This window comes from Saccharothrix sp. NPDC042600 (assembly GCF_040647305.1).
GTDB classification, from domain to species: Bacteria; Actinomycetota; Actinomycetes; order Mycobacteriales; family Pseudonocardiaceae; genus Actinosynnema; species Actinosynnema mutabilis.
Genome location: NZ_JBEZBW010000040.1, coordinates 1 through 56,300, shown reverse-complemented (window position 1 = coordinate 56,300; position 56,300 = coordinate 1). Strand labels below are relative to the sequence as shown.

56 protein-coding genes (1 of these 56 running past the window's edge) are annotated in these 56,300 nt (G+C 72.2%); 39 read left to right on the top strand and 17 right to left on the bottom strand.

Annotated features, from left to right (window positions below):
- From leuC to AB0A74_RS23340, 3 genes are all read left to right on the top strand, one after another.
- Positions 1 to 1,231, top strand: partial view of a 3-isopropylmalate dehydratase large subunit gene (gene leuC, locus AB0A74_RS23350; protein WP_358252450.1) — the 3' portion only. The gene continues 173 nt to the left of window position 1, outside the view; 1,231 of the gene's 1,404 nt are visible here — the last part of the coding sequence; the start codon falls outside the window, past its left edge; its stop codon occupies positions 1,229 to 1,231.
- A gap of 14 nt (positions 1,232 to 1,245) precedes the next feature.
- Positions 1,246 to 1,848: a 3-isopropylmalate dehydratase small subunit gene (gene leuD, locus AB0A74_RS23345; RefSeq protein ID WP_358252448.1), complete on the top strand. Its 603-nt coding sequence runs from the start codon at positions 1,246 to 1,248 to the stop codon at positions 1,846 to 1,848.
- A gap of 209 nt (positions 1,849 to 2,057) precedes the next feature.
- A complete protein-coding gene (locus AB0A74_RS23340) occupies positions 2,058 to 2,732 on the top strand; it encodes an HU family DNA-binding protein (RefSeq protein WP_358252446.1) in 675 nt (224 codons plus the stop codon).
- Positions 2,733 to 3,046: 314 nt separating this feature from the next.
- On the opposite strand, the gene AB0A74_RS23335 is transcribed toward AB0A74_RS23340, so the two are convergent.
- Genes AB0A74_RS23335 through AB0A74_RS23325 form a run of 3 tightly spaced genes read right to left on the bottom strand, consistent with a single transcriptional unit; the run spans position 3,047 to position 6,482 of the window.
- Positions 3,047 to 3,973, bottom strand: coding sequence for an NUDIX hydrolase (locus AB0A74_RS23335; RefSeq protein ID WP_358252444.1), 927 nt, complete (start codon positions 3,971 to 3,973; stop codon positions 3,047 to 3,049).
- A complete protein-coding gene (locus tag AB0A74_RS23330) occupies positions 3,970 to 6,228 on the bottom strand; it encodes an RNA degradosome polyphosphate kinase (protein WP_358252443.1) in 2,259 nt (752 codons plus the stop codon). The genes AB0A74_RS23335 and AB0A74_RS23330 overlap by 4 nt, the downstream gene beginning before the upstream one ends.
- Positions 6,229 to 6,287: 59 nt before the next feature.
- Positions 6,288 to 6,482 (bottom strand): hypothetical protein, encoded by a 195-nt coding sequence (locus tag AB0A74_RS23325; RefSeq protein WP_358252441.1) that lies wholly within the window; start codon positions 6,480 to 6,482, stop codon positions 6,288 to 6,290.
- Between the two features lie 90 nt (positions 6,483 to 6,572).
- Here AB0A74_RS23325 and AB0A74_RS23320 point away from each other — a divergent pair, with 90 nt between their 5' ends.
- A complete protein-coding gene (locus AB0A74_RS23320; RefSeq protein WP_358252439.1) occupies positions 6,573 to 8,123 on the top strand; it encodes a hypothetical protein in 1,551 nt (516 codons plus the stop codon).
- Positions 8,124 to 8,159: 36 nt separating this feature from the next.
- Here the strand turns inward: AB0A74_RS23320 and cofC are convergent, their stop codons facing one another.
- On the bottom strand, positions 8,160 to 8,774 hold the full coding sequence (gene cofC, locus AB0A74_RS23315) for a 2-phospho-L-lactate guanylyltransferase (protein WP_358252437.1): 615 nt from the start codon (positions 8,772 to 8,774) through the stop codon (positions 8,160 to 8,162).
- A 103-nt stretch (positions 8,775 to 8,877) separates the two neighbouring features.
- On the opposite strand from cofC, the gene AB0A74_RS23310 reads away from it, so the two are divergent.
- From AB0A74_RS23310 to AB0A74_RS23295, 4 genes are all read left to right on the top strand, one after another.
- Positions 8,878 to 9,582, top strand: a complete 705-nt coding sequence (locus tag AB0A74_RS23310; RefSeq protein WP_358252436.1) for a lysophospholipid acyltransferase family protein — start codon at positions 8,878 to 8,880, stop codon at positions 9,580 to 9,582.
- Positions 9,579 to 10,589 carry an NAD(P)H-dependent glycerol-3-phosphate dehydrogenase gene (locus AB0A74_RS23305; protein WP_358252463.1) on the top strand — a complete coding sequence of 337 codons (1,011 nt, stop codon included), beginning with the start codon at positions 9,579 to 9,581 and terminating at the stop codon, positions 10,587 to 10,589. The genes AB0A74_RS23310 and AB0A74_RS23305 overlap by 4 nt, the downstream gene beginning before the upstream one ends.
- Positions 10,586 to 11,656 (top strand): cystathionine gamma-lyase, encoded by a 1,071-nt coding sequence (locus AB0A74_RS23300; protein WP_358252434.1) that lies wholly within the window; start codon positions 10,586 to 10,588, stop codon positions 11,654 to 11,656. Before AB0A74_RS23305 ends, AB0A74_RS23300 begins: the two co-directional genes overlap by 4 nt.
- 227 nt (positions 11,657 to 11,883) lie before the next feature.
- The gene (locus tag AB0A74_RS23295; RefSeq protein ID WP_358252432.1) at positions 11,884 to 12,348 is read left to right on the top strand and encodes a cysteine dioxygenase family protein; all 465 of its coding nucleotides are present in this window, start codon (positions 11,884 to 11,886) and stop codon (positions 12,346 to 12,348) included.
- A 48-nt stretch (positions 12,349 to 12,396) separates the two neighbouring features.
- Here AB0A74_RS23295 and AB0A74_RS23290 read toward each other — a convergent pair whose 3' ends face one another.
- Positions 12,397 to 13,071 carry a pyridoxamine 5'-phosphate oxidase family protein gene (locus AB0A74_RS23290; protein ID WP_358252430.1) on the bottom strand — a complete coding sequence of 225 codons (675 nt, stop codon included), beginning with the start codon at positions 13,069 to 13,071 and terminating at the stop codon, positions 12,397 to 12,399.
- A 67-nt stretch (positions 13,072 to 13,138) separates the two neighbouring features.
- On the opposite strand from AB0A74_RS23290, the gene AB0A74_RS23285 reads away from it, so the two are divergent.
- Both AB0A74_RS23285 and AB0A74_RS23280 read left to right on the top strand, forming a co-directional pair.
- On the top strand, positions 13,139 to 14,536 hold the full coding sequence (locus tag AB0A74_RS23285) for a PLP-dependent aminotransferase family protein (protein WP_358252428.1): 1,398 nt from the start codon (positions 13,139 to 13,141) through the stop codon (positions 14,534 to 14,536).
- Between the two features lie 11 nt (positions 14,537 to 14,547).
- The gene (locus tag AB0A74_RS23280) at positions 14,548 to 15,615 is read left to right on the top strand and encodes a D-alanine--D-alanine ligase family protein (RefSeq protein ID WP_358252426.1); all 1,068 of its coding nucleotides are present in this window, start codon (positions 14,548 to 14,550) and stop codon (positions 15,613 to 15,615) included.
- 412 nt (positions 15,616 to 16,027) lie between these two features.
- On the opposite strand, the gene AB0A74_RS23275 is transcribed toward AB0A74_RS23280, so the two are convergent.
- Together AB0A74_RS23275 and AB0A74_RS23270 are read right to left on the bottom strand one after the other, a co-directional pair.
- Positions 16,028 to 16,606: a DUF3515 domain-containing protein gene (locus AB0A74_RS23275; RefSeq protein WP_358252424.1), complete on the bottom strand. Its 579-nt coding sequence runs from the start codon at positions 16,604 to 16,606 to the stop codon at positions 16,028 to 16,030.
- A 20-nt stretch (positions 16,607 to 16,626) separates the two neighbouring features.
- Positions 16,627 to 16,860: an Lrp/AsnC ligand binding domain-containing protein gene (locus AB0A74_RS23270; protein ID WP_015104517.1), complete on the bottom strand. Its 234-nt coding sequence runs from the start codon at positions 16,858 to 16,860 to the stop codon at positions 16,627 to 16,629.
- 97 nt (positions 16,861 to 16,957) lie between these two features.
- On the opposite strand from AB0A74_RS23270, the gene AB0A74_RS23265 reads away from it, so the two are divergent.
- From AB0A74_RS23265 to AB0A74_RS23250, 4 genes are read left to right on the top strand one after another with little or no spacing between them, the layout of a single operon-like run.
- On the top strand, positions 16,958 to 17,923 hold the full coding sequence (locus AB0A74_RS23265; protein ID WP_358252422.1) for a thiamine-phosphate kinase: 966 nt from the start codon (positions 16,958 to 16,960) through the stop codon (positions 17,921 to 17,923).
- 30 nt (positions 17,924 to 17,953) lie between these two features.
- Positions 17,954 to 18,424: a GNAT family N-acetyltransferase gene (locus tag AB0A74_RS23260; RefSeq protein ID WP_358252420.1), complete on the top strand. Its 471-nt coding sequence runs from the start codon at positions 17,954 to 17,956 to the stop codon at positions 18,422 to 18,424.
- Positions 18,425 to 18,434: 10 nt separating this feature from the next.
- On the top strand, positions 18,435 to 18,956 hold the full coding sequence (locus AB0A74_RS23255; protein ID WP_358252418.1) for a gamma carbonic anhydrase family protein: 522 nt from the start codon (positions 18,435 to 18,437) through the stop codon (positions 18,954 to 18,956).
- Between the two features lie 16 nt (positions 18,957 to 18,972).
- Positions 18,973 to 19,647, top strand: a complete 675-nt coding sequence (locus AB0A74_RS23250) for a uracil-DNA glycosylase (protein WP_358252416.1) — start codon at positions 18,973 to 18,975, stop codon at positions 19,645 to 19,647.
- Between the two features lie 139 nt (positions 19,648 to 19,786).
- Here AB0A74_RS23250 and rpmB read toward each other — a convergent pair whose 3' ends face one another.
- Positions 19,787 to 19,978, bottom strand: coding sequence for a 50S ribosomal protein L28 (gene rpmB, locus AB0A74_RS23245; protein WP_015804671.1), 192 nt, complete (start codon positions 19,976 to 19,978; stop codon positions 19,787 to 19,789).
- Between the two features lie 157 nt (positions 19,979 to 20,135).
- Here rpmB and AB0A74_RS23240 point away from each other — a divergent pair, with 157 nt between their 5' ends.
- The 6 genes from AB0A74_RS23240 (at position 20,136) to AB0A74_RS23215 (ending at position 29,045) form a co-directional block, all read left to right on the top strand.
- The gene (locus AB0A74_RS23240; RefSeq protein WP_358252414.1) at positions 20,136 to 21,725 is read left to right on the top strand and encodes a DAK2 domain-containing protein; all 1,590 of its coding nucleotides are present in this window, start codon (positions 20,136 to 20,138) and stop codon (positions 21,723 to 21,725) included.
- 14 nt (positions 21,726 to 21,739) lie between these two features.
- On the top strand, positions 21,740 to 24,595 hold the full coding sequence (locus AB0A74_RS23235) for a helicase-related protein (RefSeq protein ID WP_358252412.1): 2,856 nt from the start codon (positions 21,740 to 21,742) through the stop codon (positions 24,593 to 24,595).
- A 5-nt stretch (positions 24,596 to 24,600) separates the two neighbouring features.
- Entirely contained in the window at positions 24,601 to 25,221 is a 621-nt protein-coding gene (locus tag AB0A74_RS23230; RefSeq protein ID WP_358252410.1) for a hypothetical protein, read from the top strand.
- 135 nt (positions 25,222 to 25,356) lie between these two features.
- Positions 25,357 to 26,706, top strand: coding sequence for a GUN4 domain-containing protein (locus tag AB0A74_RS23225; protein ID WP_358252408.1), 1,350 nt, complete (start codon positions 25,357 to 25,359; stop codon positions 26,704 to 26,706).
- Positions 26,700 to 28,223, top strand: a complete 1,524-nt coding sequence (locus tag AB0A74_RS23220) for an SPFH domain-containing protein (protein ID WP_358252406.1) — start codon at positions 26,700 to 26,702, stop codon at positions 28,221 to 28,223. The genes AB0A74_RS23225 and AB0A74_RS23220 overlap by 7 nt, the downstream gene beginning before the upstream one ends.
- Positions 28,224 to 28,247: 24 nt before the next feature.
- A complete protein-coding gene (locus AB0A74_RS23215) occupies positions 28,248 to 29,045 on the top strand; it encodes a hypothetical protein (RefSeq protein WP_358252405.1) in 798 nt (265 codons plus the stop codon).
- Between the two features lie 28 nt (positions 29,046 to 29,073).
- Here the strand turns inward: AB0A74_RS23215 and AB0A74_RS23210 are convergent, their stop codons facing one another.
- Positions 29,074 to 30,312, bottom strand: coding sequence for a hypothetical protein (locus tag AB0A74_RS23210; protein ID WP_358252403.1), 1,239 nt, complete (start codon positions 30,310 to 30,312; stop codon positions 29,074 to 29,076).
- 303 nt (positions 30,313 to 30,615) lie between these two features.
- Here AB0A74_RS23210 and AB0A74_RS23205 point away from each other — a divergent pair, with 303 nt between their 5' ends.
- From AB0A74_RS23205 to mutM, 11 genes are all read left to right on the top strand, one after another.
- Complete coding sequence (locus tag AB0A74_RS23205) at positions 30,616 to 33,993, top strand: pyruvate carboxylase (protein WP_358252401.1); 3,378 nt, start codon at positions 30,616 to 30,618, stop codon at positions 33,991 to 33,993.
- 198 nt (positions 33,994 to 34,191) lie between these two features.
- On the top strand, positions 34,192 to 35,277 hold the full coding sequence (locus tag AB0A74_RS23200) for an MBL fold metallo-hydrolase (RefSeq protein WP_358252400.1): 1,086 nt from the start codon (positions 34,192 to 34,194) through the stop codon (positions 35,275 to 35,277).
- Positions 35,274 to 36,002, top strand: coding sequence for an SDR family oxidoreductase (locus tag AB0A74_RS23195; RefSeq protein ID WP_358252398.1), 729 nt, complete (start codon positions 35,274 to 35,276; stop codon positions 36,000 to 36,002). The genes AB0A74_RS23200 and AB0A74_RS23195 overlap by 4 nt, the downstream gene beginning before the upstream one ends.
- A gap of 4 nt (positions 36,003 to 36,006) precedes the next feature.
- A complete protein-coding gene (gene rsmD, locus AB0A74_RS23190; protein ID WP_358252396.1) occupies positions 36,007 to 36,573 on the top strand; it encodes a 16S rRNA (guanine(966)-N(2))-methyltransferase RsmD in 567 nt (188 codons plus the stop codon).
- Between the two features lie 53 nt (positions 36,574 to 36,626).
- Positions 36,627 to 37,109, top strand: a complete 483-nt coding sequence (coaD, locus tag AB0A74_RS23185) for a pantetheine-phosphate adenylyltransferase (protein WP_309114040.1) — start codon at positions 36,627 to 36,629, stop codon at positions 37,107 to 37,109.
- Positions 37,110 to 37,315: 206 nt separating this feature from the next.
- The gene (locus AB0A74_RS23180) at positions 37,316 to 38,044 is read left to right on the top strand and encodes a DivIVA domain-containing protein (RefSeq protein ID WP_343932280.1); all 729 of its coding nucleotides are present in this window, start codon (positions 37,316 to 37,318) and stop codon (positions 38,042 to 38,044) included.
- Positions 38,045 to 38,170: 126 nt separating this feature from the next.
- Positions 38,171 to 38,758, top strand: coding sequence for a YceD family protein (locus AB0A74_RS23175; protein ID WP_358252394.1), 588 nt, complete (start codon positions 38,171 to 38,173; stop codon positions 38,756 to 38,758).
- 2 nt (positions 38,759 to 38,760) lie between these two features.
- Complete coding sequence (rpmF, locus tag AB0A74_RS23170) at positions 38,761 to 38,943, top strand: 50S ribosomal protein L32 (protein WP_015104500.1); 183 nt, start codon at positions 38,761 to 38,763, stop codon at positions 38,941 to 38,943.
- Positions 38,944 to 38,972: 29 nt separating this feature from the next.
- Entirely contained in the window at positions 38,973 to 39,776 is an 804-nt protein-coding gene (gene rnc / locus AB0A74_RS23165) for a ribonuclease III (protein ID WP_358252392.1), read from the top strand.
- Between the two features lie 5 nt (positions 39,777 to 39,781).
- Complete coding sequence (locus tag AB0A74_RS23160; RefSeq protein ID WP_343932285.1) at positions 39,782 to 40,009, top strand: hypothetical protein; 228 nt, start codon at positions 39,782 to 39,784, stop codon at positions 40,007 to 40,009.
- Positions 40,010 to 40,019: 10 nt separating this feature from the next.
- The gene (mutM, locus tag AB0A74_RS23155) at positions 40,020 to 40,886 is read left to right on the top strand and encodes a bifunctional DNA-formamidopyrimidine glycosylase/DNA-(apurinic or apyrimidinic site) lyase (RefSeq protein ID WP_358252390.1); all 867 of its coding nucleotides are present in this window, start codon (positions 40,020 to 40,022) and stop codon (positions 40,884 to 40,886) included.
- Here the strand turns inward: mutM and AB0A74_RS23150 are convergent.
- Entirely contained in the window at positions 40,883 to 41,320 is a 438-nt protein-coding gene (locus AB0A74_RS23150; protein WP_358252389.1) for a MarR family transcriptional regulator, read from the bottom strand. The genes mutM and AB0A74_RS23150 overlap by 4 nt on opposite strands.
- A 244-nt stretch (positions 41,321 to 41,564) precedes the next feature.
- Here AB0A74_RS23150 and AB0A74_RS23145 point away from each other — a divergent pair, with 244 nt between their 5' ends.
- On the top strand, positions 41,565 to 42,242 hold the full coding sequence (locus AB0A74_RS23145; protein WP_343932288.1) for a response regulator: 678 nt from the start codon (positions 41,565 to 41,567) through the stop codon (positions 42,240 to 42,242).
- A 355-nt stretch (positions 42,243 to 42,597) separates the two neighbouring features.
- Here AB0A74_RS23145 and AB0A74_RS23140 read toward each other — a convergent pair whose 3' ends face one another.
- Together AB0A74_RS23140 and AB0A74_RS23135 are read right to left on the bottom strand one after the other, a co-directional pair.
- Positions 42,598 to 43,695 (bottom strand): FAD-dependent oxidoreductase, encoded by a 1,098-nt coding sequence (locus AB0A74_RS23140; protein WP_358252388.1) that lies wholly within the window; start codon positions 43,693 to 43,695, stop codon positions 42,598 to 42,600.
- Positions 43,692 to 44,123, bottom strand: coding sequence for a DUF6463 family protein (locus tag AB0A74_RS23135; protein WP_358252386.1), 432 nt, complete (start codon positions 44,121 to 44,123; stop codon positions 43,692 to 43,694). The genes AB0A74_RS23140 and AB0A74_RS23135 overlap by 4 nt, the downstream gene beginning before the upstream one ends.
- A 16-nt stretch (positions 44,124 to 44,139) precedes the next feature.
- On the opposite strand from AB0A74_RS23135, the gene AB0A74_RS23130 reads away from it, so the two are divergent.
- Together AB0A74_RS23130 and AB0A74_RS23125 are read left to right on the top strand one after the other, a co-directional pair.
- Positions 44,140 to 44,733: a TetR-like C-terminal domain-containing protein gene (locus AB0A74_RS23130; RefSeq protein WP_358252384.1), complete on the top strand. Its 594-nt coding sequence runs from the start codon at positions 44,140 to 44,142 to the stop codon at positions 44,731 to 44,733.
- On the top strand, positions 44,730 to 45,257 hold the full coding sequence (locus tag AB0A74_RS23125; protein ID WP_358252383.1) for a GNAT family N-acetyltransferase: 528 nt from the start codon (positions 44,730 to 44,732) through the stop codon (positions 45,255 to 45,257). Before AB0A74_RS23130 ends, AB0A74_RS23125 begins: the two co-directional genes overlap by 4 nt.
- A gap of 1 nt (position 45,258) precedes the next feature.
- On the opposite strand, the gene AB0A74_RS23120 is transcribed toward AB0A74_RS23125, so the two are convergent.
- Positions 45,259 to 46,104 (bottom strand): class I SAM-dependent methyltransferase, encoded by an 846-nt coding sequence (locus AB0A74_RS23120; protein WP_358252381.1) that lies wholly within the window; start codon positions 46,102 to 46,104, stop codon positions 45,259 to 45,261.
- 174 nt (positions 46,105 to 46,278) lie between these two features.
- Between AB0A74_RS23120 and AB0A74_RS23115 the strand changes: the two genes are divergently transcribed.
- On the top strand, positions 46,279 to 47,496 hold the full coding sequence (locus AB0A74_RS23115; RefSeq protein WP_358252379.1) for an MFS transporter: 1,218 nt from the start codon (positions 46,279 to 46,281) through the stop codon (positions 47,494 to 47,496).
- Positions 47,497 to 47,500: 4 nt separating this feature from the next.
- On the opposite strand, the gene AB0A74_RS23110 is transcribed toward AB0A74_RS23115, so the two are convergent.
- From AB0A74_RS23110 to AB0A74_RS23095, 4 genes are all read right to left on the bottom strand, one after another.
- Positions 47,501 to 48,556, bottom strand: coding sequence for an amidohydrolase family protein (locus tag AB0A74_RS23110; RefSeq protein WP_358252377.1), 1,056 nt, complete (start codon positions 48,554 to 48,556; stop codon positions 47,501 to 47,503).
- Positions 48,557 to 48,603: 47 nt separating this feature from the next.
- Positions 48,604 to 49,077 (bottom strand): hypothetical protein, encoded by a 474-nt coding sequence (locus tag AB0A74_RS23105; protein ID WP_358252375.1) that lies wholly within the window; start codon positions 49,075 to 49,077, stop codon positions 48,604 to 48,606.
- 303 nt (positions 49,078 to 49,380) lie between these two features.
- The gene (locus AB0A74_RS23100; RefSeq protein WP_358252373.1) at positions 49,381 to 49,869 is read right to left on the bottom strand and encodes a hypothetical protein; all 489 of its coding nucleotides are present in this window, start codon (positions 49,867 to 49,869) and stop codon (positions 49,381 to 49,383) included.
- A 13-nt stretch (positions 49,870 to 49,882) separates the two neighbouring features.
- On the bottom strand, positions 49,883 to 50,575 hold the full coding sequence (locus AB0A74_RS23095; RefSeq protein WP_358252371.1) for a CAP domain-containing protein: 693 nt from the start codon (positions 50,573 to 50,575) through the stop codon (positions 49,883 to 49,885).
- Positions 50,576 to 50,642: 67 nt separating this feature from the next.
- Between AB0A74_RS23095 and AB0A74_RS23090 the strand changes: the two genes are divergently transcribed.
- From AB0A74_RS23090 to smc, 4 genes are all read left to right on the top strand, one after another.
- Entirely contained in the window at positions 50,643 to 50,939 is a 297-nt protein-coding gene (locus AB0A74_RS23090; RefSeq protein WP_358252369.1) for an acylphosphatase, read from the top strand.
- A 33-nt stretch (positions 50,940 to 50,972) separates the two neighbouring features.
- Positions 50,973 to 51,479: a sigma-70 family RNA polymerase sigma factor gene (locus AB0A74_RS23085; RefSeq protein ID WP_358252368.1), complete on the top strand. Its 507-nt coding sequence runs from the start codon at positions 50,973 to 50,975 to the stop codon at positions 51,477 to 51,479.
- Positions 51,476 to 52,120: a zf-HC2 domain-containing protein gene (locus tag AB0A74_RS23080; protein ID WP_358252366.1), complete on the top strand. Its 645-nt coding sequence runs from the start codon at positions 51,476 to 51,478 to the stop codon at positions 52,118 to 52,120. The genes AB0A74_RS23085 and AB0A74_RS23080 overlap by 4 nt, the downstream gene beginning before the upstream one ends.
- Positions 52,121 to 52,183: 63 nt before the next feature.
- The gene (gene smc, locus AB0A74_RS23075) at positions 52,184 to 55,792 is read left to right on the top strand and encodes a chromosome segregation protein SMC (protein WP_358252364.1); all 3,609 of its coding nucleotides are present in this window, start codon (positions 52,184 to 52,186) and stop codon (positions 55,790 to 55,792) included.
- The last annotated feature ends 508 nt before the right edge of the window (positions 55,793 to 56,300 follow it).

The window sequence follows — 56,300 nt, the reverse complement described above, 5'->3', positions numbered from 1 at the left end:
GATCGCCACCGAGGACCACAACGTCCCCACGGTCGACATCGAGCTGCCGATCGCCGACCCGGTGTCGCGCACCCAGGTCGAGACGCTGCGCAAGAACTGCGCCGAGTTCGGCGTGCGGCTGCACCCGATGGGCGACGCGGAGCAGGGCATCGTCCACGTGGTCGGTCCGCAGCTCGGCCTCACGCAGCCCGGCATGACCGTCGTGTGCGGTGACAGCCACACCTCCACGCACGGCGCGTTCGGCGCGCTGGCGTTCGGCATCGGCACGTCCGAGGTCGAGCACGTCATGGCCACCCAGACGCTGCCGCTCAAACCGTTCAAAACCATGGCGATCACCGTCGAGGGCGCCCTCAAGCCCGGCGTGACCGCCAAGGACGTCATCCTCGCGGTCATCGCGAAGATCGGCACCGGCGGCGGCCAGGGCTACGTCCTGGAGTACCGGGGCAGCGCGATCGAGGCGCTGTCCATGGAAGCCCGCATGACCGTCTGCAACATGTCGATCGAAGCCGGCGCCCGCGCCGGGATGATCGCCCCCGACCAGACGACGTTCGACTACCTCAAGGGCCGCCCGCACGCCCCGTCCGGCGCGGACTGGGACGCCGCGGTGGAGTACTGGAAGTCGCTGCGCACCGACGACGACGCGACCTTCGACGCCGAGGTCCACCTGAACGCCGACGAGCTGACGCCGTTCGTCACGTGGGGCACCAACCCGGGCCAGGGCCTGCCGCTGGGCGACAAGGTGCCCGACCCGGAGACCATCGTCGACGAGAACGAGCGCGTGGCCGCCGAGAAGGCGCTGACGTACATGGGCCTGGAGCCGGGCACGCCGCTGCGCGACATCCACGTCGACACCGTCTTCCTCGGCTCGTGCACGAACGGCCGCATCGAGGACCTCCGCGCCGCCGCGGACGTGCTGAAGGGCCACAAGGTGGCCGACGGCGTCCGGATGCTCGTGGTCCCCGGGTCCATGCGGGTGCGCGCACAGGCCGAAGCCGAGGGACTGCACGAAGTGTTCCTCGCGGCGGGCGCCGAGTGGCGGCAGGCCGGGTGCTCGATGTGCCTGGGCATGAACCCCGATCAGCTCAAGCCGGGCGAGCGCAGCGCGTCCACCTCCAACCGCAACTTCGAGGGCCGGCAGGGCAAGGGTGGCCGCACCCACCTGGTTTCGCCACTCGTGGCCGCCGCCACGGCCGTGCGCGGCACCCTGTCCTCGCCCGCCGACCTGGTCTGAGGAGCCCAAGCGACATGGAAGCGTTCACCACCCACACCGGCGTCGGCGTCCCCCTGCGCAGGTCCAACGTGGACACCGACCAGATCATCCCGGCCGTCTACCTCAAGCGCGTGACCCGCACCGGGTTCGAGGACGGCCTGTTCGCCGCCTGGCGCGGGGACGAGCAGTTCGTGCTCAACCAGGAGCCGTACCGGGCCGGCAGCGTGCTCGTCGCGGGCCCCGACTTCGGCACCGGCTCGTCCCGGGAGCACGCCGTCTGGGCGTTGATGGACTACGGCTTCCGGGTGGTCGTCTCCTCCCGGTTCGCCGACATCTTCCGGGGCAACGCCGGCAAGCAGGGCCTCGTGGCCGCCCAGTGCGAGCAGTCCGATGTCGAATTGCTGTGGAAGCTGCTGGAGAACGACCCGGGCACCGAGGTGACCGTGGACCTGGCCGCGAAGACGGTTGTGGCGAAGGACTTCACCGCCCCCTTCACCATCGACGAGTACACCCGCTGGCGGCTGCTGGAGGGTTTGGACGACATCGCCCTGACCCTGCGGCACGCCGATGACATCACCACGTTCGAGCGGAACCGGGCGGGTTGGTTGCCCACCACCGTTCCGGCGCCCGCCAGGTGACTTTCCCGGACCGGATTCCCCCTTCTATCAGCGGGAATCCGGTCCGGGCCACCCGCCGGACAGCCCCTGGGGCCATCCCTCGACCGGTCGTAATTGCCCACGCCACAACGAAAAATCTGGCGTGGCGATTGGTATTTCCTTGCATTTGGGCTTACCGTGGCCTTCAGTCGGCCCGACTAGGGCCGTGAGCGTCCTGGGAGGGACTGAAGGTGAACAAGGCCCAGCTCATCGAGGCGCTCGCCGAGCGCCTTGGCGACAAGAAGAACGCCGCCGCTGCCGTCGACGGTCTGGTCGACGTCATCGTCCGCAGCGTCCACAAGGGCGAGAAGGTCAACATCACCGGCTTCGGTGTCTTCGAGAAGCGTGCCCGTGCGGCCCGCACCGCTCGCAACCCGCGCACCGGTGAGACCGTGAAGGTCAAGAAGACCAACGTTCCCGCGTTCCGCGCGGGTTCGACGTTCAAGGACGTCATCAGCGGCACGAAGAAGCTGCCGAAGGTCACCGCGGCGAAGCCCGCCGCGTCGGCCGCGGCCAAGCCCGCCGCCTCGACCAAGGCTCCGGCCACCCGCAGCACCACCGCGCGCACGACCACCACGCGCGCCACGCGCAGCACCACCGCGCGTACCGCTGCGGCGGCCACGAAGGCCCCGGCCACGCGGAAGACCACCGCGGCGACCACCAAGGCCACCGCCGCCAAGGCCCCGGCTGCCAAGAGCACCGCGACCAAGGCGTCCACGGCCAAGGCCTCGACGGCCAAGGCGACCACGGCGAAGTCCACGACCGCGGCGAAGAAGCCGGCCGCCACCAAGGCGGCGGCGGCGAAGTCCACCACGACGGCGGCCGCCAAGAAGCCGGCCGCCCGGAAGACCGCGGCCAAGAAGTGAGAACCGGCCGGGCGCGCGCCCGGCCGGCGAAGTGAGCAGGGCCCGATGCGGACGCGTATCGGGCCCTGAGCTCTGTCTGATGGCGCGACAATCCGACGCGGCCCTCGCGGGGAACGAACTGCCACCACTCTTTTGGCGCAGTGCCGGGGACGGGCGTGGAAAGGGCTGTGCGGGCCGCCGAAGCGCCGGAGCGGCCGGTCGGGTGGCAGTGGGCCGGCCGGTTCCGACCGGGCCGCAGAAAGGCCCTCAGGCACGAAACAGGCCGCCCCCGGGACCGGGAACGGCCTGTTTTCCGCGAAAGGGCGGCTCCGGCGCTAAGGCACGGGGGCCGCCAACGAGGTCGGCAGGTAGTGCGCCGAGACCAGCTTGGGCCAGGTGCCGGTCGTGTCCGATGTGGACCAGCCCGGCTCCGGCCGCCGGAACGACAGGACCCACGCGCTGCCCTTCTTGCAGGGCACCTCCGCCCCCTGCGGCAGCCCGGACAGGGACGCCAGGGTGGCCACCACGTCCGGGATGACCCCGCCCTGGCTGCACACCACCGGCACGCCCGGCCCGTCGGCGATCTCCAGCAGCCGCACGAGCGCGGCCTCCCGGTCGGGCCAGTAGCCCTCCTCGGACAGCCTCGGCTCCAGCAGCACGTCCAGCCCGAGGTCGTCCGCGACGCCCTGCACGGTCTCCACGCACCGCACGCGCGGCGCGGAGTGCACCCGCGACGGCCCCCACAGCGGCAGCAGCGCGCGCAGCCCGGCGGCCTGCCGCCACCCGGCGGAGCTGAGCGGGCGCAGGTCGTCGTCGCCCACCCAGTTGTCCCGCTTGCCCGCCTTGGCGTGGCGCACCAGCAGCAGCGTCGCCAGGTCCGGCGGGCACGCGGCGAACACGTCGAGCACCTCGCGGTCGCCGTCGCGGGTCACCAGCGCCGCCGCCTCCTCGACGGGCAGCCAGCGCAGCTCGTCCACCTCCTCGTTGGGCGTGAACGCGCCCGAGACGGCCCGCGCGCTGAAGAAGTCGACCTCCTTCGGCCTGCCGAACGCCGTGTAGGACAGGGTGTGCAGGTACCGCCCGAGGACCGCGGTGAACCCGGTCTCCTCCAGCACCTCGCGCACCGCCGCCGCGGGCACGGTCTCGCCCGGGTCCACCTTCCCCTTGGGCAGCGACCAGTCGTCGTAGCGGGGCCGGTGCACGACGGCGACGAAGCCGTCGCGCCACAGGACGGCGCCGGCAGCTCGGATCACGCGCCTCACCCCACCGCGCGGTGCGCGCGCAGCAACTCGGTCTGGTGGTCCCGCACGCGCCCGCCGTCGGTCGGGGACGCCTCCCACTCGCCGTCGGGTTGCAGCACCCAGCAGCGGGTGCTGGGCTCCAGCGCCGAGTCCAGCATGTCGTCGAGCTGGGCGGTCAGCTTCGGGTCGGTCACCCGCACCTGCACCTCCACCCGCCGGTCGAGGTTGCGGTGCATCATGTCCGCGCTGCCGATCCAGTGCTCGCCGCAGCCGACGAAGTGGAACACCCGCGAGTGCTCCAGGAACCGGCCCAGGATCGAGCGCACGTGGATGTTCTCCGACAGGCCCTTGATGCCCGGCTTGAGCGCGCACACGCCCCGCACGACCACCTGCACGGGCACGCCCGCCTGGGACGCCCGGTACAGCGCGTCGATGACCTGCTCGTCCACCAGCGAGTTCACCTTGATGCGCACCCCGGCCCGCTCGCCCGCGCGGGCCAGCTCGACCTCGCGCTCGATGCGCTCCACGATGCCGCGCCGCACGCCCTTGGGCGAGACCAGCAGGCTGCGGTAGTGCTCCTGCCGGGCGTAGCCGGTGAGGACGTTGAACAGGTCGGTGAGGTCAGCGCCGATGGTCGGCTCGGCGGTCAGCAGGCCGATGTCCTCGTAGAGGCGGGCGGTCTTGGGGTTGTAGTTGCCGGTGCCGATGTGGCAGTACCGCTGGATCCGCGAACCCTCCTGCCGGACCACCAGCGAGGTCTTGCAGTGCGTCTTGAGGCCCATGAGGCCGTAGACGACGTGCACGCCCGCCTTCTCCAGCGCCCGCGCCCACTTGATGTTCGCCTGCTCGTCGAACCGCGCCTTGATCTCCACCAGCGCCACGACCTGCTTGCCCGCCTCGGCCGCGTCGATCAGCGCGTCCACTATCGGGGAGTCGCCCGACGTGCGGTACAGCGTCTGCTTGATGGCCAGCACGCGCGGGTCGGCGGCGGCCTGCTCGATGAACCGCTGCACGGACGTGGAGAACGAGTCGTACGGGTGGTGCACGAGCACGTCGCCCTCGCGCAGGGTGGCGAAGATGCTCTTGGGCGTCTCCCGCTCACCGAACGCCGGGTGCGTGGCGGGCACGAACGGCGCGTCCTTGAGCTGCTTGCGGTCCACGCTGTAGAGCTGCCACAGGCACGACAGGTCCAGCAGGCCGGGCACCTGGACGACGTCGTGCGGGTCCACCTCCAGCTCGCGCAGCAGCCGCTCCAGCATGTGCTCGGTCATGTCCCCGGCGATCTCCAGCCGCACCGGCGGCCCGAACCGGCGGCGCACCAGCTCCCGCTCCAGGGACTTCAGCAGGTCCTCGTCCTGGTCCTCCTCGACCTCCAGGTCGGCGTTGCGGGTGACCCGGAAGGCGTGGCACTCGATGACCTCCATGCCCGCGAACAGCTCGCCCAGGTGGGCGGAGATGAGCTCTTCCAGCGGCAGGAACGTGGCCGTCTCGCTGGTGCGGTCGGCCTCCACCCGGACCAGGCGCGGCACGTTGTCCGGCACCTTGATGCGCGCGAACCGCTCCGCGCCGCCTTCGGGGTCGCGCACGGTCACGGCCAGGTTCAGCGACAGGCCGGAGATGTAGGGGAACGGGTGCGCGGCGTCCACGGCGAGCGGCGTGAGCACCGGGAACACCTGGTCGGTGAAGTAGTTCGACAGCCGCAGCTTCTCGAAGTCGGTCAGCTGCGCCCAGTTGACGATGCTGATGCCGTGCTTCTCCAGCTCGGGCTGGACGTGGTCGAGGAACGCGCGGGCGTGCTGCTCCACCAGTTCCTGGGTGCGCTTGGACACCGCGGCCAGCTGCTCGCGCGGCGTGAGCCCGTCCGCGCTGCGCACCGACAGGCCCGTCTCGTCGCGGCGCTTGAGACCCGCGACCCGCACCATCCAGAACTCGTCGAGGTTGGACGCGAAGATGGCGAGGAACTTCGCCCGCTCCAGCAGCGGCTGGGAGGAGTCCTCGGCCAGGGCGAGCACGCGGGCGTTGAAGTCCAGCCAGGACAGCTCCCGGTTGAAGTACCGGTCGTCGGGCAGGTCCGGCGCCTCGGCGTTGGCGGTGACGGCCGGGAGCGAGCCGGGGAAGGGGCGCTGCGGCGTCTCGGCCTGGGGCGCGCCCCGCGTGGTGCGACGGACTGCCGGTCGGGGGCGGCGGCGGGGCGCGCTCGCGGCCGGCTGGGTCCGCGGTGTCCTCGTGCGTCGCTTGGGCTGCTCGGGTGTGTTGTCCGTGCTCACAGTAGGCATTGTTCCCCACGTCGAGCCGCTCCGCGCTGATCGGAGCCGACGCCCGGGTGAACTCCGCGTCACACCGGACGGCGCAGGGCGCGGACCGCGCCGGCCTCGCCGCGCTCGACGGTCACCCGCTGACCGGGCCGCAGCGCCCGCCACCCGCCCTCGGCGACGGCCGCCGCCGGGACGTCCACGAGCACGCCGTCGTCGCGCAGCACGGTCGCCGACCCGTCCGCGTGGTGCGCGCTCACCGTCGCCTGCTCGACCACGGCGGCAACGCTAGCCGATCGGAGGTGGTGGCGCGCTCCGCCCACCTGCCACGCTCCGCGATGACCCCATTACCGAAAGGAGTGGCGGGCATGAGGGTTTTGGCAGGGGCCGTCGTCGCCCTGATGATCGGCTTCGCCGCGCAGGGCACCGCCTCGGCGGCGCCCATCGTGTTCACCGACGAGGGCGGGGAGCCGCTCCCGGCGGCGGCCAAGAACGTCGAGCTGCGCGCGACGATCCCGGAGACCGAGGGCGCGATCTCCATCAACTTCGTGCAGTACCGGCACCGGGACGTGATGTTCGTCAGCGGCACGTGGGGGCTCAAGACCTACGACGTCACCGACACCGACCACCCGAAGTTCCTCGACCACCTCACCAAGCAGGAGTTGGCCCTGCCCGGTGACGACCCGGCCCAGCGCTTCTGGGAGAACGAGGACGTCACCGTCGACGCCAAGCGCAAGCTGGTCTTCCTGGCCCGCGAGCGCAGCGCGTTCGGCCGCAAGCCGGGCAACGAGCGGCCCACGGGCGTCTACCTCATCTCGGCGGCCGACCCGGCGAACCTCGAACTGCTGAACTTCGCCCCGATGGGCACCGGCCACATCACCACGTGCGTCAACGACTGCCAGTACCTGTGGACGACCGGGTACGACGGCACCCCGTCCACCGACCCCGACACCTACCGCAGGTCCGGCAAGGTCTTCGTGACCGACATCCGCGACCCGCGCAACCCGAGGACCCTGCCGACGTTCGTGGACCTCAACCGCAACCAGGGCGAGACCCACATGACCCACGACGTCCAGGTGGACGCCGCGGGCGTGGCGTGGGTGGCGGGCACCGGCGGCACGCGGGGCTACTGGACGCGGGGATGGCACCGCGACCCGTTGACCGGCAAGTGGCGCGAGGCGACGGCCGTGGACCCGATCCCGTACGCGGGCGGCGCGGCCCCGAAGCTGGACATGCCGACGTCGTTCTCGCACAACTCGTTCCGCCCGATCGGCCGGACGCTGGCGGACGGCCCCAAGCCGACCCGCGAGCACCCGGCGGGCAGCCTGTTGCTGCACACGGAAGAAGCCTTCGAGTCGGCCACGTGCAAGGACCAGGGCCGGTTCGTCATCTCGTCGCTGGCGGGTTCGACCGGCGGCGAGTCGTGGCGGGCGAGCCCGGACAAGCCGTTCACGCTCAAGACGGTCGGCGTGTGGAGCCCGGACGACCAGGAGGGCACGTTGCCCGGCCCGGACGTCTTCTGCTCGGCGCACTACTTCGACGTGCAGAAGCGGGTCGTCGCCTACTCCTGGTACGAGCAGGGGACGCGGTTCCTGGACATCACCGACCCGACGAAGCCCATCCAGATCGCCTACTGGCGGCCGGAAGGCGCGGTCTCCTGGGCCCCGTACTTCCACCGCGACCGGGTGTTCCTGGCCGACTTCGCGCGCGGCGTGGAGGTCTTGAAGCTCGCCAAGGCGGCCTACGACGCCCAGGAGACCCACACCAACGTCCAGCTGAAGACCACACCCAACCCGGAGTCCGTCCGACCGGCCGAACCACCGCGCAAACGCCTGCCGCTGGCCCCGGACCCGGACTACGGCTACGGCTGCCCGATGCTCTTCGGCCGTGGCTGCGGCGACGGGTCGGCCTGCTGCTGACCGCACGCGGGACCGCGGCGACGGCTCTGCCCGCCGTCAGCCGCACACGGGGCTGAGGGTCGCGCACGTGCGCGGCCCCAGCCCCAACTCCGTCGCCAGGTCCAGGTCTTCCGCGGTGTCCACGTCGTTGCGCAACGACGGCCACGGCCCGATCAACGTCTGCGCGTCCCGCGCGTGCGCCTCGGCCGACCCGACCCCGAAGCGCGGCATGAGATCGCCGCCCGGCGCGGACAGCAACAGGGTGGTCCCGGTGCCCTGGCGGTCCGGGCAGAACGCGCGACCCTCCGCCGACGCGAGGGCCAGCTCCAGCTCGTCGGTCCGCAACGCCGGCAGGTCGGCCTGGAGCGCGCCCACGACCGATCGCCGATCCCGCGCCCGCAACACCGCCGCCCCGTGCCGCAACGCCTCGTTCAAGCCCTCCGGCCCGGCCACGGACTCCACCCCGAGGGCCGCCAGCTCGACCGCCACCGACGGGTCGTCTGTGATGGCAAGCACACTCCGGACGACCGGCAGCGCGGCGGAGATGGTGTCCAACGCGAACGCCAGCGCCAGCGCCGGGCGGTCGTCGGTCACCCCCACCAACCGGGTCTTCGCACGTCGCAGGGCCTTCACCGGCACCACGAGGTCCACGTCGGCACGCACACCAGCCATACTCCCCGATATCCGACGCCGACGAGGCGGGAGTGCGACTGGACCCGGGACCGACCCGCCGGGAAGACTCCAGGCGTCCGGCGGGTGACGAGAGGGAGTACAGGTGGCCAAGGAGAAAGGCGGCTTCTGGGTGGGGTTCGCCGCGGCGGTCTTCTACCCGGTGACCGCGCTGCTCGCGCGGCGGCGCAATGAGGGCGGCGAGCACATCCCCAAGACCGGCGGCGCGCTCCTGGTGATGAACCACGTGTCCCACCTCGACCCGGTCTACGACGCCGTCTTCACGCACAAGCACGGCCGGGTGCCGCACTTCCTGGCCAAGCACAGCCTGTGGAACGTCCCGTTCGTCGGCACCGTCGTCAAGGGCGCGAAGCAGATCCCCGTCTATCGGGGCACCTCCGACGCCCAGCAAAGCCTCCGCGCCGCCCACGACGCCCTGGAGCAGGGCCTGGTCGTGGTCATCTACCCCGAGGGCACGATCACCAAGGACCCCGACGGCTGGCCGATGACGTGCCGCACCGGCGTCGCCCGGCTCGCGCTGGAGCACGACGTCCCCGTGCTGCCCGCCGCCCGTTGGGGCACCCGCGAGATCTACGACCACTACCGCAAGCAGTTCCGGCCGTTCCCGCGCAAGACGATCGTGACCAAGGTCGGCGCGCCGGTGGACCTGTCGGCCTACCGGGGCAAGCCGGAGACCCTGCCGCTGCTGCGCGAGGTCACCGACGTGATCATGGGCGAGGTCAAGGACCTGCTGGCGGACGTGCGCCAGGAGACCGCGCCCGACGGCTTCTACTCCGCGAAGAAGAGCTGACCGTGGAACGCGTCGCGGTGATGGGTGCGGGGTCGTGGGGCACGACCTTCGCGAAGGTGCTCGCCGACGCGGGCACGGACGTCGTCCTGTGGGCCCGCCGGGCGGAGGTGGCCGACGAGATCACCCGGTCCCGGGTGAACACCGACTACCTGCCCGGCACGAAGCTGCCGGCGAACCTGGTGGCCACGCACGACCCGGAGAAGGCGCTCGACGGCGCGCAGGCGGTCGTGCTGGGCGTGCCGAGCCAGACCCTGCGAACCAACCTCGCCGAGTGGCGGCCGCTGCTGCCCGCCGGCGCGACCCTGGTCAGCCTGGCCAAGGGCGTCGAGCTGGGCACGCTCAAGCGGATGAGCGAGGTCGTGCGCGAGGTCGCCGACGTGCCCGAGGACCAGGTGGCCGTGGTGTCCGGGCCGAACCTGGCCAAGGAGATCGCGGCCGAGCAGCCGACCGCCACGGTCATCGCGTGCATCGACCACGACCGGGCGGTGGACCTCCAGCACGCGTGCTCGACCCCCTACTTCCGGCCGTACACCAACGTGGACGTGGTCGGCTGCGAGCTGGGCGGTGCGTGCAAGAACGTCATCGCGCTGGCGTGCGGCATGGCGGCCGGCCTCGGGTTCGGCGACAACACGATGGCGTCGATCATCACCCGCGGCCTGGCGGAGACCGCGCGGCTGGGCGCGGCGCTGGGCGCGGACCCGTTGACCTTCGCCGGGCTGGCCGGGCTGGGCGACCTGGTGGCGACCTGCGCGTCCCCGTTGTCGCGCAACCGGTCGTTCGGGGAGCGGCTGGGGCGCGGCGACACCGTGGCGCAGGCGCAGGAGGCCGCGCACGGGCAGGTCGCCGAGGGCGTGAAGTCGTGCTCGTCGATCCGCGAACTGGCGGCGCGGCTGGGCGTGGACATGCCGATCACCGACGGCGTGCACCGCGTGTGCCACGAAGGCTTGGACCCGCGGCTGCTCACGGCCGCGTTGCTGGAGCGCGAGCGGAAGGCGGAGCGGCAGTGAACTGGGGCGACGGCACGCGGGTGGTCCACTCGGTCCCGCCGGCGCCCGGGGAGCCGTTCGGCGCCAACCCGGTGTTCGCCTCCGCCTACCACCTGGGCGGCGAGGACACCTACGGCCGGCCGCACAACGCGACCTGGCGGGCGTTGGAGGCGGCGCTCGGGTCGTTGGACGGCGGCGAGGCGGTGCTGTTCCCGTCCGGGATGGCGGCGATCTCGACCCTGCTGCGGGTCGTCCTCGCGCCCGGCGACACGGTGGTCGTGCCGAGCGACGGGTACTACCTGACCCGGACGCTGGTCGCGGAGATGCCGGTGGAGGTGGTGGAAGCGCCGACCGCCGGGCCGTACCCGTCGTTCGAGGGCGTGCGGCTGGTGCTGCTGGAGTCGCCGTCCAACCCGGGCCTGGACGTGTGCGACATCACGGCGCTGGCGCGTGCCGCGCATGACGCCGGCGCGTTGGTCGCGGTGGACAACACGACCGCGACGCCGTTGGGGCAGCGGCCGTTGGAGCTGGGCGCGGACATCGTGGTGAGCAGCGACACGAAGGCCGTGGCCGGGCACAGCGACGTCCTGCTCGGGCACGTGTCCACGGCGGACCCGGAGCTGGCCGAGAAGGTCCGCACCGCGCGGACGGTCGGCGGCGCGATCCCCGGCCCGTTCGAGACCTGGTTGGCGCACCGGGGACTGGGGACGCTCGACCTGAGGCTGACCCGGCAGGCCGAGAACGCGGCGGCGCTGTACGAGGTGCTCAAGTCGCACGGGGCGGTGCGGAACCTGCGGTGGCCCGGTGCGCCCGAGGACCCGGCGCACGCGGTGGCCCGGCAGCAGATGCGGCGGTTCGGCGGGGTGTTGACGTTCGAGCTGGCTTCGGCGGAGGCGGTGGCCGGGTTCCTGGAGCGGTCGGCGTTGGTGGCCGCCTCGACCAGCTTCGGCGGGTTGCACACGACGTGCGACCGGCGGGCGCAGTGGGGCGACCCGGTGCCCGAGGGGTTGGTGCGGCTGTCCGCCGGGTGCGAGGACACGGCCGACCTCGTGGCGGATGTGCTGGCGGCGCTTGACCCCGCTGGCTGAGGTTGATCACTCGGCCGGCTGAAAACCGGTCCCACGGCGTGGGAGGGCTTGCCCGGGAGGGGCGGTGCTGTCACCCTCTTTGGCATGTCCTTCCGCGCCATGAGCCACGGGCGGGGTCACATCGACCTCAGCCTGGTCGCCAGCGCGCTCTGTTCCTGTCGGTGATCGATTCGCGTCCTGTGGGCTTCCGGCTCACGCTTCCGCACATCACCGAAGAAGAAGGAACCATGTTCGCCGTTCCGGAGAACACCATCGCCCTGCCCCAGTCGCACGCGGCCCTGCACCCGGTGCGGATCGCGCTCGACGTGGCGGCGCGGCGGGAGCGCTGGGCCCACCTGCTGCGCTACGACCCCGACACCCGCTTCGCCGCGCTGGTCGAGAAGACCGAGCGGCAGGAGGTGTGGCTGATGAGCTGGCTGCCCGGCCAGTCCGCCGACCTGCACGACCACGGCGCGACCAGCGGGGCGTTCACGGTGGTCAGCGGCGCGTTGACGGAGGTCGTCGCGCCGGGTCCGACCCAGGTGCTGCACCACCTGGTGGCCGGCCAGTCGCGGGTGTTCGGCCCGAACTACGTCCACCAGGTGCGCAACGACGGGGCGGACCCGGCCGTGACGATCCACGTCTACCGCGACGGTGAGCGCACGATGCGCCCGTTCGGCTTCGACCCGGTCGCGGGGCCGGTGCCGCTCTAGACGCGGGTACCGCTCTAGGCGTGGTTCCGCTCTAGGCGTGGTGCGGCTCTAGGCGTACGGGGTGCCGGCGCGGCTCGCGACGTGCGGCGGCACGTCCCACTCGCCGACCAGCGTCGGGTCCGGCTCGGGCTTGCCCCACGCGGAGTGCAGCGGCAGGACGCCGGCCCACTTCTCGCCGGCCAGGACGTCCTCGTCCTCGTCGCCGGGCGGGCCGGAGCGGATCTTCACCGACGCCTCGGTGAGGTCCAGCGCCAGGACGGAGGTCGCGGCGAGTTCCTTCGCCGTGGGGCGGCGGGCGTAGTCCCACGAGCCGGGCGCGATGTGCTCGGTGAGCACGCGCAGGGCGTGGGTCTTCTCCTCGGGGTCGGTGATCGGGACGGCGGTGCCGTGCACGACGGCGGCGCGGTAGTTCATGGAGTGGTCGAACACCGAACGCGCGTAGACCACGCCGTCCAGCACGGTGACCGTGACGCACACCGGAACGCCGGTCGCCGCCTCGCGCAGGCTGCGCGCGCCGGTGGAGCCGTGCAGGAAGATCCGGTCGCCGTCGCGGCCGAAGCCGGTCGGCAGCACCAGCGGCGCGCCGTCGACGACCACGCCGAGGTGGCACACGAGGGCCGCGTCCAGGACGGCGTGCAGGGCGGCCCGCTCGGTGACCGCGCGGTGCTTGCCGCGCCTGATCGTGCTGCGATCGGTGGGGGAGAGCGGGGTCGGCGTCGTCATGCGCCCACCCTCGCCGGTAAAGTGGCACCTAACAAGGGCCAATTTCGCGGCGATCGAGGAGGCCACTTTGGTCGAAACGGCACTGCCCGTGACGCTGGACCGCGCCTCCGCCGAGCCGCTGGCCGTGCAACTGGCCGACGCCCTGCGCGCGGCGGCGGCCGACGGGCGGCTGCGCCTGGGCGACCGGCTGCCGTCCACCCGGGCGCTGGCCGAGCGGCTGGGCGTGAGCCGGACCGTGACGGCTGCAGCATACGAGCAGCTGCACGCCGAGGGCTGGATCGCCGGGCGGCACGGCTCCGGGACGTACGTCACGACCACCCCGCCGGGTGCCCTGAAGGCCAAGCCGCGCAAGGCGACGGTGTCCGCGGCGCCCGCCGACGTGGTGGACCTCGCGCCCGGCGCCCCGTGGGCCGAGGGCCTGGACCGGGCGGCGTGGCGGCGCGCGTGGCGGGCGGCGGCGGACGCCCTGCCGCTGTTCCGGCCCCAGCGCGCCGGGCTGCCCGAGTACCGGGCCGTCGTCGCCGAACACCTGCTGCGGCACCGGGGACTGGCCGTGCGCGGCGGGTTGAGCGACGAGCAGGTCCTGGCCACCGGCGGGACCACGGCGGCTCTGGTGGAGCTGTCGGCGGCGGTGTTCAAGCCCGGTGACGCGGTGGCCGTGGAGGAACCCGGGTACCAGCGGGCGGTGTGGGCGTTGCGGTCGGCGGGGGTGAAGGTCGTGCAGGCCCCCGTGGACGAAGAGGGCCTGCTGGTCGAGGGCGTGCCGGCGGGCGTGCGGGGCGTGTACTGCTCGCCGGCCCACCAGTACCCGATGGGCGGCCGGATGTCGGCGGCGCGGCGGGTCGCGCTGGTCGAGCGGGCGCGGGCGGAGAAGTGGCTCGTGGTCGAGGACGACTACGACGGCGAGCTGCGCTTCGACGTGGCCCCGCTGCCGCTGCTGGCCGCGCTCGCGCCGGACGTGGTGGTGCACCTGGGGACGACGAGCAAGATCCTCACCCCGACGCTGGGCGCGGGGTGGATGGTCGCGCCGGAGCGGATCGCGGCCGACGTGCTGGCGCACCGGGACCGGACCGGGACGAGCCCGTCGGCGGCGGGGCAGCGGGTGCTGGTCGAGCTGGCGCGGCACGGCGACCTCGGGCGGCACCTGCGCAAGCTGCGCCGCGAGCTGGCGGAGCGGCGGGCGCTGGTGGCCTCGACGCTGGCGGCGGCGGGCGTGTCGGTGCTCGGCGACGACGCCGGGGCGCACGTGGTGGTCGTGCTGGAGGACGCGGCGGCCGAGCGGGAGCTGCTCGCCGAGGCCGAGGCGCGCGGGTTCCGGCTGGACGGCCTGGCGCGGCACCACGCCGGCCGGCCGAAGGTGTTCGGGGTGGCGATCGGGTACGGCGCGTGCTCCCGCGAGCAGCTCGACCGGGCGCTGCCGGTGTTGGTGGAGCTGCTGGGATCGCGCGTTACGCCATCCGGGTAGGGTCGCTGACCATGACACGAAAGACCAAGGTCGCCGTCGTGTTCGGCGGGCGAAGCAGCGAGCACATGGTCTCCTGCCTGTCCGCCGGCAGCATCCTCCCGCACCTGGACCGCGAGCGGTTCGAGGTGGTGCCGGTCGGCATCACCCACGAGGACGGCCGGTGGGTGATCGGCGCCGACGACACCAAGGCGCTGGAGGTGCGCGACCGCCAGTTGCCGTCGGTGAACTCGCTGGTGCCCGTGTCCGGCGGCGAGCTGGTGCCGGTGTCGCCCGACGAGGTGCTGTCCGACGTGGACGTGGTGTTCCCGGTGCTGCACGGCGCCTGGGGCGAGGACGGGACCATCCAGGGCCTGCTGGAGCTGGCGTCCATCCCGTACGTGGGGCCGGGTGTGCTGGCGTCGGCGGTGGCGATGGACAAGGAGTTCACCAAGCGGCTGCTCCAGGGCGCCGGGCTGCCGGTGGGCGAGTTCGTCGTGCTGCGGCGGGACCAGGACACGCTGTCGGCGGACGACCGCGAGCGGCTGGGGCTGCCGGTCTTCGTGAAGCCGGCCCGTGCCGGGTCGTCGGTGGGCATCTCGAAGGTCGTGGACTGGTCGCACCTGGACAGCGCGATCGCCCTGGCGCGCAAGACCGACCCGAAGGTCATCATCGAGGCCGCGGTGTCGGGGCGCGAGGTCGAGTGCGGGGTGCTGGAGTTCCCGGACGGGCGGGTGGAGGCTTCCCTGCCGGCGGAGCTGCGCGTGGTCGGCGGTGCGGTGGACTGGTACGACTTCGACGCCAAGTACCTGGACGATGTTTGCGAGTTCGACATCCCGGCCAAGCTGGAGCCGCACGTGGCGGAGGCCCTGCGGGAGATGGCGATCACGGCGTTCCGGGCGTTGGATTGCCAGGGGTTGGCGCGGGTGGACTTCTTTGTGACGGATTATGACGAGTTGGTGGTGAACGAGGTGAACACCATGCCTGGGTTCACGCCGATTTCGATGTATCCGCGGATGTGGGCGGAGACCGGGGTGGATTATCCGGATCTGTTGACCACGTTGATCGAGACTGCGTTGGCTCGGGGGACCGGGCTGCGCTGAGCCTGCGCGCTGAGCCTGCGCGCTGGGGCTGCATCGCTGGGCCTGCTTGCTGGGCCTGCTTTTTGGGGCTGCGGGGGCGGAGCGCGTTGAGTTTGCGGGGGCGTCGAGTGTGCGGGGGTGCCTTCGGCTCGCTGTGGGTCGTGGCGCTGCGCCTTCAAGATCAAAAGCGCCTCGCCGGCGGGCAGGCCGCCGGGGAGGAAAAGCTAAGAGCGGGGGCTTTTCCGTCCTCCCCGTATGGCCTGGCGGAGCCGACCACAGATTTCCCCGGGTGCCGCTAAAATTTTTGCTCGTTCCTCACAAAAATTTCGGCCGCACCCGGGGAAATCTGTGGTAGCCCTTCGGGCAGGCCATACGGGGAGGACGGAAAAGCCCAAAAGCGGGGGCGCTGCGCGCCCTGTGACTGCTTGGGCTTTCAGCCCTTGGTGTCCACGGGTACTGGTGGGAGGGTGTCCCTGATCGTGGTCGAGATGTCCTGGAGGGGGCCTGTGCCCGCGTCTGCCGGGACGGTCAGTGCCACGTACACCGGGCGGTCGACCACGTACCACGTCGCGGAGCCCGCCTGGCTGATCTCCAGCCACTGCACGTCCGAGATGACCCGCAGCCGCGCCGTCGGGGTCAGGTCGCCCGGCCGGTCCAGGCCGCAGCGCAGGATGATCGGCTCGTGCTTCGCGTCACCCCACGCCAGCGCGCCCGCCGGGGCCGGGCTCGCCAGTTCTCGGCGGGGCATCTGCGCGCCGTTGGAGACCAGTTGCATCGGGAGTTTGCTCAGCAGCGCCTTGCACTCCTCGGACTCCGCCTTCGGCGCGGGCACGGGGACGACGGCCACCGGGCCCGAGCGGTCCGCGGTGGGGCCGGCCGGGTCTTCCTTGCCGCCCGCGCCCAGGAAGAGGCCCACGGCCGCCACGCCCGCCGCCAGCAGAGCGGGCAGGCCGATGGCCACCGCGAGCAGCGGGCGGGGGAGCAGGGACGTGCGTTCCGGTTCCTGTGCCACCCCGTTATGACAACACGGGCCTACAGGTGGACCACCGGGCAGGTCAGTGTTCGCGTGATGCCCTCGACGTTCTGGATGCGGGCGACCACGAGCTGTCCCAACTGGTCGACGGTGTCGGCCTCGGCGCGGACGATGACGTCGTACGGGCCGGTGACGTCCTCCGCGGTCGCGACGCCGGGGATGCCGGAGATCTCTGCCGCGACGGCGGCTGCCTTGCCGACCTCGGTCTGGATGAGGATGTATGCGTGCACCACGGCGTGCCCCTTCGTCGCGACAGGTTAGGTCGAGGTAGGAACGTGGTCAGCAACGTACCCCAGTTGGGGTTCCGAATGCTCAGAACGGGAGGCAATCTTGCGTCCGGAGCCGCCGCTGAACGCGGACACGGTCGCTGAAGTGGGTGAGTTCGGTCTCATCCGCCGGGTGACGGCCGGTAGGACGCAGCCGCCGACGACGCTCCTCGGACCCGGTGACGACGCGGCCGTCGTGGCCGCGCCGGACGGGCGTGTCGTGGTGTCCACCGACGTGCTCGTCGAAGGTGTCCACTTCAGACTCGACTGGTCGTCTCCCGAGCAGGTCGGCCGCAAGGCGGCGGCCGTCAACCTGGCCGACGTCGCGGCCATGGGAGCCGTGCCCACGGCCCTCACCGTGGGCCTCGCGTGCCCCGCCGACACGCCCTCCGCAGTGGTCGAGGGGATCACCGCCGGGCTGTGGCAGGAAGCCGCCGCCGCGGGGGCCGGTGTGGTGGGCGGGGACATGGTGTCCTCGGCAACACTGGTGATCTCCGTTACGGCCATGGGTGACATGAACGGTTTGGAGCCCGTCACCCGGTCGGGAGCCCAAGTGGGTGATGTCGTGGCGGTGTGCGGACGGCTCGGCTGGGCGGCCGGTGGGCTGGCCGTGTTGCAGCGCGGGTTCCGGTCGCCGGTGGCGGTCGTCGGGGCGCAGCGGAACCCCGAACCGCCGTACCCGGCGGGCCCGCAGGCGGCGGCGGCCGGGGCGACGGCGATGATCGACGTCTCCGACGGGCTGCTCGCCGACCTCGGCCACATCGCGGACGAGTCGGGCATCGGCATCGACATCCGCACCGAGCTGCTGGAGGTCCACCCGCGCCTGCTGGACGTGGCCTCGGCGCTGGGCGCGGACGCCCGGCACTGGGTGCTCACCGGGGGCGAGGACCACGCGCTGGCGGCCACGTTCCCGGACCCGAAGACCGTTCCGGAGGGGTGGCGCACCATCGGCACCGTGCGGCACGGGAGCGGGGTGACCGTCGACGGCCGGGTCTACGAGAAGCCGCCGGGCTGGGAGCACTGGCGATAACGCCTGGACGCGCGGGTTAACCTGGTTGGTGTGGAACTATTCACGCGCGCGTATGACCATCCAGACTCGGCGAAGCTGATCGCGGACCTCCAACAGGTCTTCGTGGTCCGCTACGGCGACCAGGACGTCACCCCGGTCGATCCCGCGCAGTTCGCCGCGCCCCTGGGGCACTTCGTCGTCGGCTACCTCGACGGCGTGCCGGTGGCGTGCGGCGGCTGGCGGGCGCACGACGTGGAGGACGCGCCGATCCGCCCCGGCGACGCGGAGATCAAGCGCATGTACACGGCGGACTCCGTGCGGGGACGGGGTCTGTCGCGGGTGGTCCTGGCGGAGCTGGAGTCCTCGGCGCGGGCCGTCGGGCGCACGCGGATGGTGCTGGAGACCGGGACCCGCCAGCCGGAGGCGATCCGGCTGTACGAGACCAGCGGGTACGAGCGCATCGACAACTTCGGTGTCTACCGGCATCATCCGGACAGCCTTTGCTTCGCGAAGGAGCTGTAGGAGGACCGCTGTGCCGATCTACGCGCTGGGCGACTACGAGCCGGTGATCCACCCGGACGCCTACGTGCACCCGGACGCCACCGTGATCGGCGACGTCCACATCCGCGCGCACGCGTCCGTGTGGCCGCAGGCGGTGCTGCGCGGCGACTCCGGGCGCATCGAGATCGGCGCGCGGACGTCGGTCCAGGACGGCACGGTGGTCCACTGCACCGAGGTCCACCCGGCGCTGATCGGCGAGGAGTGCGTGATCGGCCACAACGTCCACATCGAGGGCGCGACCATCGCGGACCGGTGCCTCATCGCGTCCGGTTCGGTGGTGCTCAACGGGGCCGTGGTGGAGACCGGCGCGATCGTCGGGGCGGGCGCGGTGGTGTCGTTCAACGGTCACGTGCCGTCGCGGGCGATGGCCCTGGGCGTCCCGGCGCGGGTGCGCGAGGGGTACACGGTGCCGGAAGGCGCCTGGCAGTTCGCGGTGGACAAGTACGTGAACAACATCGTGACCTACCGCAAGGATCTTCGCCGGATCGACTGAGATAGGGTCCACCGCCGTGGCACGTCCCCTTGAGGAAATCATGGAAGCCGGGTGGGCGCGCGCGCTCGCGCCGGTGGCCGACCAGATCGCGAAGATGGGCGAGTTCCTGCGCGCGGAGGTGGCCGCGGGTCGGACCTACCTGCCGGCCGGGGAGAACGTGCTGAGGGCGTTCCAGCAGCCGTTCCACGGGGTGCGGGTGCTGATCGTGGGCCAGGACCCGTACCCGACGCCGGGGCACGCGGTGGGCCTGTCGTTCTCGGTGTCGCCGGAGACGCGGCCGATCCCCAAGTCCTTGATCAACATCTACAAGGAGTACATGGACGACTTGGGGCACCCCAAGCCGTCCAACGGTGATTTGACGCCATGGACCGAGCAGGGCGTGCTCCTGTTGAACAGGGCGCTGACCGTGCAGCCGGGCAAGTCGAACTCCCACCAGGGCAAGGGGTGGGAGGCGGTGACCGAGCAGGCGATCCGGGCGTTGGCGGAGCGGTCGGAGCCGTTGGTGGCGATCCTGTGGGGGCGCAACGCGCGCAACCTGCGGCCGATGCTGGAGCCGTTCCCGTGCATCGAGTCGGCGCACCCGTCGCCGTTGTCGGCGGCGGCCGGGTTCTTCGGGTCCAAGCCGTTCTCGCGGGCGAACGAGCTGCTGGTCGAGCAGGGCGCCGAGCCGATCGACTGGAAGCTGCCCTAGCGGGGTGCGGGCGCGGGCCGGCGCTGTGAGGTTCGCCGCCCGCGCCGCCGAAGGGCTCCGCTGCCCGTTGGTGCCGTGGACGCCGCAAGGCCCCCGGAGCGAACCCCGGGGGCCTTGCGACAACGTTCGGACGCGGGTGTCAGCCGCGAACCACCTTGCCCGCCTTCAGGCACGAGGTGCACACGTTCAGCCGCTGCCGCTGCGAAGACGAGACCTTCGCGCGCACGGTCTGGATGTTCGGGTTCCACCGGCGGTTGGTGCGCCGGTGGGAGTGCGAGACCGACTTGCCGAAGCCCGGCCCCTTGCCACAGACGTCGCACACGGCAGCCACGTCAGCCACTCCTTAAGGTTTCTCCAGCGGTACTCACGCCCCGGCGGGCGCGCAAGCGTGCACAAGCCTCAGCCGGGCATGGCAACCTGGACAGGGTAGCCCGTCGGTCGCGACGCCTCCAAACCGGGGCCTGTCGGGATCGAATACCCTCCCCGCCATGCAGGCTCTCGATGCGGTCGCGGTGCGCCGGTGGGCGGACGCGTGTGTCCGGTCCCTGGACGCCAACCGGGACGACATCGACCGCATCAACGTCTTCCCCGTCCCCGACGGGGACACCGGCACGAACCTGTCCCAGACCATGCGCTCCGCCCAGGACTCCCTCCTGCGCACCCGCGCCGACGACGCGGGCCAGGCCCTCGCCGCGCTGGCCAGGGGCGCGCTGCAAGGCGCCCGGGGCAACTCCGGCGTGATCATCTCCCAGGTCCTGCGCGGTCTGGCGGAGGCCGCCCAGGGCGTGTCCGAGGCGGGCGGGGCGGCCATCCGGAACGCGCTCAAGCGGGCCGACGAGCTGGCCACCGCCGCCGTGTCCAAGCCGGTCCCGGGCACCGTCCTCACCGTGCTGCACGCCGCCGCCGAGGCCGCTCGCGACTGCCCCTCCGACGACCTCGACGAGGTCGTCACGGCCGCCGCGAAGGCCGGCGCCGAAGCCCTCGCCGACACCCCGCGCCAGCTCGCCGTCCTGGCCAAGGCCGGTGTGGTGGACGCTGGCGCGAAGGGCCTGGTCGTGCTCCTGGACACGCTGGTGGCGGTGATCACCGGCCAGCCCGTGGAGCACCAGAAGAGCACCGCGCCCCCGCGCACCGCCGAAGCCCTGACCACCGCCCGCGAGGCCGGGTCCGCGGACTTCGAGTACGAGGTCATGTACCTGCTGGAGGACCCGACCGACCCCGAGGACCTCAAGCAGCGCCTCAACGCCCTGGGCGACTGCGTCTCCGTGGTCGGCGACGGCGCGGGCCTGTGGACCGTCCACGTCCACTGCAACGACATCGGCGCGGCCATCGAGGCGGGCGTCGAGCAGGGCCGGCCGCACCGGATCACGGTCGCCCGGTTCGCCGACCAGGTCGAGGCGCAGGCCGTCCGGTTCGGGCAGGACCGCGCGGTGGTCGTGGTGGTCGACGGGGACGGCGCGCGGGAGCTGTTCCGGGGCGCGGGCGCGGTCGCGGCGGCGCCCGCCACCGACCCGGCCGACCTGCTCGCCCTCATCGCGGGCACCCGCGCGCGGCACGTCACCGTGCTGCCCACCGGCGAGGACATGCGCGGCCCGCTGGACGAGGCCGTCGCCTACGCCGTCGCGGCCGGGCAGGACGTCGTCGTGGTGCCCGCGTTCTCGCCGGTGCAGGCGCTGGCCGCGCTGGCCGTGCACGACCCGAACCGCCGCGCCGGCGACGACGTGGTCGCGATGGCCGAGGCCGCCGCCGCGACCCGGCGCGGCGAGGTGCGGGTCGCCGAACGGGAGGCGATCACGTGGGTGGGCCGGTGCGAACCCGGCGACCTGCTGGCCATGCAGGACGGCGAGGTGGTCATGGTCGAGCCGGCGGGCACCGACCCGGCCGCGCTCGCGTGCCGCCTGGTGGACCGGATGCTGGCCGGCGGCGGGGAGCTGGTGACCGCGCTGCTGGGCGAGGACGCCCCCGACGGGCTCGCGGAAACACTCGAAAGCCACCTCAGGATCGCCCATCCGGAGGTTGAAATCACGACGTACCGCGGTGGACAGCCCGGCGCCGCACTCGTTGTCGGTGTCGAGTAGTTGAATGGTCCGCGATGACGACCTTCGACGACAAGCTGGTGTCGGTGCTGGGCGGGAAGAGCGCCGACGCGCTGGAGAGCGGACTCGGCCTGACGACGGTCGGTGAGCTGCTGCGGCACTACCCGCGCCGCTACGACGAGCGCGGCAAGCTCACCGAGATCAAGGGCCTGGAACTGGGCGAGCACGCGACCGTCCAAGCACGCGTGAAGAGCGTCCGGCACCGCAGGATGAAGAGCCGCAACGGGGAGCTGCTCGAAGCCGTGATCACCGACGGGTCCTCGGACCTGCACCTGGTGTTCTTCGGCCGCGGGTCGCGGACCGTGGAGCGGGAGCTGCTGCCCAACCGGGAGGCCATGTTCGCGGGCAAGGTCGGCATGTTCAACGGCAAGCTCCAGCTCGCCCACCCCGACTACCAGGTGCTCGACGACGCCACCGACGACGCCGCCGCCAAGTTCGCGGGCGCGTTCATCCCGGTCTACCCGGCGGCGCAGGGCATCCAGTCCTGGCACGTGTCCAACTGCGTCGAGCAGGTGCTCGCCGTGTGGGAGGGGCTGGACGAGGACCCGCTGCCGGAGCGGCTGCGCGAGTCGCAGGACCTGATCGGGCTGGAGAAGGCGATCCGGTTCGTCCACCGCCCGGGGAGCTGGGCCGAGATCACCCTCGCGCAGCAACGACTGAAGTGGGACGAGGCCCTGGCCGTGCAGCTCGCCCTGGCCCAGCGCCGCAAGTCCGCCACCGCCCGCCCCGCGCCCGCGTGCCCGCCGAAACCGGGCATGGTCCGGGACGCCTTCGACGCGCGGCTGCCGTTCAAGCTCACCAAGGGGCAGGAGGAGGTCGGCGCGGCGATCGCGCGCGACCTGTCCGGCGAGCACCCGATGAACCGCCTGCTCCAGGGCGAGGTCGGCTCCGGCAAGGCCCAGCCGCTGGACTCGCTCGTGCTCACCCCCGAGGGCTTCGTGCCGATGGGGGAGATCGAGGTGGGCGCGGCGGTGGTCGCCGCCGACGGCACCACGACGACCGTCACCGGCGTCTTCCCGCAGGGCGAGCGCGAGGTCTACCGGGTGGTGCTCTCGGACGGGAAGTCCGTCGAGTGCGACCTCGACCACCTGTGGCAGGTGCACACCGGCGAGGTCAAGACGCTGCGCGAGCTGCGCGACGACCTCTACGACCTGGACGGCACGCCGAAGTGGCGGCTGCCGCTGGTGACCGCGCCGGACGTGGACTGCGTCGAGCTGGCGCCGGTCAAGGAACGCCACGAGCTGCTCCAGGGCCTGCTCACCACCGGCGGCCGGTGCGACGGCGTGGACGTCGTGTTCCGCACCGAGTCGGAGAACCTCGCCGAGTACGTCAGCGAGCTGGCCGAGTCGCTGGGCGGCACGGGCAGCATCGCGTTCGGCTACGAGCTGCACGAGGTGACCGTGCGGCTGCCCGAGGAGTTCCCGCCGTTCCGCGACGCCCTGGACCGCACCGCGCCGCCGGTGCGCCGCGTCGAGGCGGTCGAGTTCGTCGGCGTGAAACCGGTGCAGTGCATCTCCATCGCGCACCCGTCCCGGCTGTACGTGACCGACCACTTCGTCGTCACGCACAACACGATGGTGGCGCTGCGGGCGATGCTCCAGGTCGTGGACGCGGGCCGGCAGGCCGCCATGCTCGCGCCCACCGAGGTGCTCGCCGCGCAGCACGCCCGGTCGCTGGGCGAGCTGCTCGGCGACCTCGGGCAGGCGGGCGAGCTGGGCGCGGCCGAGCACGCGACCCGGGTGACCCTGCTGACCGGGTCCATGGGCACCGCCCAGCGCAAGAAGGCGCTGCTGGAGATCATGACCGGCGAGGCCGGGATCGTCGTCGGCACGCACGCCCTGATCCAGGACAAGGTCGAGTTCCACGACCTGGGCCTGGTGGTGGTGGACGAGCAGCACCGGTTCGGCGTCGAGCAGCGGGCCGCGCTGAGCGGGCGCGCGGGCGGGTCCACCCCGCACGTGCTGGTGATGACCGCGACCCCGATCCCGCGCACGGTCGCCATGACCGTCTACGGCGACCTTGAGGTCTCCGCGCTGCGCGAGCTGCCCGCCGGCCGGTCGCCGATCAGCACGTCCGTGGTGCCGGTGGCGCAGAAACCGTCCTGGCTGGACCGGGCCTGGCAGCGCATCCACGAGGAGGTCCGCAAGGGCCACCAGGTGTACGTGGTGTGCCCGCGCATCGGCGACGGCGAGAGCGAGGAGGACACCCCGCCGAAGAAGGACGACTCGTCGGACCGCCGCCCGCCGCTGGCCGTCGTGGACGTGGCGCAGAAGCTGTCCGAGGGGCCGTTGCACGGCCTGCGGATCGACATCCTGCACGGCCGGATGCCCCCGGACGAGAAGGACGCCGTCATGCGGGCCTTCGCCGCGGGCGAGGTGCAGGTGCTGGTCGCCACGACCGTGGTCGAGGTCGGCGTGAACGTGCCGAACGCGACCGTCATGGTGATCATGGACGCCGACCGGTTCGGCGTGAGCCAGCTCCACCAGCTGCGCGGCCGGGTCGGCCGGGGCAGCGCGCCGGGGCTGTGCCTGCTGGTGACGGAGATGCCCGACGGGACCTCGACCATGGAGCGGCTGCGCGCGGTGGAGTCCACGCTGGACGGTTTCGAGCTGGCCCAGCTCGACCTGGAGCTGCGGCGCGAGGGCGACATCCTCGGCGCGGCCCAGTCGGGCAAGCGGTCGGGGTTGAAGATGCTCTCGCTGCTGCGCGACGAGGACGTCATCGCGCAGGCGCGGATCGTGGCCACCGAGGTCGTCGACGCGGACCCGGACCTCGTCGCCCACCCGGGCCTGGCCGGCCTGGTGGCCGGGCTGCTGGACGAGGAGCGGGCGGAATACCTGGAGAAGGCGTAACGGGGATGCCGGGGGACTACGCCCAAGCGCGCGCCGAGGCGCTGGAGTTGCTGCGCGGCCGGCCGGACATGAGCGAGGTGGTCGTCCGGTCGATGGTGCCGGGGTGGCTGGCCACGCGGTACCTGTGGTCGATGGAGGCCTCGGGCGCGGTGATGCTGCTGGGCGGGGTGCTGTCGTGGCTGGCCAACCCCGGCCCGTGGTTCCTGCACGCGGTGGACCTGCTGCTGCTCGTGCTGGGCGCGGCCACGCTGGTGCGGGTGTGGCACGAGATCCGGCACCGGCGGGCGGAGGCGATGCGGCTGCGCGAGCACGGTCCCGACGAGTGCGACACGCTGCTGGACTCCGGGGTGGTGTTCCACGCGCGACCGTGGTGGCGGCGGTTGCTGGGGCTGTTGTTCGACCTGGCGGTGGTCGCGCTGCCGGTGGTGGTGGCGGTGCGGGCGTGGACCGCCGGTGACGCCGGGCAGAAGTTGTCCGCCGTGCTCGCGGTGGGGTGCGTGCTGCTGGGGTCGGCGCTGATGGTGCACGCGGCGCGCACGAGTTGGCAGTGGCGGCGGGCGTTCCTGTGGGAGTTCGACCTGGACCTGCCGCCGGTGCGCGAGGAATGGCACGTCCTGCTGCGGTGAGCCGTTCGACTTGGAATTCCCATTGAATTCCGATGCTCTTCGGCCGTAAATGTGCGGAATGGATGTGCGACCGGACCGCCTATTGTTCGCTGTGCCACAATTCCCGGCATCTTTCCGCGGTTACCGGAGGCACGGTTGGCACTGGTCGAGCGATTCGTCCTGGGCGTCGACGTCAAGGATTCCTCGGCGCTGCCCGCGCGCGTCCAGCACAAGCTCTACGAGGAGCTGGACCGGATGCTCGACGAGGCGTCGGCCCGGGTCGGGCTGGACCGGTCGGCGTGGACCAGGCAGCCCGGCGGCGACGGCGAGGTGGCCGTGCTGCCCGCGGACGTGGACCTGGTCGCGCTGGTGGGCGACTTCGTCCTGCGGCTGGACCGGCTGCTCACCGACCACAACGAGATCTCCGCGCCGGCGGCCCAGCTGCGCGTGCGGCTCGCCATGCACACCGGGGCGTTGACGCCCAGCAAGTTCGGCTTCGCCGGTCCGGCCCTGGTCACGCTGGCCCGGCTGCTGGACTCGAAGCCGGTGCGCGCCGCCCTGGACGCCGCGCCGACCGCCAACATGGCGCAGATCATCTCGGAGTCGCTGTTCCACAAGGCCGTGGCGGCCGAGCTGGACGGGCTGCGCCCGCGGCAGTTCCGGCAGGTCAGGGTGGACGTGAAGACCTTCCACGAGACCGCGTACGTGCACGTGCCCGGCGGCCCGCACCCACCGCCGCAGGGCTCGGCCTCCGAAGCGCCGCGGGACTCACCGCTCGGGCCGCCGCGGGATTCGCCGCTCGGGTCGTCGCAGGGCTCGCCGCTCGGGCCGTCGCAGGGCTCGCCGCTCGGGTCGTCGCAGGGTTCGCCGCCGCTCCGGCCCGGTCGGGGGTCCGGTGGTCTGCCGCCGTTCGCGCCGGGTCTTGAGCCGCTGATCACCATCGCCCGGCGCGCGGGCGGGCAGCCCGGAGGCTCGGCCGGGGTCGAGCCGGTGCGGCAGCCGGAGCCGGCGGTGGTGGAGCCGCCCGAGCTGGGCGAGGACGTCCGGCGGCTGTTGGCCGACCTGGGCGCCGCGCTGGGTGACCGCGCCTGGGAGCGGGCCGACGCGTTGACCACCGCGGCGCTGCTCACCGAGGCCGACCGGGTCGAGGAGGGCTGGCTGCGCTCGGGTGACGGTGCGAAGCTCACCGACCGGCTGCTGACCGAGCTCGACGCCGCCTGGTCGCGGCACTCCGGCGGCGCGTGGGGGTTCCGCGCCCAGCTGGAGGGCGTCGGCGGGACGTCCGCCGCCGGGTACTTCCGGTCGCTGTCCACCGCTTTCGGGTGGCGCGCGGACGACGACGGCACCGATCCCCCGTACGCCGAGTTCGGCCGGCGGGCGGACCGGTCGCGGCCGTTCTACCCGACGCTGCGCAACCCGGACCGCGAGCGGTTCCCGGAGTGGCACGACGAATGGTCGGACACGGTCGTGGCGACCCACGGGCGGCTGCGGTCCTGGGCGTGGTGACGGAGGTGCTGCTCGTGGCGGTGGTGTGGGCGCTCCCGGCGGTGGCGTTCGCGGTCTGGCTGGCGGTGACCAGCTGGTGGCGGCTGTCCGACGACGAGGTCGGGATCGTGGTGAAGCGCTTCGGGCGGCGGCGGCGCGACGACGACCCGAAGGTGAGCCTGTACGGGGCGAAGGGCGTGCAGGCGGCGGTGCTCGCGCCCAACTCGTTCGAGTTCCTGCCGAAGTTCCTCTACGACGTCCAGCGGGTGCCGGTGACCCACGTGCCCAGCGGCACGATCGGGGTGGTGGTCGCCAAGGTCGGCCGGCCGCGCCCGCCGGGCCGGACGATCGCGAAGCACGTCGAGTGCGACCACTTCCAGGACGCCGCCGCGTTCCTGCGCGCGGGCGGCGAGCAGGGCCGGCAGCAGGAGGTGCTGGTCAGCGGGTCCTACCGGATCAACACCCGGGCGTTCACCGTGATCACCGTCGAGCGGCCGGAGGAGATGGCGCGCGAGCGCCTGACCGAGGCCGACCTGACCGACGTGGACGTCGAGGTCGGCGAGGCGGGCGTGGTGATCACCCGGTTCGGCGGCAAGCCGGACCCGAGCGAGGTCGGCCCGGTGGTCGAGGGCCACGAGGGGTTCCAGCTGCCGTGGGTGTTCCAGGAGCGCGGCGGGCGGCTGGGCGTGCAGCGGGAGACGTTGGACGGCGGTGGCCGGTACCCTCTCAACCCGTGGTTCGCGCACGTGGTGAAGGTGCCGACGCGGGTGCTGATCCTGGAGTGGAACCGCGAGCCCAAGCCCGGTGACAACCTGGACGTGTCGCTGGAGCAGATCGTGCTGGACGTGCAGGGCTACACGGTCCGCCTGGACATGAAGCAGACCGTCCAGATCCCGCCCGAGGTGGCGCCGGAGCTGGTCCTGCGCTTCGGCACGCGCGGCCCGGACGCGCAGACCCCCGTGCAGCAGTTCGTGCAGAAGGAACTCGCGCCGATCGTGAAGAGCTACTTCCGGCGCAAGGCCGCCACCTACCGGATCCAGGAGTTCATCACCAAGTACAGCGAGGTGAGCAACGACCTGGCCGACGCGGTGCGGCAGGCGATGAAGCCGATCGGTGTGCGGGCGATCCGGACCACGCTGGAAGAGTTCGAGTGCGACCAGCAGGACATCAACGACCTGCGCCGGGACATCGCCAACCAGGAGAAGCGCGCCGAGCTGGAGTCGGCGGAGCTGGCCGCGCTGACCAAGCGCGAGGCCGCGCGGGACCAGATCGAGCTGCAGCGGATGAAGGTCCGGGAGGCCGAGGCCGAGCTGGCCCTGGTGGAGATCCGCGCGCTGGTCAAGCTGCTCGGCCCGGCGCAGGTGGCGACCGAGCGGATCGTGCGCGAGCTGGCCAAGGCCCCGGTGCCGCAGGTGATCGGCGGCAGCGGCGACATGGCGCAGCAACTGCTCAGCGTCATGCCCATCGCCCAGGCCCGGGACATGCTGATGACCCTGCTCGACCAGAACCCGCCTCGACCCCGCGCGGTGGAGGAGTAGTAACGTCGCCGCACTGTGCGCCGTGTGCTGCTAGCCCTGATGCCGTTGTTGCTGGTCGCGTGCACGACCGGCGGCGAGGCCGCGCCCCCGACGGCGTCCTCGCTGCCCAAGGGCGACCTGGCGGTGCTGGCGGAGAGGATCGACCAGCGCCGGTCGGAGCTGAAGACGGCCCGGTTCCACACCGAGGGCTTCGCGTCGGACGGCGCGTCCACCGAGGTCCGCAACGTCGTGGACGGCACCCTGCGCCAGGAGCCCGAGGGCGTGCGGGGCGCGCTGACGATGACCATGACCACCGCCGGCCAGAACCGGAAGATGGACATGGTGATCGCCCGGGAGGGCATCTACGTGCACGTCGACGGCGCCCCGATGCCCGAGGGCAAGCGGTGGGGCCTCTACACGTCGGGCAACAACGGCGAGGTGACGGCGTTGCTGCGGGGTTTCGGGCCCGGCGCGACGGTCGGCGCGGAACTCGACTACGTGCAGCCGCGGGCGGCGCTGATCGTGTCGAAGGCGGCGGAGGCCGTGGACGGGGTGGCGGCGACCCGGTACGACCTGGTGGTCGATCCGCTCAAGATGGCGAAGATCATCAAGGACTCGGACACCCAGTTGCAGCACACGCAGTTGGCGGAGCACGGCGTCACGATCAACGCCGTGGTGTGGGTGGACGGGGAGGGGACCCCGCTGAAGGCGGAGTACCGGTTCGAGCTGGAGGGCAAGGTGGTCAAGCAGTCCACCACCCGGTTCACGCAGTGGGGCGGGACGTTCGACGTGCCGTTGCCCCCGGCCGCGGAGGTCGTCCCGGCCGACCAGCTCCCCGGCTGATCCGCGGGGAGGGCCGGCCGGAGCGCGGCTACTTCCGCTTCGGCACGGGGAGTTGCTTCGTGGGCTGCTCGGACACCGGGGTGTCGGCGGCGTCCGAGCGCTCGGCGGCGGCCTTCGCCCCGGCCTCCACCGAGGCCTCCTCGTCCGCCTCCACGTCCAGGGGCGTGAGGCTGGACACCGCGTTCAGGACCGCCTCCTGCGCCGCCGTGAACTGCTCGGTCAGCGCCTTGTGGACGGTGTGCAGTTCGGTGAGCTTGCGGTCGGCGGCCGTGATGCGGCTGTCGGCGTAGGTGTCCGCCTCGGCGGTCTTCTTCTCGGCCGCCGCCTTCGCCTCGGCGAGCGTCTTCTCCGCCTGGGCGGACGCCTCGGCAAGCTGCTTCTCCGCCGCCGCGTTGGCGTCGGCCACGGCCTTCTCCGCCTTGGCCAGCGCCTCGGACTCCAGCTCGGCGACCTGCCGGGCGGACTCCTCGCGCAGCTTCTCCACCTCCGCGCGGGCCTCTTCCAGCAGCTTCGCGGCCTCGGCCTTGGCCTCCACGACGTGCACCTCGTGCTCCTTGCGGAGCGTGGTGCGCAGCTCGTCGTACTCCTTGTCGAGGTCGTCGTGGTAGCCCTTGTACTTCGCGTCGAGGTCCACCCGGCGCTTTTCCAGGTCCTTGGTCTTCTCGTCGAACTCGGCCGCGAGGCGGTCGTGGTCGGCGCGGGTCTGGGCGAGCAGGGCCTCGTGCTCGGCGGTCAGCTTGGCGCGCAGCTCCTCGTGCGTGCGCTCCAGCTCCGCCCGGCGCTCCTGGTACTGCTGCTCCAGCTCGGCCGTGCGCTGCTGGTGGGCCGCCTCCAGCTGCTTGCGGCGCTCCTCGACCTCGCCCATCGCGCGTTGGTGGGCGGCGCGGCCCTCGGCGGCGAAGCGCTCGGCCTCGGCCCGGGTGGCGTTGGCCTGGTCGAGCGCGCCCTTGCGGATGTCGGCGATCTCCTCCTCGGCCAAGGTCATCATCACGCGCACGCGTTCGGTGACGTTCGAGGCGTTGACCGGGCTGTTGGCCAGGTTGCCCAGTTGCGCCTTGACCTTGTCCAGCTCCGCGCGGGTGCTGTTGAGCAGCTTGGTCAGCTCGCCCACCTGGGCCGTCGCCGCGTCGCGCGCCCGGTTGGAGTTCTTGAGGTCGAACTCCAGCCGTGTCACGCGCTCGTTGACCTGCCGCTGGTTGTACCCGCGCAGAACGACGTCGAAATGGGTGCGGGCAGCAGGCTGCCCCGTCCCTTCAGCCCCGGCCATAAGCCCAACCCTACCGAGAAGTCCACTCCGCCATTCACCCGATGCAGCGAACGCACTGTAACGGGTCGGTGATCGTGCGCTCACAGTCCACCGCACTCGCCGCCGTCCCGCAGTGTGAGCCGTTCGGTCGGGGGCTGCGGGCCGGACCTCCGCACGGGACAATTCCCCGGCCGGGGCCGTGCTTGACCGGGTGAGTGAACGATCACGATGACGTCCGTCACGTGGGATGAACCTCCCGACCAGCGGGAACCTCACGGTAGCGTGCCTTGATTGACCGCCGAGTGACCTGGGAGGGAACGCCGAATGTTCCGCAAGGTTCTTGTCGCCAACCGCGGCGAGATCGCGATCCGGGCTTTTCGCGCTGCCTACGAGCTGGGCGCCGGCACGGTTGCCGTCTTCCCCCACGAGGACCGCAATTCACTGCACCGGCTGAAGGCCGACGAGTCCTACGAGATCGGTGAACCCGGCCACCCCGTCCGGGCCTACCTCTCCGTCGACGAGATCATCAAGGCCGCCCGCAAGGCGGGCGCCGACGCGGTGTACCCGGGCTACGGCTTCCTGTCGGAGAACCCCGAGCTGGCCAAGGCGTGCGCCGACGCCGGGATCACGTTCGTCGGACCGCCGTCCGAGGTGCTGGAGCTGACCGGCAACAAGGCGCGCGCGATCGCCGCCGCCCGCGAGGCCGGGCTGCCCGTGCTGCGCTCCAGCGAGCCGTCCAGCGACATCGACGCGCTGGTGGAGGCCGCGAAGGGCATCGACTTCCCGGTGTTCGTGAAGGCCGTCGCCGGCGGTGGTGGCCGCGGCATGCGCCGCGTCGAGGACCCGGCCGCGCTGCGGGAGTCCCTGGAGGCCGCGTCCCGCGAGGCCGAGTCGGCGTTCGGCGACCCGACGGTGTTCCTGGAGCAGGCCGTCGTCGAGCCCCGCCACATCGAGGTGCAGATCCTCGCCGACGGCGAGGGCAACGTGATGCACCTGTTCGAGCGGGACTGCTCGGTGCAGCGCCGCCACCAGAAGGTCATCGAGATCGCGCCCGCGCCCAACCTCGACCCCGAGCTGCGCGAGCGCATCTGCAACGACGCCGTCCGGTTCGCCCGCCACATCGGCTACCGCAACGCGGGCACGGTCGAGTTCCTGCTCGACCCGCAGGGCCGGTACGTCTTCATCGAGATGAACCCGCGCATCCAGGTCGAGCACACGGTCACCGAAGAGGTCACCGACGTGGACCTGGTGCAGTCGCAGATGCGCATCGCCTCCGGCGAGACGCTCGACGACCTGGGCCTGAGCCAGGACACCGTGCAGCTGCGCGGCGCGGCCCTCCAGTGCCGCATCACCACCGAGGACCCGGCCAACGGGTTCCGCCCGGACACCGGCATGATCAGCGCCTACCGCTCGCCGGGCGGCTCGGGCATCCGGCTCGACGGCGGCACCACCGGCGCCGGCACCGTGGTCAGCGCGCACTTCGACTCGATGCTGGTGAAGCTGTCGTGCCGCGGCCGGACGTTCGCCGCCGCCGTGGCCCGCGCCCGCCGCGCCGTGGCGGAGTTCCGCATCCGCGGCGTGTCCACGAACATCCCGTTCCTGCAGGCGGTGCTGGACGACGAAGACTTCTACCAGGGCCGGGTCACCACCTCGTTCATCGAGAAGCGCCCGCACCTGCTCACCGCGCGGCACTCGGCCGACCGCGGCACGCGCCTGCTGACCTACCTGGCGGACGTGACGGTCAACAAGCCCAACGGTCCGCGCCCGTCCGCGGTGGACCCGAAGGACAAGCTGCCGGCCATCGACCTGGGCGTGGAGCCGCCGGCGGGGTCCAAGCAGAAGCTGACCGAGCTGGGCCCCGAGGGCTTCGCCCGCTGGCTGCGGGAGAGCAAGGCGCTCGCGGTCACCGACACGACGTTCCGCGACGCCCACCAGTCGCTGCTGGCGACCCGCGTGCGCACCAAGGACCTGCTCGCGGTCGCCCCGCACGTGGCGCGCCTGACGCCGCAGCTGCTGTCCCTGGAGGCGTGGGGCGGCGCGACCTACGACGTGGCGCTGCGGTTCCTCGCCGAGGACCCGTGGGAGCGGCTGGCGGCGCTGCGCGAGGCCGTCCCGAACATCACGCTGCAGATGCTGCTGCGCGGCCGGAACACGGTCGGCTACACCCCGTACCCGGAGGCCGTGACTTCGGCGTTCGTGGAGGAGGCGACGAAGACCGGCATCGACATCTTCCGGATCTTCGACGCGTTGAACGACGTCGAGCAGATGCGGCCGGCGATCGAGGCGGTGCGCGAGACCGGGACGGCGGTCGCCGAGGTGGCCCTGTGCTACACGGCCGACCTGTCCAACCCGGACGAACGGCTCTACACGCTCGACTACTACCTCAAGCTGGCCGAGCAGATCGTCGGCGCGGGCGCGCACGTGCTGGCCGTGAAGGACATGGCGGGCCTGCTGCGCCCGCCGGCCGCGGCCCGGCTGATCACCGCGCTGCGCAAGGAGTTCGACCTGCCGGTGCACCTGCACACGCACGACACGGCGGGCGGCCAGCTGGCGACCTACCTCGCGGCCATCCAGTCCGGTGTGGACGCGGTGGACGGCGCGGCGGCGTCCATGGCGGGGACGACGTCCCAGCCGCCGCTGTCGGCGATCGTGGCGGCCACCGACCACACCGAGCACGCCACGGGCCTGTCGTTGCAGGCGGTGTGCGACATCGAGCCGTACTGGGAGGCCGTGCGCAAGGTGTACGCGCCGTTCGAGTCCGGCATCCCCGGGCCGACGGGTCGCGTGTACCACCACGAGATCCCCGGCGGTCAGCTGTCGAACCTGCGCACCCAGGCGGTCGCGTTGGGCCTCGGGCAGAAGTTCGAGGAGATCGAGGCCATGTACGCGGCGGCGGACCGGATGCTCGGTCGCCTGGTGAAGGTGACGCCGTCGTCCAAGGTGGTCGGCGACCTGGCGCTGCACCTGGTGGGCGCGGGCGTGTCCCCGAAGGACTTCGAGGCCGACCCGGGCCGGTTCGACATCCCGGCGTCGGTGGTCGGGTTCCTGTCCGGCGAGCTGGGCGACCCGCCCGGCGGCTGGCCGGAGCCGTTCCGCAGCAAGGCGCTGCAGGGCCGCGCGGCCCCGAAGGGCGTGGCCGAGCTGACGCCGGAGGACGAGGAGGGCCTGGCCTCGGACCGCCGCAACACCCTCAACCGCCTGCTGTTCCCGGCGCCGACGAAGGAGTTCCGGGCGCACCGGGACGCCTACGGCGACACGAGCGTGTTGACCAGCAAGGACTTCTTCTACGGCCTGCGGCCGGGCGAGGAGTACCAGGTCGACCTGGAGCCGGGCGTCCGGCTGCTGATCGGCCTGGAGGCCATCGGCGAGGCGGACGAACGCGGCATGCGCACGGTCATGGCCACCCTGAACGGCCAACTCCGCCCGATCCAGGTCCGCGACCGGTCGATCGCGGCGGAGGTCCCGGCGGCGGAGAAGGCGGACCGCACCAACCCGGACCACGTGGCCGCGCCGTTCGCGGGTGTCGTCACGCCGTCGGTGGCGGAGGGCGACTCGGTGGATGCCGGCCAGACGGTGGCGACCATCGAGGCCATGAAGATGGAGGCCGCCATCACCGCGCCGAAGGCCGGCCGCGTGAAGCGGTTGGCCGTGGGCGGGGTGCAACAGGTCGAGGGCGGCGATCTGTTGATCGTGCTGGAGTGAGAGCGCGAGCGTGACCGGGCCGGGCATCCCATGGGGGTGCCCGGCCCGTTTTGCTTGGGGAGGCGGTGGACGCCGCTCACGTGGCCCGGGTGACGTCGGTTGAGGACTCGGCGCGGGTTCGAGTGGCGGTGACGTGGGTCTCGGGTTATCTCCATCGGATGGGGGAACCCGGTCGGGCGTGTTGGCGTTGGAGGAGCCATGAAGAAGGTCACCGCAGCGCTGCTCGGGTTGGCGGCCGGTGTGGTCGCGTGGGGGTTGCGGGACGTGCCCGGGGCGTTGGGCGGACGGCCCGGCGGGGAGCGGGTGTGGCGGTCGCCGCGGTATTGGGACGGGAAGTTCCACAACGCCGTGCGCACGCGCACCATGCCCGCCGGGAGTGCCGGGGACACCGCGCGCGAACTGGTCTTCGGCGGGCAGCGACGGCACCCCGTCGGGTCCGTGCCGCTGGTCCCCGCCCCGCACGACGTGGCGCGGGAAGGGCTGCACCTCACCTGGTACGGGCACGCGTCCACCCTGGTCGAGATCGACGGCGCCCGGATCCTGCTCGATCCCGTGTGGAGCGACCGCTGCTCGCCGTCCCGCCTCGTCGGGCCCAAGCGGCTGCACGCCGTGCCGCACACGTTGGCCGAGGTCGGGCCGGTGGACGCCGTCGTCATCTCGCACGACCACTACGACCACCTCGACCAGGCGACCGTCCGCGACCTGACCGCCACCACGCACGCCGTCTTCGTCGTCCCGCTGGGCATCGGGGCGCACCTGCGCCGCTGGAAGGTGCCCGAGGCGCGGATCGTCGAGCTGGACTGGGACGAGTCGCACGAGGTCGCCGGCGTTCGGCTGGTCGCCTCGCCCGCGCAGCACTTCTCCGGCCGCGGCTTCCGGCGCGACAACACGCTGTGGGCGTCCTGGGCGATCCTCGGCCCCGAGCACCGCGTCTACTACAGCGGCGACACCGGGTACTTCGACGGCTACAAGCGCATCGGCGACAAGTACGGCCCGTTCGACGCGTCCCTGATCCAGATCGGCGCGTACGGACCGGGCTGGCCGGACATCCACATGACGCCCGAGGAGGGCGTCGCCGCGCACCGCGACGTCCGGGGCGGGCTGCTGGTGCCGGTCCACTGGGCGACCTTCAACCTGGCCTTCCACGACTGGTCGGAACCCGTCGACCGGGTGTGGCGCGAGGCCAAGGCGTGGGAGGTCCCGCTCGCCGTCCCCCGACCCGGTGAAAGGATCGACGTGGACGATCCCCCGCAGGTCGACGGATGGTGGCAGGCACTCGCATGAGCACGAGCACGAACCCAGGCACGGACACACGCGCTCGGACGGCGGTCGTGACCGGTGGCGGCACCGGCATCGGGCGGGCCATCGCCGCGGAACTGGTGGCGCGTGGCCTGGAGGTGGTCGTGACCGGCCGCCGCAAGGACGTGCTGGAGGCCGCGGCGGCGGAGATCGGCGCGCGGGCGGTGGCGTTCGACGCGGCCGACCCGGACCAGGTCGAGGCCGCGCTGGCCGACCTGCCGTCCACTGTGGACGTCCTGGTCAACAACGCCGGCGGGCTCGCCGGGGGCGACGACCTGAAGAGCCAGTGGCTCGCGACCTACGAGTCCAACGTCGTCACGGCCGTCCTGGTCACCACCGCGCTGGAACCCCGGCTCGCCGAACAGGCCCGGGTGGTGACCATCGGGTCCATCGCCGGCCGGCGCGGCGGCGGCAGCTACGGCGCGGCGAAGGCGGCGGTCGAGGCGTGGACCGCCGAGCTGGCGTTCAAGCTCGGCGGGCGGGGCATCACGGCCAACGTCGTGTCGCCCGGCTTCATCGAGGACACCGAGTTCTTCGGCGGCGCGATGACCGACCAGCGCCGGGCGACGCTCGTCGCCCAGACCGCGAACGGCCGCGCCGGCACCCCGGCGGACGTGGCCGCCACCGTGGCGTTCCTCACCTCGCCGGAGGCCGGCCACATCACCGGCCAGGTGGTCCCGGTCAACGGCGGCGCGCACCTGGGACGATGAGGGCGTGACCAGGATCGTGGCGGGCGTGGCCGGGGGCCGGCGGCTCCAGGTACCCCCGCGGGGCACGCGCCCCACCTCCGACCGGGTGCGCGAGGCGTTGTTCAGCTCGCTCGAAGCGCTCGTCGACCTCGACGGCGTCCGCGTCCTCGACCTCTACGCGGGCAGCGGCGCGCTGGGGTTCGAGGCGCTGTCGCGGGGCGCGGCGCACGCCACGTTCGTCGAGTCGGACAAGCGGGCTGCCGAAGTCTTGAAGGGCAACGCCCGGACGATCGGGCTGCCCGGCGCGGTGGTCGTCAACCGGACCGCGCTGGCCGCCGTCGCCAACCCGCCCGAAGCCCCGTGCGACGTGGTCTTCGCCGACCCGCCCTACGACGTGACCGACGGTCAGCTGGCCGAGGTGCTCGCCGCGCTGGTCGCGAACGGGTGGACCACCACGGGCTCGGTGGTCGTCGTCGAACGGTCCGCGCGCACTCCTGAACCGATCTGGCCGCCCGTGCTGGAATCGTTGCGCAGCAAGCGATACGGCGACACGGCGTTGTACTGGGCGGAGCACGCCGGCCCGCACGGGTGATGCGGACCACGACCGGAGTGGACGCATCCGATCGGGTGCTACCGTCCGAAACCATGACGCGTGCCGTGTGCCCCGGCTCCTACGACCCGGCCACCAACGGACACCTGGACATCATCGGCAGAGCGGCGAAGCTCTTCGACGAGGTCGTCGTCGCCGTGCTCATCAACAAGAACAAGAAGACCCTGTTCTCGGTGGAAGAGCGCACGGACATGCTGCGCGAAGTGACCGCCCAGTGGCCGAACGTGCGGGTGGACTCGTGGCACGGCCTGCTGGTCGACTACTGCCGGGAGAACGACATCAAGGCCATCGTCAAGGGCCTGCGCGCGGTCAGCGACTACGACTACGAGCTGCAGATGGCCCAGATGAACCACCAGCTCACCGGCGTCGAGACGCTGTTCATGCCGACCAACCCGATCTACAGCTTCCTGGCCAGCTCGCTGGTCAAGGACGTGGCGACCTACGGCGGCGACGTGTCCACGCTGCTGCCCCCGTCGATCATGGCCCGCCTGACCCAGCGCCTCGCCGAGCGCCGCTGAGGCGCGTCGAGCACACTCCCGGTGGCCGGATCATCACACGATGTGGTGATTCGGCCACTCGCATGAATGACGTCACACCGGTCTGACCTGAGCCCATCTGAAAGCTTGATCACCTACGCCAACACGCGCCCCCGATCTCCCGGCGTGTCGTGATCGGGCAGGGCACACTAGGACGGGTACCGCAGTGTGGGCGTGGGGAGTGTGCCGTGTACCGGGTGTTCGAGGCCCTCGACGAGCTGGTCACGATCGTCGAGGAAGCGCGTGGCGTGCCGATGACCTCCGGGTGCGTCGTCCCCCGCGGTGACGTGCTCGAACTGCTCGACGACGTCCGCGACGCCATCCCGGCGGAGCTGGACGACGCGCAGGACGTCCTCGACCACCGCGACGAGCTGGTCGGCAAGGCCCAGCACGAGCTGGAGGCCGCCACCAGCAAGGCCCGCGCCGAGGCGGAGCGGATCGTCGCCGAGGCCCAGCACGAGGCCGAGCGGATGCTGTCCGAGGCCCGTTCGCGCGCCGAGCGCATGGTCGCCGAGGCCGAGGACCAGGCGCAGCGCACGGTCAACGCCGGTCGCCAGGAGTACGAGGACCTGGTCGGCCGCGCCCACGCCGAGGCCGACCGCATGGTGCAGGCCGGCCGCGCCAACTACGAGCGCGCCATCGAGGAGGGCCGCGCCGAGCAGGCCCGCCTGGTCGACGCCACCGAGGTCGTGCAGGCCTCGCACGCCGAGTCCGCGCGCATCCTGGAGGCCGCCCAGGCCGAGGCGATCCGGCTGCGCAGCGAGTGCGACGCCTACGTGGACGGCAAGCTCGCTGACTTCGAGGACCTGCTCGCGCACACCCTGCGCAGCGTCGGCAAGGGCCGCTCGCACCTGCGCGGCCCGGCGGTCAACGCCGCCGCCGCGCCGTTCGACTACCACGAGTCAGCGGCCCGCTGAGGCGGCGCGGCCCGCGCGGTCACCGCCCGCCCAGGCCCCTGAGCACCCGATTTCACGTCACGGCCGGTTGTCCCGTACCCTTGACCGGCTGGCCGTGGTAAGTCACCCGTCGGCGAAACCAACATCATGTCTGAGCACCGTCACGCCTCCGCGCGTCCCGCAGCCACCGGGCCCTGGGTCATCGACACCAGGGACCTCGGGCGTCGTGCGGGCTCTTCACGCGCGGTGACCCGGTCGGTGCCCGCCGAGGGAATGGGCCTCGAAGGCGTGATCGCGGTGCCGCAGGGTGGCGTCGTCGACTTGGACCTCCTGCTGGAGTCCGTGGTCGAGGGCGTCCTGGTGACGGGCACGGCCTCGACGGTGGTCGAAGGGGAGTGCTCGCGCTGCCTGGAGCCGCTGTCGGCGAAGGTCGAGGTGGAGCTGACGGAGCTGTACGCCTACCCGGACAGCACCACGGACGAGACCACCGAGGAGGACGAGGTCAGTCGGTTGCACGACGACCTGGTCGACCTCGAACCTGTGGTGAACGACGCCATCGTGCTGTCGCTGCCGCAGGTGCCGCTGTGCTCGCCGGACTGCCCCGGGCTGTGCGTCGACTGCGGTGGCAAGCTGGCTGAGCTCGGCCCCGACCACGGGCATGAGACGATTGACCCCCGGTGGGCCGCTCTGCGCGAGCGGTTCGACGGGAATCGTGACAATCCAGAGGAGAACTAGTCGTGGCCGTCCCGAAGCGGAAGATGTCGCGCTCGAACACGCGCTCGCGCCGCGCTCAGTGGAAGACCGCTGCCGTGCACCTGGTGGCCTGCTCGAACCGGGCCTGCCGCCAGCCGAAGCCGCAGCACGTCGCCTGCCCGGCCTGTGGCCAGTACGACGGCCGCCAGGTCGTCCAGCCGGCCTGACCTCCTCCAGCGAAGAGAAGCGGCGCACAGTGGGGGGCAGGTCGTCGCGCGGTCGGTCCGCCGACCGCGCCCCGTTGCTCGAAGCGCTCGGCGTCCCCTTGGACGCCGAGCTGCTGACGCTCGCACTGACACACCGGTCGTACGCGTACGAGAACGGCGGCCTGCCGCCGAACGAGCGACTGGAGTTCCTCGGCGACGCGGTGCTCGGCCTCGTCGTCACCGACCACCTGTACCGGACTCACCCGGAACTGCCCGAGGGTCAGCTCGCGAAGCTGCGGGCCAGCGTGGTGAACATGCACGCGCTGGCCGGTGTGGCCCGGGGCCTGGGCGAGGACGGTCTGGGCGGGCACCTGCTGCTCGGTCGCGGCGAGGAGCTGACCGGCGGCAGGGACAAGGCGAGCATCCTCGCGGACGGCCTGGAGGCCGTCATCGGCGCGGTGTACCTGCAGTTCGGCATCGACACCGCGCGTCAACTGGTCCACCGCCTGTTCGACCCGCTGTTGGCGGAGGCGCCGCTGCGCGGCGCGGGCCTGGACTGGAAGACCAGCCTGCAGGAGCTGACGGCTTCGGCCGGGCTCGGCGTCCCCGAGTACCGGGTGGACGACCAGGGTCCCGACCACCGCAAGGAGTTCACCGCCACGGTGATCGTGGGTGGCCAGTCCCACGGCGCCGGCGACGGGAAGACCAAGAAGGAAGCCGAGCAGAAGGCGGCCGAGGCCGCCTACCGGGTGCTGTCGGAACGGGTCCGCGCGGAGCAGGAAGCCGCCGCGGCCGGCAACGGGCACGCCCAGAACTCGGCGACACCGCGGACTTCACCCACCAAGGAAGACTGACGCCGATGTATGCCACGAACGTCCGGACGACCCGGCGCGTGCGCGACCGCCGACCCTCCCGACCGTTGAACGCCACCCGCAGCGGCGGCATCCAGGGCCTGGTCCTGGTCCGCGACACCGCGCAGAACGGTGGCTGGATGCTCAAGCCGACCAAGCCGCAGGCCGCCGCCTACGAGCTGCTGGAGGAGCTGGAGCAGGCCGCCGCCGAAGAGACCGCCGAGAACGAGGACTGACCACCCGCACGTGCCCGAGCTGCCCGAGGTCGAAGTAGTCCGCCGAGGCCTGCACGAGCACGTCGCCGGTCGGACCGTCGCCTCCGTCGAGGTCCTGCACCCCCGTGCGATCCGCCGCCACCTGCCCGGTGCGGCGGATTTCGCGCACCGGTTGACCGGTCGCACCATGGTCGAGGCCCGGCGGCGGGGCAAGTACCTGTGGGTGGACCTGTCCGAGGGCGACGCGCTGCTCGCGCACCTCGGCATGAGCGGCCAGATGCTGGTCCAGCCGCCCGGGGCGCCGGACGAGAAGCACCTGCGGGTGCGGGTCCGGTTCGCCGACGACGGTCCCGAGCTGCGGTTCGTGGACCAGCGGACGTTCGGCGGGCTCGCGCTGGCCGACCTGGTCGACGTGGACGGCACCGCGCTGCCCGAGCCGGTCGCGCACATCGCGCGCGACCCGATGGACCCGGCGTTCGACCTGGCGGCGGCGGTGGCCGCCCTGCGCAGGCGGCGCACCGAGGTGAAGCGGGCGTTGCTGGACCAGACGCTGGTGTCCGGTGTCGGCAACATCTACGCCGACGAGGCGTTGTGGCGGTCGAGGCTGCACGGCCTGCGGCCGACCGGGAAGTTGACGCGGGCGAAAGCGGAAGAACTGCTCACGCACGCGTCCGACGTGATGCACGAGGCGTTGGGCGAGGGTGGGACTTCTTTCGACGCGCTGTACGTGAACGTGAACGGCCAGTCGGGGTACTTCGACCGTTCGCTCACCGTTTACGGGCAGGAGAACCGGCCGTGCCGCCGGTGTGGCACGGCCGTGGTGCGAGAACCTTTCATGAACCGTTCGTCGTTCTCGTGCCCGCGCTGCCAACCGAGGCCGCGCGGGCTCGGGCGTTAGCGGGTTCTCGGTTCCGCGAGGCGGCGCAGCAGCGGGGTGACCGAGCGGACGTGGTCGCGCTCCTCTTCGGACAGCCGCGACAGCCGTTCGGAGAGCAGCTCGGCCTCGCCGTGCGCGAGGGAGACGATCGTGTCCCGACCCGCGCCGGTCAGCTCCACGATGGTCGCGCGCCCGTCGGCCGGGTCGGCTTCGCGACGCACCAGGCCGCTGGATTCCAGCCCCGTCACCACGGTCGTCGCCGTGGGTTGGGAGCACAGGGCGCGGACCGCGATCTCGCCGATGCGCATGGGGCCCTGGGCGGCCAGCTCGGCGAGGACGAGGAGCTGCGTGGGTTGGAGCCGTCGGACCGACGCCGACTGCCGCAGGCTGCGGACGAGCCGGTGGACGGCGACCACGAGCTGTAACGCGTCTTGGTTGGTCACACTGGTGGTCATCGTGGACCTCCTCGTGGCTCACCCACCGTGAGCACTTGTCCGAATTCGGACAGGACATTTGCACTATCGCGCGACCGGTGTCCAGCAAATGGATTCATTCGCACCCGGATGTACTCACCCTTTCCGCACCGATGCGGTCAGGTGCCCGCTAAAACGCCATAAAAGCGGTGATGGGAGGCGTCAAGACCACGTCAGAATCGGCCACGGACGGCGAGCGCGGCCGGTTTGGACGTAGTGTCGGACCGTGACGAAGGTGCTCGTGGTCGACGACGAACCGCAGATCGTCCGCGCCCTGCGGATCAACCTGTCCGCCCGCGGCTACGCGGTCCTGACCGCCCACGACGGCACGGCGGCGCTGAAGGCGGCGGCCGAGGGCAAGCCGGACGTGGTCGTGCTGGACCTCGGGTTGCCGGACGTGGACGGGACGGAGGTCATCGCGGGTCTGCGCGGGTGGACGTCGGTGCCGATCATCGTGCTGTCGGCGCGGACGGACTCGACGGACAAGGTCGAGGCGCTGGACGCCGGGGCGGACGACTACGTGACCAAGCCGTTCGGGATGGACGAGTTGTTGGCGCGGTTGCGCGCGGCGGTGCGGCGGTCGGCGGTGGCGGAGGGCGAGGACGCCGTGGTGCAGACGGCGTCGTTCACGGTGGACCTGGCGGCGAAGAAGGTGCTGCGGGACGGGGTCGAGGTGCACCTGACGCCGACCGAGTGGGGGCTGCTGGAGATCCTGGCGCGCAACCGGGGGCGGTTGGTCGCGCAGCGGCAGTTGTTGCAGGAGGTCTGGGGGCCGCAGTACGCGAAGGAAACCCACTACCTGCGGGTGTACCTGGCGCAACTCCGGCGGAAACTGGAACCGGAACCCTCACACCCGCGCCACCTGGTGACCGAGCCCGGGATGGGCTACCGGTTCGAGCTGTAGCCGGCGCGAGCGGACGACCGGGCGCGCCAAATGGGCCGCGCTGGGATGGCAGCGCTTGCCCGGGTCGAGCTGGGCTGGGCGGGGCCGCGCTGGGCTGGGCAGGGTCGCGTCGGGCTTACCTGGGTCGCGCTGGGCTTCCCTGGGTCGCGCCGGGCTGGGCGGGGTCGTGTCGGGCTGGCAGCGCCGGGCTGAGCCGCCGAGCTTCGACCGCGCACGCCCCCAACCCTCCCCATCGCCGCCGAGGGCGCGCTGCCTGCTGGGCGGGGCTGCGCGGGGGTGCCTCTACCCATTCCACGCGGTTGGGGGTGGCGCGGGTTGTCCTCGACTCTCCCTTTCACCCGGTTGGCGGACAACGTCACCCGGCCGGCAGGGTGGGGTGGCGCTCGAACGTGATCGTGAACCGGACCACCGCCTCCTTGTACCTCGCCGCCCACCGGCCCGTCAGGACGCGGTCGCGGGGGCTGTCGTCCGGGCGCACGAACTGGATCAAGCCGTCCCGCCGCCCGAGGCTCACGCACTGGTTGATGTACGAGAACCGGAACGGCTTCGGCGTTCGCCCGCGCAGCCTGTCCGCCAGCGCCCGCACCGCGCGCTGGGTGGTCGGAAGGCCCGTCGCGCACGCCATCCGCAACTCCTGGCCATCGGGCCGACGCATGGCAGCGGCATCACCAACGGCCACCACCTCCGGGTGCGAGACCGACGTCAGAGTGTCGTCGACGACCATCCGCCCGCGGCCGTCCACCTCGAAACCGGCCGCCCGCGCCAACTCCGGCACCGCGAACCCGGCCGTCCACACCACGGTGTCCGCATCGACCCGCCCCGCACCGACCACCAACCCGTGCGCATCCACCGCGGTGATCCGCACGTCCTCATGCACCACCACACCCAACCGCCCGAACACCTTCCGCAGGTGTGCCCGCCCCGCGGGGGAAAGCGCCGCCCCCAGCGTCCCCGCCGTGACCAGGTGCACCTCCAGGTCCGGCCGGGCCTCGGCCAGTTCCGCGGCAGCCTCGATCCCGGTCAGACCACCACCCGCCACCGCGACCACCCGCGCCCGCCCCAGCGCTACCCGCAAACGCTCGGCCTCCTCCAACGTGGTCACGGTGTGCGCGTGCTCCCGAACGCCGGGCACCGAACCCAGATCCGCATGGCTGCCCAAGGCGTAGATCAACCGGTCGTAAGACAGCGCACCGCCGCGCAGCACGACCTTGCGCGCCGCCGGGTCGATCGCCGTCACCCGGTCCACCACCAACTCCACCCCGGTGCCGGCCAGCAGCTCCACCAACGGCAGGTCGCGCAACGTCTGACCGGCCGCCAACTGGTGCAACCGCACCCGCTCCACGAACCGGTCCCGCTCGTTCACCAGGGTGACCCTGGCGCCGGTCCACCTCGCCGCGAGCTTCGCCGCCGCCAGACCCGCGTACCCAGCACCGATGACCACGATGTCCGTCATGTCCCCGTCCTCTCCTCGACGGTGGAGCGAGACGGCGACGCATTCCGTGACAGCGCGCCGCTGTGACGTGCGCCACGCACCAACAACACCGCCGGCACCAGCACCAACCACCCCGGCACGGCCACCAGCACGACCGACAGCAACAACGCCCACGCCCCGACGACCCACCCGACGTACGCGGGCACGTGCCCACCCCGCCGCGCGACCCCGGCCACGACCAAGCCCAACAGCAGCAACGGCACGCCGAAGCTGCCCAACGTCAGCCACAGCACGTACTGGTCCACCGTGAACGCCGCCCCCGGCGGTGGCACGGCCGCCCACAGGCCGGCGCCGACCCACCGGGCCCAGCTCTCGTGGTTGAACGCGGTCGTGAGGACGATGTGCAGAGCGCCGAGTGCGGCGAGGAGGATTCCGGCGACGCGAGTCATGAGGAGGAAGTTACCAGTGGCAACATCGCCGCGTAAGCCCTACCACCACGGTGCCCTGCGGGAGGGCCTGGTCACGGCCGCCCGCGCCCTGGTGGACGCCGAGGGCGCGGAAGGCCTGACCCTGCGCAAGGCCGCCGCCGCGGCCGGGGTGTCGCACGCCGCCGCCTACCGGCACTTCGCGGACAAGGCGTCACTGGTCGCCGCCGTGATGGCGGAGGGCTTCGAGGAACTGGCCGCGCTCGCCGAACCCGCCGGCACGCCCCTGGAGCGGCTGCACGGCATCGGTCACGGCTACCTGGCGTTCGCGCTGGCCAACCCGTCCCTCTACCGGCTGATGTTCGGGTCCGCCGACGTCCCCCGCCGCGCCGACTTCCCCGACCTCGCGGCGGCCGAGCGACGCGTCTACGCCCGCATGGCCACCGCGGTCGAGGCGGCGCAGGAGTCCGGCGAGCTGGCCCCGCACCCGGTCGCCGACGTGACGCTGCTGATGTCCTGCGTGATGCACGGCCTGTGCTCGCAGCTCCTGGCCGGCCTGTTGCCCTCGGACGCCGCCCCCGGCTTGGCGCGTACGGTGATGATGTTGGTCGACAAGGGATTGGGGGCCCGATGATCACGACCCTGCACACCTCGGACGCGGACACCGACCTGCTCAAGGCCGCACGGGCGCTGTGCGACGACGCGTTCGACGGCGACTTCTCCGACGACGACTGGGAACACGCGCTCGGCGGCGTCCACGCGTTCGCCTGGGAAGGCGACGACCTGGTCGGGCACGGCTCGGTCGTGCAACGACGGCTGCTCCACGGCGGTCGCGCGTTGCGGGCCGGGTACGTCGAAGCCGTCGCCGTGCGGGAGGACCGGCGCGGGCGCGGGCACGGCGCGGGGGTCATGGCGGCGCTGGAGGAGGTCATCCGGCGCGCCTACGACCTGGGCGCGTTGAGCGCGAGCGACGCGGCGCTGGAGTTCTACACCGCCCGCGGCTGGGTGCTGTGGCGCGGGCCGTCCTCGGTGCTGGCCCCGAGCGGGCTCGTGCGCACCGAGGACGACGACGGCGGTGTCCACGTGCTGCCCCTCGCGGTGCCGCTCGACCTCGACGGTGAGCTGGCGTGCGACTGGCGGGACGGCGACGTGTGGTGACTCAGGCCCTGGTGGCCTGGATGATCCACGCGGCGGACGCGTAACGCACGCCGTGCTCGTCGCAGTGCCGCGCCATGTCCTCCCGCGCGGCCTCGACGACCCGTGCCCGCGCGGTCTCGTCCAGCTCGGCCAGTTGGGCGGCCTGCCGGGCGGTGATGAACGCCAGCGCGTCCGCCACGTCGTCGCCGAGCCACACCGGTTCGCTGACGGCGTGCAGCTCGACGTCCGTCAGGCCCGCCCCGGTCAGCAGGGCGCGGACGCGGTCGGGGTCGCTGAGCGAGAACGGGTGCGGCGCGTCCGCCGGCGGCTCGGGCAGCGGCTCGCCGTCGGCGAACAGGGTGCGGAACGTCGAGGCGAACTCGTTGCGCGCCAACGGTTGCCACGTCAGCAACGCCATCCGGCCGCCGGGCCGCAACGCGCGGGCGATGTTGGCGAACGCCTTGTCCGGGTCGCCGAAGAACATCACCCCGTGGCGGCTGATCACGACGTCGAACGCGGCTTCGGGGAACGGGTGCACCTGGGCGTCGGCCTGCTCGAAGGCGACGTTGGCGACGCCCTCCCGCTCGGCGCGCCGCCGGGCGACGGCGATCATCTTCGAGGACAGGTCCACGCCCAGGACGTGCCCCCGGGCGGCCCGGCGGGCGGCGTCCCGGGAGGACTTGCCGGTGCCGCACCCGATGTCGAGGACGCGGTCGGCGGGGTCGATGCGGGCCGCGTCGAGCAGCCGTTCGTGGTAGCGGGCGGCGCCGCCGTCGAAGCGGTCGGCGTGGTCGGCCCAGAAGCCGCCCTGGTCGCCGTCCCACGCGGTGAACTGGTCGGAGTTGGTCGGATCCACCGGCACGGTCATCCGCCGGACGCTACCGAGGACCTCCCGGCCCGGCGACCGCGTTTCCCGGTGTGATCCGCGCCGCGTGTTCGCTCACGTCCTAGGTGCCGTGCGCGGCTCCTCCTTAGCGTTGGCCCACTGGGGGACGAGTCGCAGGAGGACGAGATGTGCGCGGCCTGTGGTGTACCGACGCACGTGCCGAGGCCGCCGCGGCGGTTCGCCGCGCTGCGCAACAAGGACTGCCGGCCGTACCTGTTCGGGGCCGGCCTCGCGATGATGGCCGACAACGTCGAGCACGTCATCACGTACTGGGTGCTGTGGGAGAAGTTCCGGTCGCCTGCGCTCGCCGGGTTCGCCGTGATCAGCCACTGGCTGCCGTTCCTGCTGCTGTCGGTGTGGTTCGGGTCGTTGGCGGACCGCTACGACTGCCGACGCGTCATCCAGGCCGCGCAGGTGTTGTTCATGGGTGTGTCGGCCGCGTGGGGGATCTTGTTCCTCACCGACACCCTTCAGGTGTGGCACGCGGGTGTCCTGTTGGTGCTGCACGGCATCGCGGGCGCGTTGTGGGGGCCGGGCGAGCAGTTGATGCTGCACGACTTCGTCGGTCCGGACGAACTGCCCAGCGCGGTGCGGCTCAACGCGACGTTCCGCAGCCTGGGCGTGTTGTTCGGGCCGGTCGTCGGGTCGGTGCTGCTGCTCGGGCTGGGGCCGACCGCGGGGATCTTCGTCAACATCGCGTTCTACCTGCCGTTGACGCTGTTCCTGTTCCGCACCAAGTTCACCGGCCACACGCGCGACGCCCACGCCCGGCCGCGCGTGGGCGTGCTGGAGTCGTTGCGGGTGCTGCGGGAGGTGGGGTCGAACCGGACCCTGGTGGCGATGATCGCCGTGGCGGGCCTGGCGTCGTTCTTCGTCGGCGCTTCGCTCCAATCGGCGATGCCGATCTTCGCGACCGACTTGGGCGCGGGTGACGCGGGCCTGGCGTACGGCGTGCTGCTGTTCGCCAACGGGGCGGGCGGTGTCCTGGGCGGTGTGCTGCTGGAGGCGACGACCCGGCTGCGGCCGACCGTGCGGACGGCGGTCGTGGCGACCGGGATCTACGGCGTGACCAGCCTGGGGTTCGCGGTGACCGGCAGTTATCCGTTGGCGGTGGTGTTGTTGCTGGTCGGCGGCGTGGCGCACCTGGCGTCGATGTCGATCACGCAGACCGTGGTGCAGCTGCTCAGCCCGCCGGCGGACCGGGGGCGCGTGCTGGGCGTCTACGGGATGTCGTCGGGGGGTTTGCGGGCCGGTAGCGGGTTCACCGTGGGGCTGTTGGGTGCCGCGGTGGGTGTGCACGCTTCGCTGGCTTGGAGTGCGGTCGCGTTGTGCGTGGGCACTGCTGTCGCGGCTTGGTACGCGTTGCGGGACTAGCGGGTCAGCGGACGCGTCGGCCGCGCAGGATCACGGCGACCGGGTGCGCCAGTTGGTCGAGGTCGGTGCGCGGGTCTTCGGCGTAGACGACCGCGTCGGCCGGTGCGCCGGGTTCCAGGCCGGGGAGGCCGAGGAACGCGCGGGCGTGCCAGGAGGCGGCTCCCAGGGCCTCGTGCGGGCCGATGCGGGCGGCCAGGGCGCGGATCTCGGCCAGGACGGCGTGGCGGTCGTGGGGGATCGAGTCGGTGCCCGCGAGCAGGCGCACGCCCGCCTCGGACGCCGCGCCGACCAGCTCGCGCAGCGCGTGCACACCGCCGACGAACCAGTCCTTGCGGGGACCGTCCGGCTTGGCCAGGGCGCCGGGCAGGGCGCGTTCGAAGCCGGACAGCGTGGGCGTGAGGGCGGTGCCCTGGCGGGCCATGCGGTCGAGCAGGTCCGGGTCCAGCCACATGCCGTGCTCGATCGAGTCCACGCCCGCCGCCACCGCCGCCGCGCTGCCCGCCGCGTGCTGGGTGTGCACGGCGACCCGGCCGCCCGCGGCGTGCACGGCGGTGACGACGGCGGTCATCACGTCGGCCGGGACGGGCTCGTCGTCCAGGCCCCAGTCCGCGACGATCTTCGCCCACCCCGACCGCCGGGCCTGCGCGGCGGCCAGGGCGGGCAGCTCGGCCAGGTCGGCGTGGCGGCCCCAGCTGTCGAAGAACTGGCCGTGGCGGGCGATCCAGGGGCCCGCGTGGAAGGCGCGGGGGAGGTCGGGGTCGGTGCCGAACCACGGGGGCGGGTCGCCGGCCAGGCCGGGGGAGCGGATGGCGGTGACGCCCGTGTCGAGGTGCTGGACGAGGTGCTCGCGCAGGAGGTCCTCGTCCAGCGGTTCGTCCGGGGCGGCGGCGCCGGGGTGGGTGTGGGCGTCGACCAGGCCGGGGAGCAGCCAGCCGCGGACCGTCTCGGTGGGGACCGTCTCGGCGGTGGGGACCGGGTCGTCGGTCCAGCGGTCGCCGTCCGCGTGCAGGTCGATTTCCTCGCCGTGCGGGAGCGCCCGCCCCCGGATCCTGATCGCCACAGTCCCCCCTCGTGTGGCGTCCAGCCAACCGGAAGTCGGCCGGTCTGTCACTCCGCGGTGGTCGTGGTGGTGGGTGGGGTGGTGCTGGACGAGCCGGTGGGGCTGGGGGTCCACGACGTGGGCGGGTTGCTCTGGGGTGGGGACGTCGGGGGTTCGGTGGTGGTGAGTTCGACCGGTGGCGTCGTGTCCGGGGGTGGTGGCTGGTGCGCGGGGGCGTCGGCGCGGGGCTTGTCCGGGGCGGGGACGGTGATGACCACGGTGGAGGTGTGGCCGTCCGTGGCGGCGCGGACCGCGGTGCTGGTCGTGGCTTGGACGTCGGCCTGGTGCCTGGGCGGGCCGGCCTCGCGGTCGGCGTCGCGGTTGGCGTTGGGCGTGGGGTTGGCGTCGCGGGTGGCGTCGCCGGTGGCCAGCATCGAGGCAAGGGTGGCCATGACCGTGGCGACGACCGCGCCACCGGCGGCCAGCAGCACGACCGACGAGACCTTGCGCTTCGGTGACTCGTGATGATCTTCCTCGAACACACCATCTCCCTGTGGGAAACCCGGTCGGATGGTCAGGTGTCCGAGTTATCGGCTCAACGCGTCGGCGGCCTCATCGTTCGAGCGGTCCTCCACACGTTTGTGTGGCAGTGCGTCACCGAGCGGTGACCGGCTCGTTTGGATCACGCCTGATGTGCTTCTAGCGACGCGCTTCGGGCTCGCAAGATCAAAAGCGGAGAGCGAAAGCGGCGCTCGCCGCGCGGCAGGCCTCTGGGGGTGGAAGGCCGTACGGCAACGAACCGAGGCCCTTCCTGTGGCTTGGCAGCCCTTTGAAGTGCTTGGCGATCAGGTTCCCGGCGGCGGGTCCTGGGTCGTCGTGGTGGTCGTCGTGGTGGTCGTGGTCGTGGTGGTCGGTTCGGTGGTCGTCGGCTTGGTCGGCTGCGTGGTGGTCGTGGTCGTCGTTTGCGCCGGCGGCTGGGTGTCTTCGACCGTCGTGGTCGTCGTGGTGCCGTCCGGGCGTGTGACGGTGGTGATCCGGGTGCGCTTCGACGTCGTCGTCGTGGTCTCGCTGGTCGTCGTCGTGGTGTCGGTCGTGGTCAGGGTGACCGACGGGGCCGACGACGTGGTGGGGAGCGTGGTCAGGGTGCTGCGGTTGACCACGTCCTGGCGCGGGGTCTCCTTCGCCGGGGCCGCGCCCTCCTGGGCTCCCGCCAGGGACGCGATGGTGGCGAAGATCGTCGCCACGGCCACGCCGGACGCGGCCAGCAGGACGTTCGGCGACACCCGCGGCCGGCGGCGGTCGGGTTCCGGGGTCTCGTACAGCCCGTCGGTCACGTGCAGCTCCCTCTTACCAGCCGAAGTTCTGGGTCCAGTAGTGACCGTTGGTGTCCAGGCCGACGCCGATCGCGGTGAAACCGCAGTTCAGGATGTTGCGGCGGTGACCCTCGGAGTTCATCCAGCCCTTCATGACCGCCTCGGGCGTGCGGTAGCCCTGCGCGATGTTCTCGCCGCCCGGATTCGGGTAGCCGGCCGCGCGCATGCGCTCGGCGAAGTCGACGCCCTCGGGGGTGTCGTGCGAGAAGTAGCCGCGGGTGGCCATGTCGGTGCTGTGCGCCTGAGCGGCGTTGACGATGCGCTGGTCCACCTTCAGGCCGGGGCAGCCGGCCGCCGCGCGGGCCTCGTTCACCAGTTCCACGACCCGCTGGGTGGCCGACACCGGCGGCGGTGTCGTGGTGGTCGTGGCGGGCGGCTGCGTCGGCGGCTCGGTGGTCGTCGGCGGCGCCTCGGTGGTGGTGGTCGTGGTCTCGGTGGTGGTGGTCGTCGTCGTGGTCGGTTCGGTGGTCGTGGCCGCCGGCGGCGCGGTCGGCTGACCGGTCCGCACGGGCACGCCGACGCCGCCCACCCCGCCGACTCCCCGGTTGTCGCCCTCGGCCACCTGTGTTGAGCTGGGCGCCACGAAGGGGGCGAGCTGTTCGGGGCTTGCGAAGGCCACACCGGTCGCGCCGGCGGCCCCCAGCAGCAGCCCGACCAGTCCGCCCATCACGGATCGGTTACCGCGCCGCGCACTCACGGTCGCGCACCGTACCACTAAAGGGTGAAATGTCAGGATGGCCGCTGTGGCTGGTGCAGAGAACACCGTTCGGCTCACCGCGTGGGTCCGCGGGCACGTGCAGGGCGTCGGCTTCCGCTGGTGGACCCGCGCCAGGGCTCTTGAGCTGGGCTTGGTCGGCAGTGCCTCGAACCTCCGGGACGGTCGGGTCGAGGTCAACGCCGAGGGCACCCAGGAGGCGTGCGACGGCCTCCTGAACGCGCTCCGTTCCGGTCGTACCCCCGGTCGGGTGGACTCGGTCGTGGAACGCTGGTCCGAACCGCGCGGCGGCTTGACCGGTTTCGTCGAGCGTTGAACGCCCAGGGGTCCGGTGGCGTAGTAAAGCGATGTGGACCGAGGCGAAGAGGTGGTCAGGCAGCTGTACGGCCGGTGGCGCGGCCCGCTGCACGGCTACGTCCTGCGCCTGGTCGGCGGCGACCACCAGCAAGCCGAGGACGTCGTCCAGGAGACCCTCCTGCGCGCCTGGAAGCACGCCGACGAGCTGACCCCGGCCGACGCCGGCCCCTGGCTCTACACCGTCGCCCGCAACCTGGTCATCTCCGGGTTCCGCAAGCGCGGCGGGCGCAACTCCGAGGTGCCGATCGAGCCGACCGACCTGCCGCCGGTCGCCGACCAGGTGGACCACGTGCTGCAGAGTTGGCAGGTCGCGGAGGCGCTGCGCGCGCTGAGCCCCGACCACCGGGCCGTCGTGGTCGAGCTGTACTACCGCCGCCGCACGGTCAAGGAGGCCGCGGCGGTCCTCGGCGTCCCGCCGGGGACGGTGAAGTCGCGCTGCTTCTACGCCCTGCGGGCGCTGCGCGACGCGTTGGAGGAACGGGGGGTGACCGAGTCGTGAGCTGCACGCACACCGTCGCGCTCGGCGCCTACCTGCTGGGCGCGCTGGACCCGGCGGAGCGCTCGGCGTTCGAGGTGCACCTGCGCACGTGCGCGGTCTGCCGCCGGGAGATGGTCCGGCTGGCCCCGCTGCCCGGACTGCTGGCCCAGGTGGACGTGGACGACCTGGACGTGCCGTTCGACGACCCGGTGCCCGCCCCGGAGTTGCCGCCCCTGCCGCCGCGACCCGAGCCGACCCGTTCGGCGGACCGGTCCGGGCGTCGTCGGGGCTTGGTGCTGGCCGGCGTCGGCATGCTGGTCGTCGTGCTGGTCGCGGTGGGCGTGCTGGTGTTCGCCCCGCGCGACCGCGACCCGGTCCGCCTCAGCGCCGCCGACAGCGGCACCGGGGTCACCGCCACCGCCGACCTGGTGGCCAAGGAGTGGGGCACCGAGTTGTGGCTGACCGTCCGCAACGCCCCCAAGGGGAAGAGGTGCAAGCTCGTCGTCCACGACCGGGCCGGCCGCGCCGAGATCGGCGGCTGGTGGGGCACCGACCACCCCGAAGACGCCCGCATCCCGGGTTCCACGTCGTTCCCCGTGGACCAGATCGAGCGGCTCGACGTGGTGGTTGACATGCAGGTCCTGGTGTCGGTGAGGCCCTGAACTGGGCCGTTGGGCGGCGTGGCAGGCGTCTGGGCGTCCGAGCGCACGGGTAGTCTGCCCCGCGTGCACCTCAAGAGCCTGACGCTGAAGGGCTTCAAGTCCTTCGCCTCGGCTACCACGCTGCGCTTCGAGCCGGGCATCACGTGCGTCGTCGGTCCCAACGGGTCCGGCAAGTCGAACGTGCTCGACGCGCTGCGCTGGGTGATGGGCACCCAGGGCGCGAAGGACCTGCGCGGCGGCAAGATGGAGGACGTCATCTTCGCCGGCACGTCCGGCCGCGCGCCGCTGGGCCGCGCCGAGGTGACGCTGACCATCGACAACTCCGACGGCATGCTGCCGATCGAGTACACCGAGGTGTCGATCACCCGCCGGATGTTCCGCGAGGGCGCCACCGAGTACGAGATCAACGGCAACTCGTGCCGCCTGATGGACATCCAGGAACTGCTCTCCGACTCCGGCATCGGCCGCGAGATGCACGTCATCGTCGGCCAGGGCCAGCTCTCGGCGATCCTGGAGTCCAAGCCCGAGGAGCGCCGGGCGTTCGTCGAGGAGGCCGCCGGCGTCCTCAAGCACCGCAAGCGCAAGGAGAAGGCGCTGCGGAAGCTGGAGGCGATGCAGGCCAACCTCACCCGCCTCACCGACCTCACCGCCGAGCTGCGCCGCCAGCTCAAGCCGCTGGGCAAGCAGGCCGAGATCGCCCGCCGCGCCCAGGTCGTGCAGTCCGAGCTGCGCGACGCCCGGATGCGCCTGTTGGCCGACGACCTGGTCACCCAGCGCGAGGCGCTGGCCCGCGAGGAGCAGGACGAGGCCAAGGCCCGCGCCCGCCGCGCCGAGGTCGAGCAGTCCCTCCAGCAGGCCCAGCTCCAGCAGAACGAGCTGGAGGACCTGGTCGCGGCGGACGCGCCGAAGCTCCAGCAGGCCCAGGACACCTGGTACCGGCTGTCCGCGCTGGAGGAACGGCTGCGCGGCACCGTGCGGCTGGCCGTCGAGCGCGAGCGCCACCTGTCCGCGTCCGTGGAGGCCCCGCGCGGCGGGCGCGACCCGGACGAGCTGGAGGCCGAGGCCGAGCAGACCGCGCTGTTGGAGCAGGAACTCCAGGAAGGCGTGACGGAGGCCCGGATCGGCCTGGCCGCGGCCGTGGAGACCCGCGCCGAGCTGGAACGCATGGTGCAGGCCGCGGAGAAGGCGCACCTGGCGGCCGTGCGGGCGATCGCCGACCGGCGCGAGGGCCTGGCCCGGCTGTCCGGCCAGGTCGAGGCGCTGCGGTCCAAGACGTCCGCGACGGCCGAGGAGATCGAACGCCTGTCGGTGACGCTGGCCGAGGCCGAGGAGCGGCTGGAGGTCGCGGCGCGGGAGCTGGCCGAGGGCCGCGAGGTCACCGGCACCGAGGACGAGGACGACGCGGGCCTGGACGAGCGCCACAGGCAGGCCGTCGAGGCGGACGAGGCCGCCCGCCGCCGGGTGGAGGAGCTGGTCAAGGCCGAGCGCACGGCGGAGCGGGACATCGCGTCCTGGAAGGCCCGGGTGGACGCCCTGTCCCTGGGCCTGACCCGCAAGGACGGCGCCGGCGCGTTGCTGGCGTCCCGGCTGCCGGGCCTGCTCGGCTCGGTCGCCGCCCTGCTCACCGTCGAGCCGGGGTACGAGGTGGCGCTGGCCGCCGCCCTGGGTCCGGTGGCGGACGCGGTCGCCGTCGAGTCCGGGTCGGACGCCCTGGGCGCCCTCGAACTCCTCAAGACCCAGGACGCCGGGCGTGCGGGGGTGCTCATCGGCGGCCCCGGCCACACCGACCGTTCCGCCTGGCCTGCGCTCCCGCCCAACGCCCGCTGGGCGGTTGACCTGGTGCACGCCCCCGAGGCGCTGCGCCCGGCCGTGCACCGCGCCCTCGACCGCCTCGCCGTCGTGGACGACCTGCCGGCCGCCCGCGCGCTGGTCGAGACCCACCCGGACGTCCGGGCCGTCACCCGCGAGGGAGACGTGTTCGGCGCGGACTGGGCCGCGGGCGGCTCGGGGCGCAGCCAGAGCGTCATCGAGGTCCAGGCGGCCGTGGACGAGGCGTCGGAGAAGCTCGCGCTCGCCGAACGCGCCCTGGAGCAGGCCGCCGCCGCGCTGGAGGGCGCGCGGGCCGAGCAGCAGGCGAGGCGGGCCGAGGTCGGCGCGCTGAAGGAGCAGGTCAACGAGGCCAAGGTGCGCCGCGCCCGGTCGTCGGAGCGGCTCAACCGCCTCGCGGCGGCGGTCCGGTCGGCCGAGGCGGACGTGGAACGCGTGCGCGTCCAGCGCGGCAAGGTCGAGGCGGCCCGCGAGGAGAACCTGCTCAAGCTCGCCGAACTGGAGGAACGCCTCCTGGTCGCCGAGGAGCAGCCCTTGGACGACGAGCCCGACACGTCCCACCGCGACGAGGCCACCGCCGAACTGGCCTCGGCCCGCCAGGCCGAGATGGACGCGCGCCTGGCCCTGCGCACCGCCGAGGAACGCGCCCGCGCCCTCCAGGGCAAGGCCGACAGCCTCCGCCGAGCCGCCCGAGCCGAACGCGAGGCCCGCGAACGCGCCGCCCGCGCCCACGCGGCCCGTGCCCGCGGCGCGGTCGTGGCGAAGGCCGTGGTCCGCGGCGGCGAGGCGGCCCTGGAACGCATCGCGGTCTCCCTGTCCCGGGCCGCCCGCGAACGCGACGCCGCCCAGGAGCGCCGCACCCGGCACGAGGCCCTGCTCACGCAGGTCCGCGGCCTGGTCCGGGAGATGTCGGTGGAGCTGGAGAAGCTGACCGACGCCGTCCACCGTGACGAGGTGCTGCGCGCCGAGCAGCGGATGCGCATCGAGCAACTGGAGACCAAGGTCGCCGACGATTTCGGCATCGGCCTGGAAGACCTGATCGCCGAGTACGGCCCGGACGTCTACGTGCCGCCGTCGGCCGGCGAGATGGCCGAGTACGAGGCGGCGAAGGAACGCGGCGAAACGGTGTCCGCGCCCCAGCCCGTGCCGTACGACCGCGACACCCAGGCCCGGCGCGCCAAGCGGGCCGAGCGCGACCTGTCCCTGCTGGGCAAGGTCAACCCGCTGGCCCTGGAGGAGTTCGCGGCGCTGGAGGAGCGCTACAAGTTCTTGTCCAACCAGCTGGAGGACATCAAGGCGACCCGGCGCGACCTGCTGACCGTGGTGAAGGAGGTCGACGACAAGATCCTGGAGGTCTTCACGTCGGCCTACGAGGACGTGGCCCGCGAGTTCGAGGTGGTCTTCAAGGTCCTGTTCCCGGGCGGCGAGGGCCGCCTGGTCCTGACCGAACCGGAAGACATGCTGACCACGGGCATCGAACTGGAAGCCCGCCCGCCGGGCAAGAAGGTCAAGCGCCTGTCCCTGCTCTCGGGCGGCGAGAAGTCCCTGGCGGCGGTGGCGATGCTGGTAGCCATCTTCCGCGCCCGGCCGTCACCGTTCTACGTGATGGACGAGGTAGAGGCGGCCCTGGACGACACCAACCTCCACCGCTTGATCGGCTTGTTCGAGCAACTGCGGGAACGATCGCAGCTGCTGATCATCACGCACCAGAAGCCGACGATGGAAATCGCAGACGCCCTCTACGGCGTCTCAATGCGAGGCGACGGCATCAGCCAGGTGATCTCCCAACGCCTCCGAGGCCGAGAAGACCTGAAGCCAGCCAAAAAACCCGACGAACCTACCTAACAAGTCAGCGGCGAAGCCGCCAGCGGGCAGTCCACCGGAGTGGACACAACCCAAGCCGGGCTTCTTGCTTGTGTCATCTCCGTATGGCCCGCCCGAAGGGCTACCACACTTTTGGTCGGGTGCAGCCGAAATTTTGTGAGGAACGAGCAAAATTTTAGCGGCACCCGACCAAAAGTGTGGTTGGCTTTGCCGGGTCATGCGGAGATGGCACAAGCAAGAAGCCCCCGCCTTGGTAGTTGTGTCCATCTCTGGTGGCTCGCCCGCCGGCGAGGCTCTTTTGATCTTTAAGAGTTGCGCTTGCGCTCTCAAGCCCACGCTTCGCGGGTCCTAACGGGACGCGCTCCGCGCTAACCAAGGATGAACGCGCTTCGCGCTTAAGGAGCGCTTCGCGCAACGCGCGAAGCGCTCTCAAAATAAAAGCGGCCGGGAGGCCTCCAGTGGGGGGAAGGGCCTGCGTGTTCCCCACCGCATGACCTGGCGGAGCCAACCACAGATTTCCCCGGGTGCC

Coding starts and splice junctions, on each gene's coding strand:
- AB0A74_RS23235 (WP_358252412.1), top strand. CDS start 21,740: ATGACGACCTTCGACGACAAGCTGGTGTCGGTGCTGGGCGGGAAGAGC.
- AB0A74_RS23205 (WP_358252401.1), top strand. CDS start 30,616: ATGTTCCGCAAGGTTCTTGTCGCCAACCGCGGCGAGATCGCGATCCGG.
- AB0A74_RS23090 (WP_358252369.1), top strand. CDS start 50,643: ATGGCCGCTGTGGCTGGTGCAGAGAACACCGTTCGGCTCACCGCGTGG.
- AB0A74_RS23120 (WP_358252381.1), bottom strand. CDS start 46,104: ATGACCGTGCCGGTGGATCCGACCAACTCCGACCAGTTCACCGCGTGG.
- AB0A74_RS23150 (WP_358252389.1), bottom strand. CDS start 41,320: ATGACCACCAGTGTGACCAACCAAGACGCGTTACAGCTCGTGGTCGCC.
- cofC (WP_358252437.1), bottom strand. CDS start 8,774: ATGGCTGGTGTGCGTGCCGACGTGGACCTCGTGGTGCCGGTGAAGGCC.
- AB0A74_RS23125 (WP_358252383.1), top strand. CDS start 44,730: ATGATCACGACCCTGCACACCTCGGACGCGGACACCGACCTGCTCAAG.
- AB0A74_RS23330 (WP_358252443.1), bottom strand. CDS start 6,228: ATGCCTACTGTGAGCACGGACAACACACCCGAGCAGCCCAAGCGACGC.
- AB0A74_RS23240 (WP_358252414.1), top strand. CDS start 20,136: ATGCAGGCTCTCGATGCGGTCGCGGTGCGCCGGTGGGCGGACGCGTGT.
- AB0A74_RS23140 (WP_358252388.1), bottom strand. CDS start 43,695: ATGACGGACATCGTGGTCATCGGTGCTGGGTACGCGGGTCTGGCGGCG.
- AB0A74_RS23095 (WP_358252371.1), bottom strand. CDS start 50,575: ATGGGCGGACTGGTCGGGCTGCTGCTGGGGGCCGCCGGCGCGACCGGT.
- AB0A74_RS23195 (WP_358252398.1), top strand. CDS start 35,274: ATGAGCACGAGCACGAACCCAGGCACGGACACACGCGCTCGGACGGCG.
- AB0A74_RS23230 (WP_358252410.1), top strand. CDS start 24,601: ATGCCGGGGGACTACGCCCAAGCGCGCGCCGAGGCGCTGGAGTTGCTG.
- AB0A74_RS23200 (WP_358252400.1), top strand. CDS start 34,192: ATGAAGAAGGTCACCGCAGCGCTGCTCGGGTTGGCGGCCGGTGTGGTC.
- AB0A74_RS23280 (WP_358252426.1), top strand. CDS start 14,548: ATGACACGAAAGACCAAGGTCGCCGTCGTGTTCGGCGGGCGAAGCAGC.
- coaD (WP_309114040.1), top strand. CDS start 36,627: ATGACGCGTGCCGTGTGCCCCGGCTCCTACGACCCGGCCACCAACGGA.
- leuD (WP_358252448.1), top strand. CDS start 1,246: ATGGAAGCGTTCACCACCCACACCGGCGTCGGCGTCCCCCTGCGCAGG.
- AB0A74_RS23135 (WP_358252386.1), bottom strand. CDS start 44,123: ATGACTCGCGTCGCCGGAATCCTCCTCGCCGCACTCGGCGCTCTGCAC.
- AB0A74_RS23210 (WP_358252403.1), bottom strand. CDS start 30,312: ATGGCCGGGGCTGAAGGGACGGGGCAGCCTGCTGCCCGCACCCATTTC.
- AB0A74_RS23290 (WP_358252430.1), bottom strand. CDS start 13,071: ATGACGACGCCGACCCCGCTCTCCCCCACCGATCGCAGCACGATCAGG.
- AB0A74_RS23160 (WP_343932285.1), top strand. CDS start 39,782: ATGTATGCCACGAACGTCCGGACGACCCGGCGCGTGCGCGACCGCCGA.
- AB0A74_RS23175 (WP_358252394.1), top strand. CDS start 38,171: ATGTCTGAGCACCGTCACGCCTCCGCGCGTCCCGCAGCCACCGGGCCC.
- AB0A74_RS23320 (WP_358252439.1), top strand. CDS start 6,573: ATGAGGGTTTTGGCAGGGGCCGTCGTCGCCCTGATGATCGGCTTCGCC.
- AB0A74_RS23295 (WP_358252432.1), top strand. CDS start 11,884: ATGTTCGCCGTTCCGGAGAACACCATCGCCCTGCCCCAGTCGCACGCG.